This is a genomic window from Acidaminococcus intestini DSM 21505, from assembly GCF_000425045.1.
In the GTDB taxonomy this organism is placed as follows: domain Bacteria; phylum Bacillota; class Negativicutes; order Acidaminococcales; family Acidaminococcaceae; genus Acidaminococcus; species Acidaminococcus intestini.
Map to the genome: position 1 here is coordinate 1 of NZ_AULA01000010.1, position 54,416 is coordinate 54,416.

General features: G+C 50.3%; 68 protein-coding genes and 1 rRNA gene (1 of these 69 running past the window's edge). 6 read left to right on the forward strand and 63 right to left on the reverse strand.

The genetic code is table 11. The annotated features are described in order from the left end of the window. The 5 genes from H503_RS0104360 to udp all read right to left on the reverse strand — a co-directional run. Positions 1-226, reverse strand: a 16S ribosomal RNA gene (locus H503_RS0104360); the annotation flags it as partial. Positions 227-1,062: 836 nt separating this feature from the next. Beyond that, positions 1,063-2,685, reverse strand: coding sequence for a hydroxylamine reductase (gene hcp, locus H503_RS0104375; RefSeq protein WP_014128118.1), 1,623 nt, complete (start codon positions 2,683-2,685; stop codon positions 1,063-1,065). A gap of 159 nt (positions 2,686-2,844) precedes the next feature. Continuing rightward, the gene (locus H503_RS0104380; RefSeq protein ID WP_009015868.1) at positions 2,845-3,450 is read right to left on the reverse strand and encodes a hypothetical protein; all 606 of its coding nucleotides are present in this window, start codon (positions 3,448-3,450) and stop codon (positions 2,845-2,847) included. Then, on the reverse strand, positions 3,437-4,657 hold the full coding sequence (locus H503_RS0104385; protein WP_009015869.1) for a phosphopentomutase: 1,221 nt from the start codon (positions 4,655-4,657) through the stop codon (positions 3,437-3,439). The genes H503_RS0104380 and H503_RS0104385 overlap by 14 nt, the downstream gene beginning before the upstream one ends. A gap of 5 nt (positions 4,658-4,662) precedes the next feature. Continuing rightward, positions 4,663-5,451, reverse strand: a complete 789-nt coding sequence (udp, locus tag H503_RS0104390; protein ID WP_009015870.1) for a uridine phosphorylase — start codon at positions 5,449-5,451, stop codon at positions 4,663-4,665. A gap of 232 nt (positions 5,452-5,683) precedes the next feature. Between udp and H503_RS0104395 the strand changes: the two genes are divergently transcribed. Further along, positions 5,684-6,250, forward strand: a complete 567-nt coding sequence (locus H503_RS0104395) for an ECF transporter S component (protein ID WP_009015871.1) — start codon at positions 5,684-5,686, stop codon at positions 6,248-6,250. 70 nt (positions 6,251-6,320) lie between these two features. On the opposite strand, the gene H503_RS0104400 is transcribed toward H503_RS0104395, so the two are convergent. From H503_RS0104400 to H503_RS0104435, 7 genes are all read right to left on the reverse strand, one after another. After that, entirely contained in the window at positions 6,321-6,905 is a 585-nt protein-coding gene (locus tag H503_RS0104400; protein WP_009015872.1) for a hydrolase, read from the reverse strand. A gap of 738 nt (positions 6,906-7,643) precedes the next feature. After that, complete coding sequence (locus H503_RS0104405) at positions 7,644-7,859, reverse strand: helix-turn-helix domain-containing protein (RefSeq protein ID WP_051201275.1); 216 nt, start codon at positions 7,857-7,859, stop codon at positions 7,644-7,646. Between the two features lie 389 nt (positions 7,860-8,248). After that, positions 8,249-9,019, reverse strand: coding sequence for a hypothetical protein (locus H503_RS0104415; RefSeq protein WP_051201276.1), 771 nt, complete (start codon positions 9,017-9,019; stop codon positions 8,249-8,251). A gap of 11 nt (positions 9,020-9,030) precedes the next feature. Then, positions 9,031-9,414: a hypothetical protein gene (locus H503_RS0104420; protein WP_026385456.1), complete on the reverse strand. Its 384-nt coding sequence runs from the start codon at positions 9,412-9,414 to the stop codon at positions 9,031-9,033. A gap of 137 nt (positions 9,415-9,551) precedes the next feature. Beyond that, positions 9,552-10,127: a peptidoglycan recognition protein family protein gene (locus tag H503_RS0104425; RefSeq protein WP_248604835.1), complete on the reverse strand. Its 576-nt coding sequence runs from the start codon at positions 10,125-10,127 to the stop codon at positions 9,552-9,554. Then, positions 10,120-10,473: a hypothetical protein gene (locus H503_RS0104430; RefSeq protein ID WP_026385458.1), complete on the reverse strand. Its 354-nt coding sequence runs from the start codon at positions 10,471-10,473 to the stop codon at positions 10,120-10,122. The genes H503_RS0104425 and H503_RS0104430 overlap by 8 nt, the downstream gene beginning before the upstream one ends. Further along, positions 10,446-10,727 carry a hypothetical protein gene (locus tag H503_RS0104435; protein ID WP_026385459.1) on the reverse strand — a complete coding sequence of 94 codons (282 nt, stop codon included), beginning with the start codon at positions 10,725-10,727 and terminating at the stop codon, positions 10,446-10,448. Before H503_RS0104435 ends, H503_RS0104430 begins: the two co-directional genes overlap by 28 nt. Before the next feature lie 56 nt (positions 10,728-10,783). Between H503_RS0104435 and H503_RS0104440 the strand changes: the two genes are divergently transcribed. Further along, entirely contained in the window at positions 10,784-11,752 is a 969-nt protein-coding gene (locus H503_RS0104440) for a tyrosine-type recombinase/integrase (protein WP_026385460.1), read from the forward strand. Between the two features lie 696 nt (positions 11,753-12,448). Here H503_RS0104440 and H503_RS12430 read toward each other — a convergent pair. The 43 genes from H503_RS12430 to H503_RS11820 all read right to left on the reverse strand — a co-directional run bounded on the left by H503_RS12430 (position 12,449) and on the right by H503_RS11820 (position 43,701). Further along, entirely contained in the window at positions 12,449-12,694 is a 246-nt protein-coding gene (locus H503_RS12430) for a hypothetical protein (protein ID WP_155877834.1), read from the reverse strand. Then, a complete protein-coding gene (locus tag H503_RS0104450; RefSeq protein WP_026385462.1) occupies positions 12,691-13,383 on the reverse strand; it encodes a phage baseplate protein in 693 nt (230 codons plus the stop codon). The genes H503_RS12430 and H503_RS0104450 overlap by 4 nt, the downstream gene beginning before the upstream one ends. Further along, positions 13,380-13,511: a hypothetical protein gene (locus H503_RS12820; RefSeq protein WP_264296210.1), complete on the reverse strand. Its 132-nt coding sequence runs from the start codon at positions 13,509-13,511 to the stop codon at positions 13,380-13,382. The genes H503_RS0104450 and H503_RS12820 overlap by 4 nt, the downstream gene beginning before the upstream one ends. Next, on the reverse strand, positions 13,504-13,959 hold the full coding sequence (locus tag H503_RS0104460) for a hypothetical protein (RefSeq protein ID WP_026385463.1): 456 nt from the start codon (positions 13,957-13,959) through the stop codon (positions 13,504-13,506). The genes H503_RS12820 and H503_RS0104460 overlap by 8 nt, the downstream gene beginning before the upstream one ends. Before the next feature lie 310 nt (positions 13,960-14,269). After that, the gene (locus H503_RS0104465; protein WP_026385464.1) at positions 14,270-15,418 is read right to left on the reverse strand and encodes a phage baseplate protein; all 1,149 of its coding nucleotides are present in this window, start codon (positions 15,416-15,418) and stop codon (positions 14,270-14,272) included. Between the two features lie 15 nt (positions 15,419-15,433). Then, positions 15,434-16,207: a putative phage tail protein gene (locus H503_RS12110; protein ID WP_026385465.1), complete on the reverse strand. Its 774-nt coding sequence runs from the start codon at positions 16,205-16,207 to the stop codon at positions 15,434-15,436. Next, entirely contained in the window at positions 16,200-17,240 is a 1,041-nt protein-coding gene (locus tag H503_RS0104475) for a baseplate J/gp47 family protein (RefSeq protein ID WP_026385466.1), read from the reverse strand. The genes H503_RS12110 and H503_RS0104475 overlap by 8 nt, the downstream gene beginning before the upstream one ends. Before the next feature lie 2 nt (positions 17,241-17,242). Continuing rightward, positions 17,243-17,701 (reverse strand): DUF2634 domain-containing protein, encoded by a 459-nt coding sequence (locus H503_RS0104480; RefSeq protein ID WP_026385467.1) that lies wholly within the window; start codon positions 17,699-17,701, stop codon positions 17,243-17,245. After that, positions 17,701-18,126, reverse strand: a complete 426-nt coding sequence (locus H503_RS0104485; protein ID WP_026385468.1) for a DUF2577 domain-containing protein — start codon at positions 18,124-18,126, stop codon at positions 17,701-17,703. Before H503_RS0104485 ends, H503_RS0104480 begins: the two co-directional genes overlap by 1 nt. Positions 18,127-18,136: 10 nt before the next feature. Continuing rightward, positions 18,137-19,528 (reverse strand): XkdQ/YqbQ family protein, encoded by a 1,392-nt coding sequence (locus H503_RS11780; RefSeq protein ID WP_051201277.1) that lies wholly within the window; start codon positions 19,526-19,528, stop codon positions 18,137-18,139. Beyond that, positions 19,512-20,237, reverse strand: a complete 726-nt coding sequence (locus H503_RS11785; protein WP_051201278.1) for a hypothetical protein — start codon at positions 20,235-20,237, stop codon at positions 19,512-19,514. The genes H503_RS11780 and H503_RS11785 overlap by 17 nt, the downstream gene beginning before the upstream one ends. Next, positions 20,237-22,291, reverse strand: a complete 2,055-nt coding sequence (locus H503_RS0104500; RefSeq protein WP_026385469.1) for a phage tail tape measure protein — start codon at positions 22,289-22,291, stop codon at positions 20,237-20,239. Before H503_RS0104500 ends, H503_RS11785 begins: the two co-directional genes overlap by 1 nt. A 177-nt stretch (positions 22,292-22,468) precedes the next feature. Then, on the reverse strand, positions 22,469-22,885 hold the full coding sequence (locus H503_RS0104510; RefSeq protein ID WP_026385470.1) for a phage tail assembly chaperone: 417 nt from the start codon (positions 22,883-22,885) through the stop codon (positions 22,469-22,471). Positions 22,886-22,896: 11 nt separating this feature from the next. Further along, positions 22,897-23,334 carry a phage tail tube protein gene (locus tag H503_RS0104515; RefSeq protein ID WP_026385471.1) on the reverse strand — a complete coding sequence of 146 codons (438 nt, stop codon included), beginning with the start codon at positions 23,332-23,334 and terminating at the stop codon, positions 22,897-22,899. 12 nt (positions 23,335-23,346) lie between these two features. Continuing rightward, entirely contained in the window at positions 23,347-24,429 is a 1,083-nt protein-coding gene (locus H503_RS0104520; RefSeq protein WP_026385472.1) for a phage tail sheath subtilisin-like domain-containing protein, read from the reverse strand. A 4-nt stretch (positions 24,430-24,433) separates the two neighbouring features. Continuing rightward, the gene (locus H503_RS0104525; protein ID WP_026385473.1) at positions 24,434-24,889 is read right to left on the reverse strand and encodes a phage tail terminator family protein; all 456 of its coding nucleotides are present in this window, start codon (positions 24,887-24,889) and stop codon (positions 24,434-24,436) included. After that, a complete protein-coding gene (locus H503_RS0104530; RefSeq protein ID WP_035195961.1) occupies positions 24,882-25,307 on the reverse strand; it encodes an HK97 gp10 family phage protein in 426 nt (141 codons plus the stop codon). The genes H503_RS0104525 and H503_RS0104530 overlap by 8 nt, the downstream gene beginning before the upstream one ends. Positions 25,308-25,309: 2 nt before the next feature. Then, entirely contained in the window at positions 25,310-25,675 is a 366-nt protein-coding gene (locus H503_RS11790; protein WP_051201279.1) for a phage head closure protein, read from the reverse strand. Then, positions 25,672-25,980 carry a head-tail connector protein gene (locus H503_RS0104540; RefSeq protein ID WP_026385475.1) on the reverse strand — a complete coding sequence of 103 codons (309 nt, stop codon included), beginning with the start codon at positions 25,978-25,980 and terminating at the stop codon, positions 25,672-25,674. The genes H503_RS11790 and H503_RS0104540 overlap by 4 nt, the downstream gene beginning before the upstream one ends. 32 nt (positions 25,981-26,012) lie before the next feature. Beyond that, positions 26,013-27,188 carry a phage major capsid protein gene (locus H503_RS11795; protein ID WP_051201280.1) on the reverse strand — a complete coding sequence of 392 codons (1,176 nt, stop codon included), beginning with the start codon at positions 27,186-27,188 and terminating at the stop codon, positions 26,013-26,015. 29 nt (positions 27,189-27,217) lie between these two features. Further along, entirely contained in the window at positions 27,218-27,790 is a 573-nt protein-coding gene (locus tag H503_RS0104550; RefSeq protein ID WP_035195963.1) for an HK97 family phage prohead protease, read from the reverse strand. Continuing rightward, entirely contained in the window at positions 27,756-29,006 is a 1,251-nt protein-coding gene (locus tag H503_RS0104555; RefSeq protein ID WP_026385477.1) for a phage portal protein, read from the reverse strand. The genes H503_RS0104550 and H503_RS0104555 overlap by 35 nt, the downstream gene beginning before the upstream one ends. A gap of 15 nt (positions 29,007-29,021) precedes the next feature. After that, complete coding sequence (locus H503_RS0104560; protein WP_211219242.1) at positions 29,022-30,593, reverse strand: terminase large subunit; 1,572 nt, start codon at positions 30,591-30,593, stop codon at positions 29,022-29,024. An 83-nt stretch (positions 30,594-30,676) separates the two neighbouring features. Beyond that, the gene (locus H503_RS11800; RefSeq protein ID WP_035195966.1) at positions 30,677-31,015 is read right to left on the reverse strand and encodes a hypothetical protein; all 339 of its coding nucleotides are present in this window, start codon (positions 31,013-31,015) and stop codon (positions 30,677-30,679) included. 116 nt (positions 31,016-31,131) lie between these two features. Then, complete coding sequence (locus H503_RS0104570) at positions 31,132-31,452, reverse strand: HNH endonuclease (protein WP_026385479.1); 321 nt, start codon at positions 31,450-31,452, stop codon at positions 31,132-31,134. Positions 31,453-31,777: 325 nt separating this feature from the next. Then, on the reverse strand, positions 31,778-31,975 hold the full coding sequence (locus tag H503_RS0104575; RefSeq protein WP_155877835.1) for a hypothetical protein: 198 nt from the start codon (positions 31,973-31,975) through the stop codon (positions 31,778-31,780). A gap of 235 nt (positions 31,976-32,210) precedes the next feature. Beyond that, positions 32,211-32,744 carry a hypothetical protein gene (locus tag H503_RS11805; RefSeq protein ID WP_248604836.1) on the reverse strand — a complete coding sequence of 178 codons (534 nt, stop codon included), beginning with the start codon at positions 32,742-32,744 and terminating at the stop codon, positions 32,211-32,213. Positions 32,745-32,760: 16 nt separating this feature from the next. Further along, positions 32,761-33,390 (reverse strand): DUF3310 domain-containing protein, encoded by a 630-nt coding sequence (locus H503_RS12545; protein ID WP_211219243.1) that lies wholly within the window; start codon positions 33,388-33,390, stop codon positions 32,761-32,763. 178 nt (positions 33,391-33,568) lie between these two features. After that, on the reverse strand, positions 33,569-33,793 hold the full coding sequence (locus H503_RS0104590) for a hypothetical protein (RefSeq protein ID WP_026385481.1): 225 nt from the start codon (positions 33,791-33,793) through the stop codon (positions 33,569-33,571). Continuing rightward, complete coding sequence (locus H503_RS11815; protein ID WP_051201282.1) at positions 33,790-34,032, reverse strand: hypothetical protein; 243 nt, start codon at positions 34,030-34,032, stop codon at positions 33,790-33,792. The genes H503_RS0104590 and H503_RS11815 overlap by 4 nt, the downstream gene beginning before the upstream one ends. 129 nt (positions 34,033-34,161) lie before the next feature. Then, positions 34,162-34,503 carry a hypothetical protein gene (locus tag H503_RS0104605; protein WP_026385482.1) on the reverse strand — a complete coding sequence of 114 codons (342 nt, stop codon included), beginning with the start codon at positions 34,501-34,503 and terminating at the stop codon, positions 34,162-34,164. A 203-nt stretch (positions 34,504-34,706) separates the two neighbouring features. Further along, on the reverse strand, positions 34,707-36,767 hold the full coding sequence (locus H503_RS0104610; RefSeq protein WP_026385483.1) for an AAA family ATPase: 2,061 nt from the start codon (positions 36,765-36,767) through the stop codon (positions 34,707-34,709). After that, positions 36,754-38,361, reverse strand: a complete 1,608-nt coding sequence (locus H503_RS0104615; protein WP_026385484.1) for a DEAD/DEAH box helicase — start codon at positions 38,359-38,361, stop codon at positions 36,754-36,756. The genes H503_RS0104610 and H503_RS0104615 overlap by 14 nt, the downstream gene beginning before the upstream one ends. Beyond that, positions 38,362-38,886, reverse strand: a complete 525-nt coding sequence (locus tag H503_RS0104620) for a hypothetical protein (RefSeq protein ID WP_026385485.1) — start codon at positions 38,884-38,886, stop codon at positions 38,362-38,364. It lies immediately after the preceding gene. 12 nt (positions 38,887-38,898) lie between these two features. Then, on the reverse strand, positions 38,899-39,999 hold the full coding sequence (locus H503_RS0104625; RefSeq protein WP_026385486.1) for an ATP-binding protein: 1,101 nt from the start codon (positions 39,997-39,999) through the stop codon (positions 38,899-38,901). Further along, entirely contained in the window at positions 39,992-40,213 is a 222-nt protein-coding gene (locus tag H503_RS0104630; protein ID WP_035195969.1) for a hypothetical protein, read from the reverse strand. Before H503_RS0104630 ends, H503_RS0104625 begins: the two co-directional genes overlap by 8 nt. Continuing rightward, positions 40,213-41,490, reverse strand: coding sequence for an AAA family ATPase (locus tag H503_RS0104635; RefSeq protein ID WP_026385488.1), 1,278 nt, complete (start codon positions 41,488-41,490; stop codon positions 40,213-40,215). Before H503_RS0104635 ends, H503_RS0104630 begins: the two co-directional genes overlap by 1 nt. 115 nt (positions 41,491-41,605) lie before the next feature. Next, positions 41,606-41,758 carry a hypothetical protein gene (locus H503_RS12435; protein WP_016459819.1) on the reverse strand — a complete coding sequence of 51 codons (153 nt, stop codon included), beginning with the start codon at positions 41,756-41,758 and terminating at the stop codon, positions 41,606-41,608. Between the two features lie 75 nt (positions 41,759-41,833). Continuing rightward, positions 41,834-42,028, reverse strand: a complete 195-nt coding sequence (locus H503_RS0104645; protein WP_026385489.1) for a hypothetical protein — start codon at positions 42,026-42,028, stop codon at positions 41,834-41,836. Beyond that, positions 42,028-42,321 (reverse strand): LysM peptidoglycan-binding domain-containing protein, encoded by a 294-nt coding sequence (locus H503_RS0104650; RefSeq protein WP_026385490.1) that lies wholly within the window; start codon positions 42,319-42,321, stop codon positions 42,028-42,030. The genes H503_RS0104645 and H503_RS0104650 overlap by 1 nt, the downstream gene beginning before the upstream one ends. Before the next feature lie 4 nt (positions 42,322-42,325). Next, the gene (locus tag H503_RS0104655; protein WP_026385491.1) at positions 42,326-42,667 is read right to left on the reverse strand and encodes a helix-turn-helix domain-containing protein; all 342 of its coding nucleotides are present in this window, start codon (positions 42,665-42,667) and stop codon (positions 42,326-42,328) included. A gap of 5 nt (positions 42,668-42,672) precedes the next feature. Continuing rightward, complete coding sequence (locus H503_RS0104660) at positions 42,673-43,452, reverse strand: phage antirepressor (RefSeq protein WP_026385492.1); 780 nt, start codon at positions 43,450-43,452, stop codon at positions 42,673-42,675. Between the two features lie 27 nt (positions 43,453-43,479). After that, complete coding sequence (locus H503_RS11820; protein ID WP_035195971.1) at positions 43,480-43,701, reverse strand: helix-turn-helix domain-containing protein; 222 nt, start codon at positions 43,699-43,701, stop codon at positions 43,480-43,482. A gap of 139 nt (positions 43,702-43,840) precedes the next feature. On the opposite strand from H503_RS11820, the gene H503_RS0104670 reads away from it, so the two are divergent. From H503_RS0104670 to H503_RS0104685, 4 genes are all read left to right on the forward strand, one after another. Then, positions 43,841-44,212, forward strand: coding sequence for a helix-turn-helix domain-containing protein (locus tag H503_RS0104670; RefSeq protein WP_026385493.1), 372 nt, complete (start codon positions 43,841-43,843; stop codon positions 44,210-44,212). Continuing rightward, the gene (locus H503_RS11825) at positions 44,209-44,475 is read left to right on the forward strand and encodes a M78 family metallopeptidase domain-containing protein (protein WP_035195973.1); all 267 of its coding nucleotides are present in this window, start codon (positions 44,209-44,211) and stop codon (positions 44,473-44,475) included. Before H503_RS0104670 ends, H503_RS11825 begins: the two co-directional genes overlap by 4 nt. A 9-nt stretch (positions 44,476-44,484) precedes the next feature. Then, on the forward strand, positions 44,485-45,531 hold the full coding sequence (locus H503_RS12115) for an exonuclease domain-containing protein (protein WP_051201283.1): 1,047 nt from the start codon (positions 44,485-44,487) through the stop codon (positions 45,529-45,531). A gap of 120 nt (positions 45,532-45,651) precedes the next feature. Next, complete coding sequence (locus H503_RS0104685) at positions 45,652-46,719, forward strand: site-specific integrase (protein WP_026385494.1); 1,068 nt, start codon at positions 45,652-45,654, stop codon at positions 46,717-46,719. A gap of 75 nt (positions 46,720-46,794) precedes the next feature. On the opposite strand, the gene rny is transcribed toward H503_RS0104685, so the two are convergent. The 8 genes from rny to ribD all read right to left on the reverse strand — a co-directional run. After that, positions 46,795-48,324, reverse strand: coding sequence for a ribonuclease Y (gene rny, locus H503_RS0104690; RefSeq protein ID WP_071586257.1), 1,530 nt, complete (start codon positions 48,322-48,324; stop codon positions 46,795-46,797). A 199-nt stretch (positions 48,325-48,523) separates the two neighbouring features. Beyond that, the gene (locus tag H503_RS0104700) at positions 48,524-49,057 is read right to left on the reverse strand and encodes a regulatory protein RecX (RefSeq protein ID WP_016459968.1); all 534 of its coding nucleotides are present in this window, start codon (positions 49,055-49,057) and stop codon (positions 48,524-48,526) included. Continuing rightward, the gene (recA, locus tag H503_RS0104705; protein WP_014128112.1) at positions 49,047-50,111 is read right to left on the reverse strand and encodes a recombinase RecA; all 1,065 of its coding nucleotides are present in this window, start codon (positions 50,109-50,111) and stop codon (positions 49,047-49,049) included. Before recA ends, H503_RS0104700 begins: the two co-directional genes overlap by 11 nt. 45 nt (positions 50,112-50,156) lie before the next feature. Then, a complete protein-coding gene (hslO, locus tag H503_RS0104710; protein ID WP_009015876.1) occupies positions 50,157-51,044 on the reverse strand; it encodes an Hsp33 family molecular chaperone HslO in 888 nt (295 codons plus the stop codon). Position 51,045: 1 nt separating this feature from the next. Then, positions 51,046-51,507 (reverse strand): 6,7-dimethyl-8-ribityllumazine synthase, encoded by a 462-nt coding sequence (ribH, locus tag H503_RS0104715; RefSeq protein WP_009015877.1) that lies wholly within the window; start codon positions 51,505-51,507, stop codon positions 51,046-51,048. Continuing rightward, positions 51,504-52,736, reverse strand: a complete 1,233-nt coding sequence (locus H503_RS0104720) for a bifunctional 3,4-dihydroxy-2-butanone-4-phosphate synthase/GTP cyclohydrolase II (protein WP_009015878.1) — start codon at positions 52,734-52,736, stop codon at positions 51,504-51,506. The genes ribH and H503_RS0104720 overlap by 4 nt, the downstream gene beginning before the upstream one ends. Before the next feature lie 13 nt (positions 52,737-52,749). Then, on the reverse strand, positions 52,750-53,388 hold the full coding sequence (locus tag H503_RS0104725) for a riboflavin synthase (protein WP_009015879.1): 639 nt from the start codon (positions 53,386-53,388) through the stop codon (positions 52,750-52,752). A gap of 3 nt (positions 53,389-53,391) precedes the next feature. Further along, positions 53,392-54,416, reverse strand: partial view of a bifunctional diaminohydroxyphosphoribosylaminopyrimidine deaminase/5-amino-6-(5-phosphoribosylamino)uracil reductase RibD gene (ribD, locus tag H503_RS0104730; protein WP_009015880.1) — the 3' portion only. It continues 76 nt past the right edge of the window; the window shows 1,025 of its 1,101 coding nt (coding positions 77-1,101); its start codon lies beyond the right edge, outside the window; the stop codon is at positions 53,392-53,394.

Here is a 54,416-nt window from a genome sequence, read left to right on the forward strand (position 1 = left end):
GCTTGCAAGCAGAGGCCATCTTTCCTCCCTCCTCCATGCGGAGGAGGGAGCACATTCGGTATTAGCATCCCTTTCGGAATGTTGTCCCCAACTGGAGGGCAGGTTGCCCACGCGTTACTCACCCGTTCGCCACTAAGAACTTACCGAAATAAGTTCTCCGTTCGACTTGCATGTGTTAAGCACGCCGCCAGCGTTCGTCCTGAGCCAGGATCAAACTCTCCAAAATAAAATTATTTTGAAGAACCTCTTGGCTCTTGAAAATACTAGCTCTTGTTTTTTTACTTCGTTTTCTCGAAGTGACTCGGTCGCGTCACTAAAGTGACTTGACCCGCACATCTGTCAATCAATATTCAGTTCTCAAGGTTCGTTCCTCGCTGTCATCCTCATCGGTGACAGCTTGTTCAGTTTATCACTTTTCGAACATCTTGTCAACACTTTTTTTCGTTGCTCCTAGAAGTTCTTTTTGTGAGCCTCACCCCTTCGGGAGAGTGCTTGATTATAATAGCACAGATGGGGCTTTTAGGCAAAACTCATATTATCCGTTTTATTTGGAATAATTAGGTTTATTTCGTAAAAATTTCTTCTATACTCTTGATTTTTCATTAATTTCCATCTTTTTACTCTTTATTCTTTGTATTTTACATTATTGTTTTTTTATGTTCGCTTTGTCCCGAACTAATTTTTTTATTCTTTTATTTCCATCCGGTTACATCGAATTTTTTTCCTTCCTGGCTCCCTGTTTCTTTGGAATTTACTTTTTGAGGATAAGGGAATCGCGTATTATCCTTTCTTTCCTTTCTTTCCCAGCTGTACATAGCAGCCTTTAGATGGGAGCAGAGTTGGCGCTTAGGCATCGATGGACAGGAGGCACAGTCTATTTTCCTGATGGCTTCCAATGATCTTCTCACAGCCCTTACTGTGACTAAGGGTCCCCACTTTCTTTGATCAAGTCTTTCTCGCTGAGGCTTACAGCCTCATAGGAATACTCGATTTTTACCATGAAAAAAACTCCCATCCAAATGCTAGGTTCAGATAGGAGCTTTCTTCTATTCTTTCTCGATTCTATTTCATCATGAGGGCCAAGTCATCTTCTACATTCGAGATGGTGCCAATGCCAAAGTTTTCAACAAGAACATTAGCAACATTCTTGCTGAGGAAGGCAGGCAGTGTGGGTCCCAGGTGAATATTCTTGACGCCTAGGCTCAGGAGGGCAAGCAGAACGATAACAGCCTTTTGTTCATACCAGGCAATGTTGTAGACAATAGGAAGCTTGTTTACGTCATCGAGGCCAAAGACTTCCTTCAGCTTCAGGGCAATGAGAGCCAAGGAGTAGGAGTCGTTGCATTGACCGGCATCAAGGACGCGGGGAATGCCGCCAATATCGCCGAGTTTCAGTTTATTGTAGCGATATTTTGCGCAGCCAGCCGTGAGGATAACCGTATCTTTCGGCAGTGCCTTGGCAAATTGGGTGTAATAATCGCGGGTTGTATGACGGCCATCACAACCTGCCATGACAATAAATTTCTTGATGGCGCCGTTCTTAACAGCGTCTACGACCTTATCAGCCAGAGCAAGGACCTGATTATGAGCAAATCCGCCGACGATCTTGCCGCTTTCAATCTCTGTCGGGGCACTGCAGGATTTAGCCTGCTCGATGATGGCACTGAAATCTTTCGATCCATCGGCAGCCCCTTCGATATGACGGCAGCCCGGATACTGGGCAGCCCCGGTCGTCCACAGACGCCCCTTGTAGCTGTCTTTCGGAGGTACGATGCAGTTTGTTGTCATCAGGATCGGACCATTGAAGCTTTCGAATTCATCGCGCTGCTTCCACCAAGCATTGCCATAGTTGCCGGCAAAATGCGGATACTTCTTGAAGAAGGGATAGTAATGGCCCGGCAGCATCTCACCATGGGTATAAACATCGACGCCCGTTCCAGCCGTCTGGTCCAGAAGCATTTCCAGGTCCTTCAGATCATGACCGGAAATAAGGATCCCCGGATTGCTGCGGGTACCAAGGTCCACTTCCGTGATTTCTGGCTGCCCGTAAGTATCCGTGTTAGCCGTATCAAGAAGAGCCATGCCCTGAACACCGTATTTACCCGTTTCAAGGGTCAGGGCGACAAGACCATCAACACTAATGTCTTTTTTCTGGATATCGGAAAGGGCACGCTGAATAAAAGCATCAACGTCTTCATCTTCATGATTCAGGACATTTGCATGATGAAGATAAGCAGCAAGACCTTTGAGGCCATAGGTGATGGTTTCCTTAAGAGAACGGATATCTTCATTGGATTCGGAAAGGACGCCGACTTCGGCAGCCTTTGCTGCATAGTCCGTTTCCGGTGCAGACCAGAGGGCCGCTTCAGAAAGCCCGGATACATCCTGCAGCTGTGCACGCAGTTCTGCCGTTTTCTTAAGGGTTTCCGTCACACGGGTGCGGATGGAGACCTCATCAAAGTTGGCATTCGTAATGGTCGTGAAAAGGTTCAGCGTGACCATATGGTTGACATCAATAGCCACGTCCTTTCCCTCTTTACGAAGAGCTGTCGTGACACTGCTCAACCCTTTGGTTGCATAGACCAAAAGATCCTGAAGCGCTGCAACTTCGGGGCGTTTCCCGCAGACACCGCTGACGGTGCAGCCTTTGCACCCTGCTGTTTCCTGGCACTGATAACAAAACATATTCAAATCCTCTCTTTCTGGGCCACAGCCCACTTATTTGAATGGAATGGTTCATCAATTGATGCTTTTATTGTAAGCGGAGAAGCTTCAGGAATCCGTTGTTTCAACAACATAAAGAAAAAACATCCCCACTTTTTTGCAGGGATGTCATGAACGATTTTAGATGAGCGGCAAGCCTTCGAAAGAACGGGCAAAATCGCTCAGGGCATACTGAATTTCCTTTTCCGGTGCAGTGGCAAGGGCTGCATCCTTAGTTTCCGCCTTGCGCAGGAATTTTTTCTTAAATTTTCCATCTTCCTTGCGATAAAGGTAAAAATCAGCAGCGGACAGGGTCCTCACATAGGTTTCAGGGCCATCTTCCCAAAAGGGGAACAGGGCCTCAACATAGTAAGATTCCATCGTATGGACAACCATGACAGCCACGACATCCGCTTCCGTTGCAGCAGTGACCCGTTCGAGATCACCTGCCGTGAGCTCATCGCCGCCTTGGATTAAGGAAAGGAGTCCAGCCCGCCCCTTTTGCAGGATGGTTGGGTCATCTAGGAAGGTATAGGAAACGCGCGGATACGCCTGCCGCACTTGCCGCTGCCATAGGTTCCTTAGGGACGGCGTCACTTTTCCCGTCCCGTCAAAGCAATAAAAAGCAATGACTTTGCGGGACAGAGCGTCTTTCGATGCTGAAGGTGCGGCAAAAGCAAGATTTCCGGCAAGCAAGGCCACAAGGAAAAAAAGAAGTGCCATAAGCGTTTTCTTAGCGTGCCTCATGATCCATCACCTCCTGAAAAGTTCCCCGCTTAAGCGTAAGTCCCAAATGATGGGCAAGGATCTGTCCTCCATCACTGTAGGTTTTCATCGGTGCCAAAGGCCCCGGTTTTACCCCCTTTCCAAAAAAGAGCATCGGAACATGTTCCCGTGTGTGGTCCGAACCTTTGAAAGTGGGATCACAGCCATGATCAGCTGTCACAAGAACGAGGTCGCCAGGGGTTAGGCGGGCTTCAAGTTCAGGGAGACGGCTGTCAATCAGCATCAGTCCTTTCCCGTACCCTTCTGCGTCACGACGGTGCCCATACGAAGAATCAAAATCAACAAAATTCGTGAAAATGAGGCTGCGGTCCCCAGCGTCTTCAAGGGCCTCCAAGGTCGCATCAAAAAGAGCGGATAGACCAGTGGCCTTGTATTGTTTTGTAATTCCACGATGAGCAAAGATATCTGCAATCTTGCCAATGGCATAGGTTCCACCGGCCTCTTCATAGGCCCGGTCCACCAAGGTCTTTTCCGGTGCAGCCACGGCATAGTCATGACGATTGCCGGTCCGGGTAAAGTTCTCCGGTGCCGTTCCCACAAAAGGACGGGCAATGACACGGGCAATATGATAGGGTCTTACCAAGTCAAATGCCTTTTCACAAAGGGTATAGAGCCGTTCGAGGCCAAAGGTCTCTTCATGAGCGGCAATCTGGAGAACACTATCAGCGGAGGTATAGATGATAGGTTTGCCCGTCCTCATATGTTCGCATCCCAGTTCCTTGATGATTTCCGTTCCTGACGCATGTTTTTCCCCCAATACACCGGGCAGGTTGCCTCCAGTAATAAGTCCATCAACGATATCTTTAGGAAAACAATGGGGAACATCGGGGAAATAACCCCAATCAAAATCAACAGGCACACCGGTCAGTTCCCAGTGTCCGCTCAGCGTATCCTTACCGCGGCTGATTTCCTTGGCATATGTATAAGCTCCTTTGATTGGTCCTGTTCCTATGGAATATGGCAAGGGATGACCTGTACTGAGGGTATGGGCATTAACAAGGCCAATACTTGTCAAATGAGGCAGATGAAAAGGAATGGAAGGACAATGCTTTCCGTACCATTCCACAATGTGGCCCAACGTATCAGCCCCGCTGTCGCCAAACGCGGCAGCGTCAGAAGCTGCCCCGATACCAAAGGAATCCATCATCAAGATGATGCAGCGTTTCATGATTCTCACTCCCTTTGCAGCAGTTCCTCAAGTCCTCGCTTAACAATTTTCTGGAAACGCACTTCTGCCCGATGGTAGATTTCAGGCGGAGCGATTTCCTCGCTTTCCGTTCTTTTGGCAACAACGCCGCAGATGCTCGCCGCCTTAAGGCCCAAGGCCTGACTGGTCACAAAAACAGCGGCCGTTTCCATTTCATAGTTGGTCACGCCCAGCTGCTGCCACTCTTTCATGCTCCCTTGGAAGCGCCGCAGGACGTAGCCGGTAAAACTATCATAGCGCTCCTGACCTGGCCAGAAGGTATCACTCGAAACGCAGATGCCCACTTCATAAGGAATATGTTCCATTTCAGCCGCATAGACCAAAAGCTGTGTCAAATCAAGATCAGCGACAGCAGGAAACTCAATAGGGGCATAATGGGTGCTTGTGCCTTCAAGACGGACAGCTCCCTTGATAATGACAACATCGCCCAGATCAAGAGAGTCCTTGATGGATCCTGTCGTTCCTACGCGAATGACCCGCTTAATGCCAAGACGGACCAGTTCCTCAAGACAAATTGCCGTTGAAGGACCACCCATGCCTGTTGAAATAACAAGAATGGGCTGACTGGCCACTTGAGCCAAATAACTTGTATACTCCCGATGGCTCACGAGCTCCACAGCAGGTCCCATAGCCTCTGCCAATGATTGTACACGTCCAGGGTCACCTGGCAGAAGTGCAATTTTTGCGCCCATGAGCATGTTTTGGGAAAGGTGGGTATGATAGAGGATTTCCTCCGGTCTAGCATAGTAAGCCATAACAGTGCCTCCCTATATTTTCATCCGCCATTGCGGTCATGTTATTCTGTTCATATTATACCACAGCAAAGCGATCTTTTCGTGAATCAAGAGACAGGATTGTCTTGTTTTTTCTTGCCCATATGGAACGAACCGGTACACTTTTTCCTTATTTTTTCTCAAACCGTCCATTACATTTCAATCGCTTTCAACCTATAATGATTCCAATCATGTAATGAGGATGTGACCTTTTATGACCAAAGAACAAGTCCATAAGCTTACCTTGGCGGGTCTTTTTGCCGCCATGGCCTTTGCCTGTTTTTCCTACCTGCGCATTGAGATTCCCATGGGCATGGGTCTTACTGGAAAGATTTACGTGGGCCACGCCTTCATCATGGTTTCTGCCCTCCTCTTAGGCGCCAAATATGGGGCCCTTTCAGGAGCCGTGGGGCTCTTTCTTGCCGATGTCCTTGCGGGCTACACTACATCAGCACCGCCCACGTTCCTTGCAAAGTTTCTTCTGGGATGGGCGGTAGCCGAAGCAGGAAAACATCTATTTTCTGCTAAGCTAAATGCTTCTGCCACCTTGGGACGCGGCGTGCTCTTTGCCTGCCTGGTCGGATCCCTTGTGAACGTCGTGACAGAACCGGTCATCCGTTTTTCCTTCAAATACTTTATCCTTGGCGTTCCTTATGCCGTGAGCTATGCCTCTGCCATCAACTGCGCTGTCAGCATGGCTGTCAGCAACGTTGTTTCCAGTCTTCTTGCCGTAGTGCTCTGTAAGGCCACGGTGCCCATGATGGGATTCAAGAAAGCCTAAGAACAAGTGCATCAAAAAAGACCGATGAAGCAAAGGGACTTATCCCCTTCATCGGTCTTTTTTATTTTTCTTAGGCCTCAGCCTTTTTCATGGCCTCGGCCACAGCAGCTTCACAGCTTCTCATGGCAAGGATGGATTCCTCAAAAAGTTTATTGAGGTCCCAGCCCAGCATGTCAGCGCCTTCCTTAATAACGTCACGGCTGCAGCCCGCAGCAAAATGCTTGTCCTTGAACTTTTTCTTGAGGGATTTCACCTCCATGTCCTGGACACTCTTGGAAGGACGCATGAGAGCCGCAGCCCCAATAAGTCCAGAAAGTTCGTCCACGGCATAAAGGACCTTTTCCATCTCAAGTTCCGGCGCCACATCGCTGCAGCGAGGATAACCATGGCTGACGACAGCGTGGATGAGTTTTTCATCCCAGCCTTTTTTCCTGAGAATCTTGTCTTCTACGCGGCAATGTTCTTCCGGATATTTTTCATAGTCCAGATCATGGAGCAATCCTACAAGCCCCCAAAACTCCTCTTCATCCCCATAGCCCAAGGATTTTGCAAAATACCGCATGCAGCCTTCGACGGTCAGGGCATGCTGCCGATGAAAAGGTTCCTTATTGTATTCCTTGATGAGGTCCCATGCCTCTTGTCTTGTATTTGCCATCGTCTCTGCTCCTTCCTGGAAGTGTGGCTTCCTCACAATTCTACTTACCAGTATAGCACAGAAAGACCGTTTTACAGCCAAAAATGCCATACTGGATTATTGTTTCCTTTGTCCTATGTTCATCATTTTGCGTTCAATCAGAATCCAATCCTACAGCTCCTCAATCGTTCAATTCCTCGTTCCTTAACTTTTCATAGTCAACATTAATGGTGCAGCTAAAAGAATTTTACTTATTTTGATGGCTTTCACTTTTAACTAGATGGAAATCGAATGAACAACCAAGATACGAAAATAGGCCATACGGAAAAAACACCGTGCTTTCAAAATACCCCTTAGCCAATAGTCCCACGACAGGACCGGAATTGCAAGAGGCTTAACAGGTGAACGGCATTAAGTAAGCGACCTGATTTACATCACCATGCCTTAAAAGGCTATAAAAATTGCTCCCTTGCCTTTCATATCCACCGCCAAACAATCCGTTTTCAATTCGAATATGTAAGCCCTTTTGTTTCGTTTCCTTGCCTTGGCAAGGCGAATTGACTCCATGAAGTGAATTCAGAGAGAAAAGACCAGACATAGAAAAGCCCGCATCCACAAAGGATGCAGGCTTCTTTTTTCGTTATTTGGCGTTGTCGTGATATATAGCAATTTTCCACCACAAATCCCAAACACTAGGATGCATCGCACTGGCCAAAATTGCAACATCGATATTAAGCCCATCAACTATCATATTTCCCATCATTTTTTTGCCGTATTTTTGCCGTCTAAAGGCCCGTATAGCCTTTCCATGCCCGCACGGGTGACAAGCCAGATTCTTTTCGATTGAGCAGCCTCAAGTCCAATTTGAAAGCGTGGAGGACGGCCTTGTCGACTGATACAGGCTTGCCTTAAGGAGTCGGTAGACTTATTCCAAAGCTCAGCAGCTTCTTCCAAAGTCATCACATCATTCAACATTATTTTCCTCCCTTGAATAAAAAGAAAAGTCCAAGCGCAAGTAAAACCATGCCCAATTGGACTTGGTCATTCAACATCGCTAGGCAGCCCAGTCCAAGAAATACACAATTCCAAATTGATTTTTTCATGGTGTTTTGATAGACTTATGATAGTGAGGGGAGGATTATCCTCCCCCTTTATCACTGGCCAATGAAGTTCTTCAGGATTTGGTAGATCCCTGTCAAAATCAACCCAATTCCTGTTGTAACTTCTGCGGCCATTTTTAATAAGTCCACCGTTTCACCTCCTCTCTATGGTTTTATCATACCGTATATACGGTATTTTGTCAAGTAAAAATCAACAAAAATCACCCCGTAAAGCCAGATATTTCCTAGCTCTACGGGGTTTCTTCATTTTGCGGCAGCTTCAGCACCCATCAGTTCTTTCAGCTCCCGTTCCGACAGTTTCCATTTATAGGTATTGGCTTCCTGCGCCTGTCTGGCGGCTTCCTGCGCCTGTCTGGCGGCTTTCTGGGGAACGATGTACCCGCCACCGAATATCATTTTATGCTTAGCTCTCTGGCTGTCCAGAGCCCGGGTATACACACCCACGTCTGTCTGGTAGTCGATGCCCATTTGGCTGAATAGCGCCACCCGGCTGGCCGTTAAGACGTTGTCTGGATATCTGTATTTTGGCTGCTGTGGCCCCTTGACCTTTTTGCTGTTCAACCGATTCACGGCATCCAAATCCCTCCACAGGTCAGGTGCAGACCGGATTAGCGGGCCCCGGCTTGTGACGAAGGACGTCGGCACCAGAGCACCGTTGGCATATGTGATATTACTGCCTACACATACATAATGGCTGATATGGTTGCTGAAGCAGGTCAGCTGTGGAGCGAACAGGAAATAGTCGATCCCCCGTTCGTTGTACCATTTAAGAATTTTCGTCAAAATAGAAAATGGTGGATTGTCTATCACTACGCAACCATCGGGATATTCGTATTTCTGATAGTCGCCGCCGGGCCAGAACGGTCGAACGATAGGTCTCCCCCCCCATTCGTATTCCTTGATCGCCCATGCCTTCACCGTTTCATAGACGTTTTCCGGCGTATAGCAATCGTCAGTAGTTAGTTTGGGTTTGAATTTGTCGACAAATTCTTCATAGGTTTCGCCCTTTCCCATGTTTCCCTCCATCAAAAATGTACTTTAATCCCGCCCATGACAGTAGACTTACTTCCTGCCACCCAGCCGCCGACATTTCCCTTTACGGGGAACCCTACCATGCCAGCGGGCTGTCCGTGCTTATCCACACCGATGCCCAGCTCCCATTTGCGTGTCTCATCGACGACGGGTACCTTGATATCGACCGTCGCCTTGGACTGCTGGTCCAGGGTAATCTTGTTTTTGTCCAAAACGTATTTTTCCGTGTCTGACTTTTTAAATGTCTGTTCGTGCCCATTGACTTTGACCGTCAAACTCTGCTTGGGGATGGTCACATCCACATCAGCGTCCTGAGGGGACTCCTTTTCGACGTAGCGAACAATCGTTTTTGTTTCTGTCTCAGTTTTTGCCGTCACACTTTCGTTTTGCGTGGTTTTTGGCACAGGACACTTGTGATTAATCGCACGCCAGCTAAATCCGCTCAGAAAGCCAATCGTAAAGCATACGGCGGTATAAGCAAAAAAGCGTAATTTTAAGCGTGTCTGGAGGCTGATCATGGCCGCATCCTCGCTTTAAATTGCTGTCTGTACCAATTTGCCTTGCCTCTCAGGACATTTCCGCCGGTCCTGGGGTCGTCGTAGTCAGTAGTCCACGCCGGGCTGTCGGGTGTGCCAAGGTACTGCAAGTCCCATCGCTCACAATCGGCGTTTGGCCCATACTCATCGCCTTCCGGAAGCAGGCCATCAATGTTATCCGCCGCTTCTGCGTGGGTCATGATCCGATCCCGGTCAATGGTCAGCCACAGGGTCTTGGCCAGGACGGCCACCACCTGGGCCATAGTTTCAATCTGGGCCACCGTGGGCGGGTAGTCCCCCAAGTCGTCCGTAGTAGCCCCGTAGGCACAGCACAAGGCAACGCCGATAGCAGCGGTGTTTCGTTGCCAAGTATGGGCCAGGGTTTCGCCGAGGTCGTCCGTACTTGCCCAAAGGCTGCCATCTTGATCGATATTGATATGGTAGTCGTTAAACTTCTGGTCATACCGCCCCGCCGTCCAGTGCAGGTATACCTTGACGTCACGGTCCATGTTCCGGGCATCCTTCCAGAGCTGAGCACGTGCAGCCTCAGCCATCGTCTGGATGTCTTCCAGCGTTACTTTTTTCATCAGATTTTTCCTCCTTTTCGTCCAGATCCGGGATCCCATCGCCGTTGGAGTCGGTCACCCGGGGCACGATGTTAAGCAGCCCGGAGACAACGGCTGGCCCCAGGACCTGATTCCCAATACGTAAAGCGGCGTCGATCATCTTAAAAAGCCATTCCTCGTGGAGACCTGTTACTAGGGCGAATACCCACAGAAAAATGGCCAGCGTAAAAGGCGCCAGCCCAATGAAAACGATAAAACGAAAAAGCCATACGGATTGAATCGTAAAGCGCAGCTGTTTCAGGCTCTTCAATTTACGAGAGATTTGTTCAAGCATTTTTTCTGTTGTTCCTCCAGGTCGTCAATCCTGTGAGTGTTACTTTTCCCCCTGGCTTCAATTGCTTCCAGCCGGATTTCAATCTGTTCCCGCCTGGCACGCTCCTTGCTGAGTGTTTCATCCAACTTGTCCAGGCTTTGTACCACCCGGTCCAGCAGGACCTTGAGTGGGCTAATGATCACGTGGATTACCCACACGAGGGCTCCGCCCAGGAGAGTCAGTACAGCTACAATGTCACCTAGTGATACATCCATAAGCCGCCTCCTTTTCGGTATAATGCTCCCTATATGAGATATAAGGAGATGTTTTCATGAGATTACCAAATGGTTATGGTTCCGTTTATAAGCTGTCAGGGCATCGGAGGCGACCGTACGTCGTCAAAAAGACCATCGATGGACGGCAGCGTGCCCTGGGATATTTTGAGTCGTATCAAGCTGCGTTTGAATTTCTCGTTGAGATTAATCACTGCACACCCACCCATCAAGTCACGTTTTCCGCCGTCTATGCCGCATGGAGTCAAAGGCATTTTCCGGATGTATCCCTGTCCAGCCGTCAGGCCTACTCCATCAGCTACAGGCATCTGAGTCCGCTCCATGCCATGCCTTTCGGCTCCATCTCCTATTCGGATTTACAGTCAGCCATTGACGCTGTCCCTGCTGGGTATTGCACCCGTAAAAAATGCCGTGTGCTGCTGAGCCAGATGTATAAGTACGCCATCAAGAATGGTATCGTTGACCACGATCTGAGTCCCTTCGTGGAGCTCCCGAAGCACACCGTCGTCTACAAGAAGAAGCCGTTCACAGCCAGGCAGATTGGCAAGCTATGGCGGTCACTGGATGTTCCAGGCGTTGCCGATGCTCTTATCCTCATTTATACAGGTATGAGGGTCGGAGAGTTTATCGCTCTGCGTCCAGGTGACATCAACGTCAGGCAGAGATACATCGACATTAAGCAGTCAAAGACAGCTGCCGGTGTGCGTAAAATCCCCATCCATCACCGCATCCTGTACATGCTCACAGAGAGAAAAGAGGCCGGATCCATCTGCCCCTGCTCAACCTACGACAGCTTCCGACGGCTCTGGGATAAAGCCATGGACGCAGTCAGGATGAAGCACACGCCACACGAATGCCGTCATACGCTGGCCACCTTGCTTGACCGGGCAGAGGTCAGCGAAACTACTATCCGGATGATTCTGGGACACGCCAGGCCTGGAATCACCAAAGGTGTCTACACACATAAGACGCTGGCTGACCTGCGGAAGGCCATAGACCGTGTTTAATGCGTGTGTAACCCGGGCTAGTAATATAGGTAGGAAACCGCTCAGGAAGTATCTGTGTATGTGTGCTTAATACGGTTTTAAGTGGCTCGTGTCAATGCCATAAAGTGGCATAAAATGGCATAAAATGGATTACCCAGGTATCCACCGATGAAATTGCATCCCATGGGCACCTTGTAAGAACCTGGAACAAGGTAACGGAAAATAACGGGGCCCCGAATCTATACAGGAACGGGAAATGGGAGCGCTATACGGGTGGGGCTTTTAGGGTATCTGGCTCTTGGGATGGAACAGCCGGGGCTGGAACATCAACCCCTCAAAATGGCTGTGGTGACCCTGCTGGCACCACCGACGGAACTGGCGGCAATGCGGCTCATAACAACATCCCGCCATCAGTCTGCGCCTACTGTTGGAAACGCACGGCCTAAGCGGTCCTGCGCCAGCCATAACAGGCGATGGATGGGGGTAGGGTGTTGTGGGGCTGATTGTTGCCGAACTCGAGGTGCAAAACATCGGTATTATCCGTGGCTTGCTTGCTGCTTACGGCAACGCTTCCTACCCATTTCCCGCCACTATATCGCAAAGCTGAAAAGACACCAGAATCCGATAGACTATCGTTTTTGTTGCCCATGATATTTGACGCCCCATCAAGTAGGCGAAACTGGACGTCGCCTTTAATTTTTGGTAACTCATCGGTGGCTATGCGGTACGCCTCCACACATAGGCCGCCACGCAGGGAGACAGGTTGTTGTGAGGGACATCTTTACCGAAATCCATGACAAACCCGTCACCTTGCCCGCTTTGTGGATTTGACCCGAAGCTGACATTTTCAATGGATGCAGGAGCCGAAAATACGCCGTGGGTGGTCAGCTTTTGATTTGGATCTTGTCTAGCAAAATCGAGGACATCTCCTCTGATATGGGGCAGTTCATCGGTGGCACTCATGCAGTTCTACGCCAGCCGTATGCGCCCACAGAAGGTTGCAGGTTATTATGAGCTGCATCTCCACCTGTGTGCTCAATAAATTCGCTCTGGAAATAATAGCCATGATTACCGTCAGCATAATATCCAGATACTTTCCTGTCGGTGAAAGTACCGTTTATGCTGTTGTTTGATTGACCAGCATTGTACAAGATAGATTGCGGCTCGGTCTGTGGAAACCCACCCTTGGCCAATGCTATCCTGTGACCATGAGATGGCATCTCATCGGTGGTGAGCTTGTGCATTCGCTCGCCGTATTTCGTGCCCGCCACGTAGTTAAACGAGCCGAAATCATCTGTGCCGGAACCCTGTGCGATGAGCGTGTAGCCTGCTGGCAGGGCTTCCCACGTACCGCCGAACAGGTCAGCGGGGCTGGTGCTTTTGTCGCTGAAGTAGTACGAGCCGACGGGGTGGGCGTCGAGCTTTGCTTTCGTCTGGGCGGCTGAAACTGCCGTGCTGATGGCTTGCTCGTAGGCCGCTTTTTGTTTAGCCAGGGCATCGGCCAGGAGCTTCTGGACCCACGCCGTGGTAGGCACTTTCTGAGAGTTATCGTCCTTTTCCGGTGACGAGACGTACATAGCTCCCCAATTTAACCCTTCAATACCAAGGGATCCTTCGCCATCGCCGTTGGGCACGATTGCTCTTGTCGTCATTTAGACTCACCATCCTTCTTTTCATCGGCTTGCTGTTCCGGCTTATAAGCAATGCAGGCCGGGTTTACGCATTTATCGTCCACCAGCTTGTGAGCGCAATATTCGCAACGCTTCGGGATCTTAAACATTCTCCATCGCCTCCTTGTATTGGGCTTGCAGGTCTTTAAAATCTGCCCGGATACTTTCCTGAGCGTCCGTGTCGCCGGTCAGGAGAGCCACGGCCATGCTGTCGGTCAGGTCCTTGACTGCACTGTCATAGTCGGCCTTGAGGCTGGCTTTCTGTGCCTCCTGTCGCTCTTGCTCCGTGAGCTCCGCCGGTGGCACGTAGGTACGTTTGGCCTGGGCATCCAGCAGGTCCTGGATGCGTTCACAGTAACCGCTGTAGGTGCCGTTGCCGTTGGGATAAGGTAAAAAATCTCCATCCACCACGCAGCACTCCTGTGTATCGTCATAGATAACGGATTCCGGGACGGATACAGCCCCGGCGTCGAGTAAAAAATTATCGACGGTATCGCTGTATGTGCGGTCGCCGTCGATGATCAAAACATTATTTTTTAAAATCTGAAAAACATGCATTTTTATCTCCTTTCACTGAGAGAGAAATGGCGAAAATTACGCCTAAAATAGCGTCCTCAACGATGACCGTATCTAGGGTTTCGCAAATTCACGGCGTTGTAACGAATTATAGTTCAACTAATCAATATAAGGACGTACCGAAAGATGGATGGTCAGGAACTGTTATCAGCGGTGAAGAGACGGGCGGCGGCGCCAAGGACCACGGAATAGAGGTCCGCAACGTCCTTGAAACCTTGTCCCCGTCTATTGCAATAGCTTCTATCGGGGGGGACGAACGGCATGAAAACCGTCCCCCGTTCCAAGGTGTTTGTTATTGGGTCCGAACCCAATAGGCTACGCCGCTATACGGCATGCGGTTTTCATGAGCGGCCCCGCCGCCAAAACTGGAAATTTCAACACTGTGAGAATGGTTTCCTGCGGCTTTTGTATTTTGCCATGTGGCCCAAGAACTGGCTCCGTTATAAGATTGATTATTCCCCGTTTGGTTAGAAACATTAAGGTACTGATGAGTGTGGTTTCCAGTTGTACTACATGATGCCTTAGGCGTGATTCTAGGCAGTTCACTCTCAGTGAGTTTGTGTTCAGCTTCGCCGCCCGTATCCCCCACGGAATAGCTGAACTTTTTCCCATTTTCCCAGTATTCGCCGGCCCCGATAGGCACACGGCCCTGCAACGTGCGTTTCCAAGTTGTGCCAGGCCACAGCTGGTTTGGGTTTTGGTCGCCAGTGGTAGCGATGACAAATCCAACCGGATAGATGATGTCGATGATGTCCTTGACGGACCGCTGCTTGACCTGCTTCCAGGTGCCGTCTGCGCCCAGATAATAGTTGTCCTGCATGCCTTTTTTAGGCTGAGGAACAAACCCTCGGTCGCCGTCGGACGTGCTTGTGCAGCCGATCACATCGGAGTGGGCGTTTTTGTCGGTCAGATGGGCATTAAAGTCGGAGCGGCTAACGTTGTCTTCTTCGTTGATGTAGACAGCAATGCTGGTGGCATTGCTGACCGTAAAATAGGCCCCCATCTGCAAATCGGCCATGAGCGTATCTTTGGACGGCAGCCAGTCTTCTTTCCCCTCATCCGCATAAAAATAGCCGAAGAGCAAGTTCTCTCCGGCGTAGCCGTTCCAGCCAGCATCCTGGTAGTAGTTAGATTCGACGTGTGCAATCACGCCGACTTCCGACAATTTAAAGCCCGCTGTCACAGTGCGGTTGCTGTATTTGCCCAGAATCCTGTATCTGGCTTCGTTCACATCGGCATTGGTGACCACTCCGATATCGGAAATAGACGCCTCGATGCGCTTGCTGACCACAGCGGTCAGGGACGCCACCTTGCTGGCATCTGCCGGTCTGCTATCCCCGATATCCATGCGGTCGAACACAATAGGCTTCTGCATGGCACTGGCCAGGGCTATCAGCTTCATGCCGTCATTGGTGACGGTAATATTGTGGAATTCTGCCATTGTCTCACTCCTTTTCTAACTAATCGTTTTGACGCTGCCATCTCCGCTGACGTAGAAAATCCCGTCTGTGGCTCCGATGGGAGCGGATGAACAGGGACTGATGGTCGTAGGCGTGGAATCCAGCACGGGGTTTGTCTTGACTCCATCCGGCGTGGTCTGGATTTGTCCATCCCCGTTGACGTAGTCGATGGCCTTGTCCAGTCGTAGCACGCTCTGACCGGTCAGCTTGTCACCTTTCAGCCTGCCCATCTCCATGATGGTCCGGGCGGGACGGAGCACACCCCCGATGTACTGGCTGCCGTTGACGTAGGTCTGATAGATATATCGCCAGCCGATGTGAGCTGGCATAAACGTCCGGATGGCCTTGTCCATTTCCTCGAAAGAGAGAACACCACCATTAGGCAGGTAAATGTCAACGCTGTACTGGTCTGGATGTTCCACCACACGGCTGGATTTATCGCTGGTGAAGCTGTTGATGGTACGCTCCAGGAATTCTTTGGTCACCGTCTGCGTGCCGTTCATTTTGGCAATGATCGTCGCCCGTCTCACTGTGTAGGACAGCTTTTCATCCGTCGGGATCCCCAAAAAGGCTTCCCAGTCAGACAGGCCCCAGGTGGCCTCATTTACGTAGCACTGTTTCCAGGCATCGATGATATCCAGCCAGATGCGCTTGTGTTCCTCGCTCTGTGTGTCCAGCCAGGATTTAAAGGTTTTATCGTTGATGAGAAACAGAGGCAGGTACTTGCTGACGTCCGGGTCGCTGTCTCGCAGCAGTCTAAAGTTAGGCATTCAGGACCACCTCCACGATGGATGGGATTTGGTCAGTGTCCACACCGATGTTGGCTGTGGCTCCATTGATGGTGAGGTTGTCGTAATCTTCCACCTGGGTCGTGTCGGCGTTCTCAATGATCAGCTGTCCGACTTTGGCATAGCTGACCTTTTTCTCCGTATACTGCTTGCTCAGGAAATATTTATTGAGGACCTTCTTAATGGCATCGGCATCTCCCCCGCCTTTGGTGGGCGTAAGGGCAATGGTCAAGCCCAGTACGGAGGGAGCGATAACGGACACGTCAGCCCCGATGGGGTGCATACTTTCCACTTTTTCTGTCACCCTGGACAAAAGGTCCGGGCTGGCCGGTTGGCCGTTAGAGTCAGTCACCAGCAGCTTCACAGTCCCATTGCCGTTCCAAAGAGGGACAACCGTGATGTGCCCCACGCCTTCCACGCTGGTTCCCCACTCGATGTAGTCGTTTATGTTGCCAGAGGTAGCCGGTTGGCGCACCTTAAACAGCAGCCGTTCCCGGAGCTCATCGTCCGTTTCTTCGTCAAATCCATCGTATGTGGCTTTGGCATTGGTTACCCGGGTGATGCCGGGGATGCTCATGGGGATGATCGTAATGGCCCCGGCGGCCACGTTGCCTTTGGCACCATACTCCACAGCTTTCACGGGGATGTCTGCCATGGTGGTGACCTTGACGGTCTCCGTGGCCGTAAATTCCGTGCCGTCCTGGGTCTGGAACAGTGCACCCTGGGAGACAGTACCCGTGCCGGTCACAGTGACAGTTCCGATGGCCTGGACAGCTGCCCGTCTAAAGACGCCATGTTCTTCAGCGATGTTTTCCAGATAGTCTCCCCAGCTGGTCTGGGCAAATCCTGCCTGGTTCACCAGGGAGAGCTCTGCATAAGTTTTCTCAAATTCCACGCTGGTAGCATTAATGACGTCCCTGCCGAAGCTGCCTTCGATGGTGCTGTTTGGGTTCATGGCGGAAAGGTCCGCCGCCATGCGTTTCTGGATTTCGTCCTTGCTTTGTGTTTCAAACAATCCTATTCACCTCCTACTGTGATGGACGTACTGCCGTAGACGCTTGTCAGATTGACAGTCAGCGTCAGGTTTTCTCCATCCCTGACGGTTGTCTCGATGGCGTCCACGCTCTTGATGTATGGATTCACCAGGAGCCCATCTTTGATGTATCTCTTGATTTCCGTGGCGCTGATTTCGGAGTTGGACCTTGTGCCGATGAAACGTTCCAGTTCTGTACCATAGTTACCTTCGGCGTTGTAGTCGCCGTGGAGATAGGCCATGTAGCGATAGCGCTCCGTCTTCAGGGCTTTGTAGATCCAGACCTTCAAAGCCTCGTTCCCTGTGACCGTTTTCAAGCGGCCATCATTGTCGTGAACGAAGGTATCATGGGTAAAGTCCCATGCCAGTTCCTGGAGCTCCGGCAGGTTCGCCGTGTAGCTTTTGGCGGTCTGGGTGATAGGCCCGGCGATGAAAGGGTTCATTAAAATGCACCTCGATTCGGACGGACGATTTTGTCCAGGATAATGTATGTCTGGCTGGTGCCATCTTCGGATTCACACGGCATGATGGCAACCTTGTCACCAGGCTTCAGTGTATCCGTTGTAATCCAGGATTCCGAGTAGTAGTGATTGACTGTGTGGGCATGGCTTGCATATTGAGCGTCACCAGATCCTCCTGCTGCGTTTTCTGTGATTGTTTTTATATTCCCTTCTGCCGATCTCTTATATTGGGTCAGAAGATATTCACTTATATAACATTCGGCAGCTTCCAGAATGATGCTCTTGTATCTCACCTTGATGTTGGGCGGTGGCTCCAGGATGGTCCCGATCTGGATAACCGGGCTCTGGTTATTTCTCCCCACGCCGTTCATGATTCCAAGGAGCTCACTGTATGGGTTTTTCTTCATTGTGGCCTCCCTACATTCTCGACGTCTTGATGATTTTGCTCGGGGTCAAGTCGCCCATTTCGTTATAATCCGATCCATGGATGACCATATCCTGGCTGCTGCTGTTTCCAATGTAGCCGCCCTGGCCATCGTAAATGACCACATGGTCATTGTCTCCATAAACGATAACGTCGCCTTTTTCCAGCTGTGATGCGTCAAAATCGATTACTTGATCACCAGCATCGGCGCACAGCGTATCCACGTTGACAACCCCCGCTTGCTGCTCCTGTGCCAGGAACGGGCTGTAATAGCTGCCGACTTTCGTTGCTGCTTCCACACATCCTTCCGTTCCGTTATCCATGGTGGTTCCCAGCCAGGCATCAGCCCCCGTGTCTAATCCATCCGCATTTACAGTCGTACCACCAGTGCTTCCTTCTGTGGTGATCTCTAGACTTGCTTTCGGATCCAGATAACGCAGCGTCAGCTTCATCATGTGTCGGTTGTTCTCGATGGTATGAGAATCAGATACGATCAAGAAGGTCCCTTTCAGCTGCTCTTCCCGGATTTCAACCGCATATCCAGCAATGCACTGGATGTTGCCCAGGGCTTCGACCTCGCTATGCTCGCTTACGCTTTTCAGTAGGGCTTTGGCACTGGCCTGTGTATCCTGTTTGTTGTCGACTTTATACACGCCCTGAATCGTGCCATAGGCTTTGACGTCATTGGAGTTGGTCACAGCCCCGATTACATGGCCGTCCTTGTCAGTGATTTCCACCCGGTTGACCATATCCTCGATGCTGGCGCTGTGGCTGGCTGTGGTCAGATTGGTCATATCGGTGATTGCATACCCCTGGATGATCGTGTCAGCTCTGACGACGTTCAGCCGGTCCTGGGCATCTAGATAGATGTGATAGCTTTTCCCGGATTTCTTTCGTCCCTGTTCCAGGGCTTTCTTAATGATTTCCGTGCCGGTCATTCCGTCGGCCACAAAGTCGACGGTGTATGTCAAATCATCAGCCACACGGCCCAGGGTCAAACCGGCCTTGCTGGCTACCGTGGAGAGAACGTCCTTCACAGGCGCTTTCGAGAATTTCAACGTGTATTTGGATTTTGCCAGATAAATCAGCTTATCGTAGGCAACAAATTCCATCTCGTAGGAGCTGCTTTCCCGGCTCTGCATAAAGATTTTCCCGTGGAAAAGGTCAAACTGGCCGCCAGCCGTTGGGGCGATGCAGTAGTGCATAACCTCGTCCCCTAGATTGACTGTGGGGTTCGTCCATGCCTGGTCCTTTGTGGTATAGGCAATTTTAAAATTCAGTTTCCGGCCCGCCTGTTCCAGGTCCCCGGACCACTCATAGGAAATGATCCAGGGCGTGAGATCCACACCTGTGGTTACATCGAGAAGGCTAAATGATTCTGTCATTCACCATCACCCCCGATGCGGCCACCTTGATCAGGTCGCCCGGCTTCACGCCGCCTTTCTTACAGGCCCTCATGGCGGCTTCGATACAGCCCATGGGAGACGTCGTGCCAGATCTTACAGCACTGCCGATAGCTCTGCCGATATTCCCTGCCATATCCGTTCCGCTAGTTGCAGTCGTGCCGATGATGCCACCCGTGCCCACCATGGTATCAGGGCGGGATTTAAGCCCGGTCAGTTCGTTAATTTTATCGTTGGAAATCCCAGCGATGTACCGATACTCCCGAAAAGAGATGCTGAAATAGATATCGTAGGTCCCATCCTTGTATCCGTATTTCAGTGATTCGATGAGAAACGGAAGGTCGATGGGGCTGTCCGGCACAGTCAGCTGTACTACCTGGGCAGTTGACCGCCAGTTTTCCAGCTTATAAACATAGTCTTCCGGGCTTTCCGGGATAACATCCACGAAGCTGTAGTTCTGAGCCGGGAAAATCCCATCCAGGCTGATCTCATGGAGTCCCGTCTTGCCTGGCATGTTGTAGTCGCCATCAGCATTGATGGTCACAGTGCCGTTGTTCTGGGAGACGCTCGTTTCCACCGTTTCCGGCATGATCGGGAGCGTCATGGAGTCTCCATTGGCGCTCAGAATCACAGAGTTGACGTTCCCGGAAATGAGTCCGGCTATAAGCCCGCTCCAAAATTCATTCGCCATTAGATCGCCCCCTCCATGCGGTTGATGCTGAACTGCTTCAACTTAAATACAAGTTTTTCCATGATTCGGTCGACGTCTGCATCTTCCCGGACCACAATCTGATCAGCCAGCTTCGGGATGGTGATGCTCATGCCGCCTTTCCCGCTACCTTCTTTTCGGCCTCTCGCATATTCCTGCTTCAGGCTCTCAGAATGAGGAATAATTCGAGTGCCGGTGGGCAGGTCCATAATTTCGGGCCCTTGCTCGTGAATAAAAGTAGTTCCACCAGGAAGGCCCATAGTTCCGGTAGCGTGTCCTCCTAGGCTGAAGCTCGGCAGATGAATGCTGGACACGGCGCTCTTGATGCTCTCCACTTTGTCCAGGATCCAATCCAGCGCCCTGTGGGCTATCGTGGAGATCCCGTCAAAAGCCCCTTCGAAGATGGCTTTCATGGTGTTCCACCCATTGGTCCACATGGGGATCAGCGTCCCCGTGATCCAGTCAATCAGGGCGCTCAGTTTGCTCATAACGTTGGACACAACGCTGGTGACGACGGCATAGACCTGCGGGAAATTCTCCTTGACGTAGCTGACGATTTCATCCCAGTGGTTGTAGACAACAACAAGCAGCATCACCAGGGCTGTCAGGGCGAAGAAAACCGGGTTTGCGGCGACGGCAGCAGCGATACCACTCATGGCCGTTTTTACGATTCCAGCCATGCGCAGGAAGCCTCCGCCTACGAGACGAAGGGCGCCGGGAATGACCCGAAAGCCTTTCCCGATAATGGAAGCAGCACTCCTGATGTTACGGAAAGTCCGGGGTAATCTGTTGATAAAGATGCTGAAACGCCCCACAGCGCTGATGGATTTCCCTACGCCCAGAGTGATGGCTCCGAATGCTGCCACTACCTGGATGGCATGGACTGCAAAGGCTTTCTGCCCATCACTGAGCCCGTTCCACCAGCTTGTGAAGGATTTGACAGCCTGAGCGGTTGCCATGACCACAGGAGCGACGACTCCACGGAGATCCATGAGGGCGTTCTTCATCTGGTTCATGGCGATTTTGTTTTTCTCCGCCGGGGTCAGCATCTTGTTAAATGCCAGCTCCGTGGCTCCCATGGAGTCACCCATCGCTCTCTGTGCGTCTTTCAGCTGCCCCAGATCTTTGGTTAGGACCTTGAAAGCATTGGCCGCTTCGACTCTGCCGAACAGGTGCTGGATGGCTGTCTGATCATCGCCGACCTTTTCCTTGACTTCAGTTAGGAACTGGATCCATCCGACTTGTCCTAGGTGTTCCGGTGTGAAGTCAATCCCCATGGCTGCGGCTGTTTTAACCGTTTGCTGACTCTGTTTGGACACAGCGCTCAAAATACCCTGGAAGCCGGTGAAAGCCTCGGACGTCTGTACGCCGTTTTTAGTCAAGATCGCCATGCTGGCGAACAAATCGTCTGTGCTGACTTTGGCCAGGCTGGCTGCCGTGGCCACGGAACCAATGCCCTGAGCCAGGTCGCCGAAGGTGGTTTTGCCCAGGTTCTGCGTCATTAGCATCTGATCCGTGATTTTCCCGGCGTTTTCAGCACTCAGGCCGTAGGAGTTGAGCACTGTCGTCAGTCCGTCAATAGCCGTCGTCGTGTCGGTGAAGCCAGCCTTTGCGGCAATGGCTGCTGTCCGAACGAAGTCGGTCACGTGGGCCGTGTCAACGGAAGCGGAAATTGCCTGATATTCAGCTTCAGCCAGTTCGGTCACGCTCATGCCGGTTTCATCGGAGATCTGGCGAATCCCATTGGACAGTTGCTGAAGGCTGACTACGTTTGTATCCACCAGCGTGCTGACTTTAGCCATGCCACGTTCGAAGTCGCTGTGGAGCTTCAACCCGGCAGCGGCGGCAGCCATAATGGGCGCCATGGCCGTTGAAACCGTCGCTCCGACAGAAGACATTGTTCCGCCGATGCTCTTCAAATTCCTGCCGAATCGGTTTGTCATCTTTTCCGACTCCGTCAGGCTATTGCTGACTTTCTTCAGCACAGGACTGAACTGATCATGGAGCCGGATGATGGCGTCAATGACTCGTGCCATGATCGTCCCCTCCCTTCTTCAAAGATTCGATTTCTGCGTTCCGTTCTGCGATTTCGTATGCTGCGAACGAAAAAAGGACCTGTTTCTCCCGGATTGGCATGCGCTCAACCCGGGCCGGGTCCATATTGTGAAACCGGAAGAGGAAGTACATGCGCTCAACTTCCCCGTCCGTCTCTATCAGTTTTTTACTATTTCATCCGTTTCGTCCTGGCTCGTGTATCCGTTGACCTTGCTGATTTCCTGGGAAATATCACTGATTTCGCCAGCCAGGAACAGCTTTTTTACAAGGTCATTAGGAGAGGCCGCTCCGAATTTCTTCATCAATCCCTTGTCTTTCATCGACGGGTCCTTGATGCCTTCGACGCAGGTCCGAACAGACAGGGCATAGGTGTCGATGCTCTTCAGGCCGCCTTTTTTGTCCAGGTTTACAGCACTTTCCTGGATCTCGGAGTACAGTTCCGGGTCGATTGGTTGCAGTTCCAATTCAAAAGGAGCCCCCAGGGCTGCAGAGAGCCTGGGGATTTCCATCTTTTTAGTCGCCTTTTCTTCAATTTTCTTTGGGTCTGCATTAAGCAGCAGTGCGAGTACGCTCATGCTTTTTCTCCTTATTCTTCGTCAATCAGGTCAAGCAGGTCGAAATCCTCGAAAGTGAAGTTCTGATCTTCCTCGCCTACCTTGCCCAATTCCCAGTTGATCAGGTCGACGGCATCAAACATCACGCCGTACAGGGCAATCCGTTCAGCGCCCAGGGCATTGGGGTCGTCCAGCTTGCTGATCAGCGTGAATTTTACTTGCTTCCCTTCCTTGATTGCCGGGGCCAGCTTTTTAATCAGGTAGGAGCTGACTTTGTGCAGCTTGATGCTGCCTTTGGCTTCGTAGCCAGTGGTCTTGTATCCGTCAACCAGGTGACGGCTGCGCTTGATGGCCGTCTTCTGGGCGGTCAGGGTAGCTTTACAAGACATGACTTCGGCGATTTCATCGCCATCCAGCCAGAGCTGCCCATAGGAGCCATAAACGACTCGCTGAGTATCAACCTCGTGCATCTATATCCCTCCTTACTGAATCACGTTAGCTACTTCGATGTGTTCGATGGCATCCAGCATGGAGATAGTGGATTTAATGAACACATTTTCACCAATGTTTGCCTTCTTGATGGCCAGATCGGTCATGCTTTCCAGTTCGTCACGGGTGTATTTCCCTTTGGCTTCCAACCAGTTCTTCGTGGCTTCAATGTCGATTTCCGCCAGGTTCTGGCCGACTTCCAGGAGTCCTTCTTTTTCCAGCTCGTGGAAATAACCGTTGATGGCGGTCACCAGCAGGCACCGGTTGTCATAACTATTGGCGTATTTTCCGATGTAGCTGTCGTGCCCGGTCTGCTTGATGTCGTCGTGGATCATATCCATCAGATCAACCAGCTTGATTTTCTGGTAGCTGTTCAGCTTGCCCTGGACGGTACTCACGTAGGAGTTGACGCCCTTGCAGATCTTAATCTTTTCCCCGTCATTAAAGAAGAACAGTTCTCCATTGCCCACCTTTTCATCCCGTTCATCGCTGGTGTAGCTGTCGCAGGCGATCAGCTCAGGAGCCGGGGCATACGTGCAGGAGATGGTCATCGGAGTACCGCAAATGATGCCCGCTACTCTGGAACAGTACTGGGCAGCGGTATAGGTCTTGCTCTTCGTCTGAAGGCTAGTATTGGTGAAGTTCACCACGCCTTCGAAGTCGGCTGCTTCATTGGGCAGGACGGCCTTCACGGCCTTGTCCTTAACGGTGCGCATGGATTTAATCCAGGATGCCACGGTTTCAGCATTTTCAGCGGAAATTCCAGGAATTACCAGCCAATCAAAACGGACATTTTCCAGGGTTTTCAGAATGTCGGTGTAGGTGGTGTCTTTGACGGTATAAACAAGAATCTTTCTGGGGCTGGTCTGGTAACCTTTGAGAGCCAGCTGGATCTGTTCTACGTTGTCGGCAGACAGCCCGGATTCCGGGATATCGTCAACAGAGTAGATGGTCAGCGGCTCCAGCGGTTGGGTTTCGGTCAGAATCATGGCCAGGATGCCACGCTGACTGCGCTGGATGGCCGTGATGCCCCGTTCTTTAAACGTCACGATGACGCTAGGTGCTTTTTGAGCCATTTTCTCACTCCTTTAAAAGTTCAATATCTTGTTCGATATTCCCAATGGTCGGGGGATCTTCTTCTTTGCCATCGATGACGTCGTAGAAGGAAAAACTGAGAGTCGCAGAGAGAATATCTGCGTCTTTCCCGTTCGTTTCCGTCGAAATGCCGTCGAAGTTGAAAACCCTGTCGCCAACCTGGAGACCGAATGTGAAGAGTTCCCGGAGCCGCTTCCGCACCTTGTACAGCTCGATAGCAGAGTTCCGGTTCTTTTGGGTAAAGTAATCAATGTGTAGAGTGCAGGACCTTTTCAAGCTCCTGCTGTACACCATTTGAGGGCTGTCAAGCTCGAAAAAACGAAGGAAGAAGCACGGCAGCCGGAAGGACCTCTGGACATCGTCCAGGTTCACGTCCACGTCCGGCCACGCCGCCTTCAGCTGAGCTCTGACGGCCTTCAGGATATCTGTGTCGTCAATCATGATCAATCTTCCTTTGAATTTCTTCCATAAACCTCTCCATCTCTTGTCCGACTTCATCGGATGAATTGAATTCGTCGCATGCCTTTTCAAAAAAGTGCCTTCCCTGGACGAAACCGATGGTTCTTCCCTTCCGGGTGACCAGCTTGTGTCCCCGTTCCACCAGGTGATAGTGGGGCGCTGTGTTCCGTAGCTGATATTCCAGGCTGTCAATAGTCATGCCCTCGATTTCCGATTTCCAGGACTTGCTGAGCTTTCGCTTGTGATCGGTCCCGGAATCCGGGGTTTTCTCGATGGCTTTCTTTTTTAGCACGTCACCGGTCTTTTTGAGGTGCTTTTCAACCTCTTTCGGGTAATGCTGAGCGGCTTCCAGGATGTCGGTGTTTAGTTCTTCTATGCCCTTGATCGTAAAATCAGCCATGGTCAGGGCTCCCATCCGTCCTGGACAGATTCCGGAGGATCCCCACGAAGCCGTTCCACGCACATCAGCTCCAGGGATTCATGCTGCATGTCCGGGTCAGAAATATAGGTAACCAGGTAGTGATGATCTTTGTATCCCACCCAGCATCCGTCCGTGATGCCCTTGCGATAGCGGATCACAATCTTGACGGTGGCGTCGTTCCGGTCGGTCCCATCCTCCTTGTACTGAATGCCCCGAGTAGGAGCGATCCAGGCAGAAACGTTGGAGTACAGCACTCTATCCGTCTGAAGGTCCAGGTCGGTCCCTGCTGTTACCATGGGCCGATAGATGGTCACCTTTCGGTTCAGTAGCCCAGGATTGCAGATCATTCCGTCCTCACCGCCTTTTCGGGGTATGCATCAGACATTTCAATCAGGTGCAGCATACTCGTGATGCTGTGGTTGTATTCCTGGACGTTGGATTTGGACACCAGCGTCCGGTCGGAATACCAGTGCGACACCAGAAGCTTTGCACAGGTCAGCATTAGAGGGGCGTCTGTGCTTTCCGTCCATTCCTTCCCTGTACTGTTCACGATGTATTCTTTCGCAGAGCTCATCAGGGATTGGATGAGAGAGTCATCGTCCGTCAGATCAGAGTCGACATGGAGATAGTTTTTGAAATCTTTGAGTTCCATTCTCTTCCCTCCTCAAAAGAGGCGGGAGAGGGTTAGGCCCCCGCCTTGTTGATCAGCACCAGGCCGTTAGCGTCAACAACTTTGCCGTCATACAGGCCAATGCTCTGATAAATGCGGTTTCTGGTGGCGTTGTCGACGTAGGACACAAGGTCCATGGCATAAGCTACATTCAGGATGTATTTGCTCATATCAAAGGCAAAGGCAACAGTGTTCCCGGCTTCGGCGGTATCCAGGGACGGCAGGAAGTCGGTGAAGACAACCGGTTTTCCTAGGATCCGTGCAGCAGGAGCTCCGTCAATGCCATAGTTCACATGGGCGATGGGCTGGCCAGCAGTATCAGTAATCCCAGTAAAGTCAAGGAAAGTGGACTCGTTCATTACCAGGACGGAACCGCTCTTGTATGCGGAAGGAATAGCCTTCAGAATGCTGATCAGGAATTTGTAATCCGGAGCTTTGGTGGTCAATTTCGCAGCAGGAGTAGCTTTGATGATGCCAGTAGGCTTGCCAGTGCCGTCGCCGGAAATGATGGCTTCTTCCAGAGCCAGAGTCATCGCTTTAGATACATCCTGGACCAGGGCCTGTTCGAAAATGGCCATGCTCTTGATTTGAGCCTGGAAGGTCAGGCCGACAGCTGCAGCCAGCTGATAGCCAGCAAATGCAATGGACTGGGTCTTCTTTCCATCCGGAGCGATGGAACCGCCTTCGGTCATCCATTTAGCAGTAGCTTCCAGGGTGGAGGTGGGAACGGTCATGCCAGCAGGATAGTTCAGGTGGCGAACCAGAGGCAGGATGTTCCCGTATTTCATCATCTTTTCCACGATTTCGTTCAGCACGGGAACGGGGATCACAGCGCCGTTATTTGCGGTAGTCGCAACAGCCCGGAACATGGGATCCATCTTTCCTTCCAGTACATAGTCCATAAAGGCCTGACGATATTCAGGCGTGCTGGCGAAGGTTTTCGCATTCACAACAGGTGCCTTTTTCGGAGCGCCAACATCAGCCAGGATGTTCCCAGCATAAGCACCGTTGTCCATCTGACTTGCGATGCTGTTTCTCAGCAGTTCTGCCTGCTGATCTTCCTGGGCCTTCTTCAGCTCAACATTCAGGCCTTCCATTTCCTTCTGGATGTTCTTCAGCTGTTCCACAGTGGCCGTCTTGGAGCGTTCCAGCAGTTCAGTTTTCTTCTGGATGATTTCAGTGATAGTCATTAAGCATTCCCTCTTTCTTTTTTCAGGCATTAAAAAAGCGCTGCAATCTGGATCCGCAGTCGCTCTTTAATCAGGTTTTCTTCTTTTTCTCTAGCTAGTTGGAAGCTTCGCTGGACGGCCGCTAGGGAGGTCGCCTCATAGGCAGGAAAGTCAACGGCAGAGACGTCAAAAAGGTTCCGCATGGTCTTGATGTGCCGCATGTGGTTGTCCAGATCATAGTCCACATCCTGGGAATATCCCCCGAAGCTCATTTTGTTGACGTCGCCTCTTTTGATCAGGGCATACAGGTCCTTCCCGGCAGTTGTAGGTGCCAGTTTTGCCCGGATTTTCAAGCCGTTCTGGTCCGGAGTCACCTGCAGCGTGCCGTTTGTGGTCCTTGCCAGGACCATGCCTTCCGGGCTGTGGTTGTACCTCAGCACAACATTGGACAGGTCTGCTGCGGCAAAAGCTCCTCTTTCAATGACTTCTTTGTACTCTGTCCCGTCATCATCGGTCCATAGAACTGTAGGAGAGTCGTAGACGGCAGCATAGCCTTCGATGACCATGTCTTCGTCAGACGGCTTGACGTCAATCTGCCTGATCATCAGTTGGTCCTTGTTCATCCTTCTCACCTCCCTTCTGGGAATCTGCCTGGCTCATCTGATATTGGCTCACGATGTCCGTGTTCGCCACGTTCAGTGTCTGGACACGGTCGTCTCCGTCAGCGATGGGCGGCAGATTCATGATTTCCAGGCTCTGGTTGGTGGTCAGGATGCCAAGTGGCCTGAGTTGTCTGATCAGCTCGACTTTCGTTGCGGTATCCGCATAAGTGAGCCGATTGGCGTCGAACACGATTTCATTCCCAGCGGCAATTTCATCCGGAGTGAAGAGCTTCCGTGTGAACTCCTGGCTCATCTGGATGGAAAACGGTTCGATGACGGATTCGAAGAATGCGCTCCAGGACGTTTCATCATAGACTCCTTCTGCGATTGGTTTAGACACGCCAAAATAGCGATAGATGTTGTCCCGAACGAATTCAAGCTGGGCCGTATCGGCCGCCTTCGGTTCACTGTCCACCGGTGTGAATTCCATGGTCCCGTCAGTGACCACCATGCCGCCCTGGGCAGGGTCCTTCAGATTCTCGTTGAGCATCTTTGCCTTGCTTTTCCAGGCTTCCGTCCCTGCCTGACCGGCGATTTTAGCAATGCCACGGATTCTCCCAGAATTTTCCACAACGTTGTCGAAGCTCTGTTCCAGCTTTGTCAGCATGGCCATGTGGGTGGCCAGGTTATCGTCTGTATCGGCAAAAATTTCGCCCTGCTGAAACATATTCCGAAGATGGATCAGGTCCGTGTACGGGATGGTCCGTGTGGAATGAGTCCCGCCATAGCGGAACATGATGTAGAGGTTCCCATGGTCGTCTTCCCGGGCTTCGCAGCTCTGATATTCCATGGGCCACAGGCTGATAACATTCCGCTGCCGGTCTCTCTTGATGTAGGCAAAGGCGTTTTTGTTGGCGATTGCCTTCGTCGCCAGGTTGTAGAGGAAGCTGTAGGCGTTCATGTACGGGTTCGGGGAAAGGGCCAGCAGAGTTTGAAACTGGCTGTTTTTCGCCGGTTGCTTCTTTCCCTTTTTCATCACTACATGGTTCGGATGCAGCTTTGCCACATGAGTGGCCACACGGTCGATGCAGGTCTTGATCAGGATATCTTTGGAGTAGTCTTCCATGGGCACGAAGACGTTGCTCCAGCCGTTGATCATCTGGAACTGCGTGGTGGTCTTTGGCTCTTTGGTGCCTCCGAATACAGTGTCGAAAGCGCTTCTCAGGATTCCTTTCATAGTCTCACCTCCTTCCTAGATTTCGTCCTTGTGGTCAAGATAAACACAAAACGCATCCAGAAAGCTGCTGTAGCCGTCGATGCGTTTCCTCAAGTTTCTGTTTTTATAAGGTTTTACGTTGCCCTGGGTGTCCGTAACCGCTTCTGTATTGAGCAAGCACCACAGGAGCACCGGGTTGTAGTTGTACACGATTTTCCGCTTTTTGAACCAGGCTTTGGAAAGGTACATCTGGGACGAAAGGCCCTTGAAGTTCTGCTGGACTTTTTCTGTTAGATCCTTCCCGAAGTTTTCTTCCAGGTCTTTGGTCAAGTACTGGGCGTTGTAGGCATCGTAGCCTATTTTATAGGCGTATACATTGTGCTCTGCCTGAAGTTCCTGGAACCAGTTGACGACTTCTTTTTGGTCAATAACATTCCCTGGGCAGGTTCTCACCCATCCGTTGCGGATCCAAACGTCGTAGGGCACTTTATCCTTTTCGATATGCTCCTGAAGGGTATCTTCGGGGATCCAATACATCTGATGAACCATCAGCTTGGGTTCATCCGTCTCCGGATCATTCACAGGGAAGGCAGCGGTCGCACATGTGAGGTCAGTGGTCTCGGACAAGTCGACGCCGCCAAAGAAATACATCCCTGAGAGATCGTCCAGGTTGAATGTCTCTTTGTTTTCCACATCTTCCAGGTTGAAGAATGTATCCCGGGCGTTCTCCCTGAAGTTGAACTGCTTCACCAGCAGGTCACGCATGGTTTTTTCATCCAGGGTTGCACGGTTAAATTCCCGTTCCAGCTGCTCTGGATTCTTGCTGACGCCCAGGTTCGGGTTGGCCTTTATCCAGTTGGACGGATCCACGACTTCTTCTTTGGAATCCAGCTCGTAGATGATCGGAAGGGTTGACTCGTCGACATATCTGCCGGTGCTGTAGCCGTCGATGATACTCATGTATTCGCTGTACTTTGTGTCGAAAAGGCTGTCCCTTTCGTAATAGCCGCCTGTTGACATGATTACAGTCAAGGGCTGGCTCCGTGCGTAGGTGCCGCCTTTCAGGACATCGTACATGTTCCGGTCCTTGATGGCATGAAGTTCATCCAGGAACATTCCGGAGACGTTCAACCCATCTAGGGAGCCGGAGTTCTTTGACAGCGGGACGAATTTCCCGCCGTTTTCCTTGCATTCGATCAGGTTGACCTTTGGCCGGAGGTATTTTTTTAAGCTGGCGTCATGATTGATCATTGAAATGGCGTATTCCCAGACAACCTTTGCCTGAGACCTGTCAGTTGCTGCCGTATAGATTTCCGGTCCATCTTCGCCGTCAGCCAGTAAAAGATAAAGGGCCATAGCTGCACCCAGAATGGATTTTGCGTTCTTTCGACCGATAAAAAGAAAAACCTCTCTGTACTGCCGGATGTTCTGATCATTGACGAAGCCGAAAGTGGCTTCCACCAGGGCTTTTTGCCAGAGCTCCAACTTGAATCGAGGGGTTCCCCTCATCTTTGGAATGCAGCAGAAAGTCTCGATGAATGTCACAGCTCTGTCAGCTGCCTTTTTGTCAAAATGGAATTTCCCAGGATGCTGGATGTTCTTTGTCAAATGTTGATAGACTGCTTTTAACTTTTTACAGGATTTGATTTGTCCCGATTGGAGCACATTGTTATATTCTTCGATGGCTGATGTCATTTGTTCAGGAAAGCTTTCAGTTCATCTGCTCCTTCCTGGTTCGGAGCGATATCTTCCAGCTTCTTCAGCGTGGCCAGGAGTCCATCCATGGATAGCTTGTATGCCTTGAGTGATGCCGATGCCATCGTGCCGGATTGATTCCTTCCGTTTTTGTATACGTCAACATACCCTTCTTTCTGGATGATGTGCTCCAATTCATCCAGGGATGCCATGAAGAACGCTGCTCTTTTGATGAGGAGTAGTGCTTCTGCTTGTCTCGGGGAGCCACTGAAAATTTTCTTCAGCTGGTTAATGTACCTGGTTTGGGCTCCTCGCCTTGTTTTTTCGTCCGCCATCCATTTCGCCTCCTTTCACATTGATTACACCCCTTCTGGAAACCGCCTGTATCGCACGCAAGAGTGGGGGGCGGGTCGTTTTGCTCCCGCCGAAAAAGCTACCCCGGGGGGGTGGGTCAGCGCCGCCGCTCCTTTTCCCGAACAGCCACCACATGCCCCTCGCTGTCGTAGCTGTAGCTTCTGCTGCTGGCTCCCTGCTCGAAGCGATGGTGCAGCTTGTTGTGGCAGTCGTTGCAAAGCAGCATCAGGTTCCTCGGGTTGAGGCTGATGCTCGGGTTGTTGATGTTGTCCGGAGTCAGCTCAATGATGTGGTGCACCTGATGTGCTCCAGGTCTTCCGCATTTATCGCAGATAAAATGTTTCTTTTCTCGAATCAGCCTGGCTAAATCCTTCCACGCTTTTGAATCATAAAACCGTTTTGCAAAATCTCTTGCCATTTTCTTTTCCCAAAAAATCCTTTCTAAAAAATCCCTCCACGAAAAAAGCCCTCGCATTTGCGGGGGCCGTTTCCGGTACGTTGCTTAAATCTTTAGAAAGGAGGTGAACATCATGCGAAGCAGGGACGAGGGTCGTTTTGTCTCTCACTTCTTACAGCTTACATGATATCACGAGAGACTCCTACGATTCACTACGCACTTTTTCTCTCTCATCAAAAATCCTATCAAAGACATTGAGTCCTTTTTTGTGGAGCAGATAAGTCTGGCTCTCTTCATAGCCAATTCGCCGCCCTGGATGTTGTCTCCACCGTTGCCAAAGCAGTCATCAAATCTTCCCTATCTTCTTACCTTCAGCTTCAATGATTTCCAGGATGAGAGTTTGCAGTTTCTCGTATTGTTTCCTCAGTTCATCATCAACCAATGGATATCTGGCTATAGCTTCACTCATATCCAGCAGGATGCCAATCCGTTTTCCGGAGCATTTGGCTGTCAGCCATTGCTCTGCTTTCACTTTGTCCATCATGTCCATCTCTCCCGTCAAGGAAATAAAAAAGACGCCCTGACGGACGTCTTCAATAAGCATATGAAGAAGGGGCCCATGCCAGGCCCCTTTCCTCCTAGGTTGTGGATCTCAGGAGGCATTGAGTAGGAAGTGCAGGAGCTCGGCAGATTTCAAGTCTGCTGCCCCCCAAACTTTCACACTACTATTGTACCATGTTAAAAGCGGCATTTCTGTCGATTTCTGTCGAAATGTGTGCCTAGAGAATTTCACCCTGTTCCTCGCTGGTATCCAGCTCCAGTACTCCCTGGATAGGAGAAGCCTCTGCCCCGTAAACAATTCCCGTTAGGATGTCCAGGGCCCTGCTGTACTGTCGCCGACAGTAGCTGGTGTCCTCTTCTCCCAGCCGGTTGGCGATCTGTACCCAGGTCAGCCGGCGGGTCTTGTATCCGCTCTTCCATCGAAGAATCCTGGCATAGTCTCCCGGCATCCGTTGGAGGCCTTTGTCCACCCGTTCCATCAGCAGCTTTTGGTCATAGAACTTTTTCTTTTTGGCTTCCAGCCGGGTTTCCAGTTCTTCCTGGCGCAGGCAGAAGGATTCTTCCGGGCTGGCCTTGGAACCCCCGCCATTTTCGCTGTCAGGGCCATATCTGGTTGTTTTCGGTCCCGGGATAGTATGGAGTGCAGCCGTATCCTGGATGATTTCTTCCTTGAGGATCTCCAGATTGGCTTGCAGTTCATAGCTGCATTCCAGGGCATATTTGATTCTCTTTCGATATTTCTCCTGCACCATCCTGGGGATGCACCTCCTATTTTTTGTCTTCTTTGCCGTACAGATATTCTCGCAGCATCTTGATACACTGGATGGCTTTGTCCAAATCCTGCTTCCCGTTTTTACGGGGATAGCGGTACAGGTATTTGACCGCGCATCCCAGTAGGTAAGCCTCCACACCGGTGGCCGTAGACGTCATGATTTTCACCACTTCGATGGCTTCCACTCCACGAAAGGTATAGTGATCCGGGTGCTTGATCATATCCCCTTCCCGTTTTTTCGGGGGGTCGGTATATTCTTCCCGTAACATTTTAATGCACTCAATCGCCAGGTCCAGGTCATGTGTTCTGTTCCTTCGAGGATAGCGGTAGAGCAATTTTATGATGGCTCTCATCAGATAGCCATCTTTACTTTCGGCTTCCCCGTCCATGATTCGGACAGCCTCGATGGCTTCCCTGCCCCTGAAAGTGTATTGGTCCGGGTGCCGGATTAAATCTCCCATAGGCTTTTTCATCTTGAGATGGTAGGGACATTTGGCCGCAGCCTTCTGGATGGTGTCCCGATAAATCCGACAGCGATAGAGGACGCAGAGCCTCTTGCCGTCCCAGAAGAAATCTTCAAGGTCACAGTAGTCACATTTCACACAGCGTTCCTGTTCAGTGTTCATCGAATATGATTCCTCCTCATAAAATCCCGCATGCACCGGTAGGTGCAGAATCTTTTTACCTGGCGCATGTAGTAAATCCTCCAGGGCCATTTGCCTGTAGTACCTTCGAAGTAGGTCAATTGGCAGTTGGCACACTGGTGGAAAGTACCCACATAGCTCAGCTTGTAAGGGTTTTCACTCATAAGCAGCTCAACTCCCTTGAGATGACATTCTCCTCATTTTTCAACCTTTCCCGCAGCTTGCTGATCCGGTCCAGTGCCTGGATTAGCACGTCATGTTCCTGGCTCCTGGTGGCCGTTGGATTAATTTTCATGGACAGATAGGCAAACTCTGCTTCCGCAGTCCCCAATGCATTGCTAATGTTTTGAAGATTGACTTTGAGTTCCAGAAGGGTATCATTCATTTATTTTCCTCCTTTGCAAATTCAGCCATAACCTTTGCAATATGGTCAGTCACCCTCTTAAGCCGGACGTCCCCGAACCCGAATTCCGCCCTCAGGGCATCCCGGCAATCACTGATGCCCAGGTTATAGATCTGGCTGCTATACTCAAGCAGCCAGAGGCGGAACGCTGGCAGGCTCATAGCCTTGATACGCTTCAGCTCCTGACGGCTCACGCCGGGGATCCTGATTCCCTGTTCCATTATGACAGCGCCTCCTTCATTTTCCGCCAAACAAAAGGAAAAGGACCAGAAAGTCCATAATGATAAACCATAGGACCAGCAGCGCAACGGCTGCTGCAGCTATTATGGGCATCCATTTCCAGCATTGATTCATGGCTTCCTTCCCGCCTCCCATTCACGATAAAGTTTGAACCAGTCTTCGGCATCCATCGTAACCTTCCACCCTGTCTTATTTTTTCGGTGAAATACCGTTGGAATATTTCCCGTGGTCTTTGCTGCATCCCGTCTTGCCTGGTCAAGGGCATCGTCAATGTTGAGGTGCTCCACACGCTTAACCTCGATATGGATACCGGGCATCCCAACCACATCGGCAGTGCCTTCGGGACTATTGCCACAGAACTGCGCGGAGCGATGAGCCTCATAGCCTTCCGCCCTGCAGAGCCTAGCGACTTCCAGCTCTCCCTTTTTGCCCTTTCTATTTCCATTTGTCATTGCTGCACCTTCATTTCCTAGTTTTTAACTTCTGTTTTGACTTTTAAACTTTTAAAATTCAATTCAGAACCACTGTCCATATGTCTGAAGAAGTAGGGAGAGGGGAAATGTGTGTGGGAAACGTAGTCCCACACATTTACCCCCTACTTCCTGACATATGCAGTAATGGAAACACTATATATATAACTGTATTTCCAAATTCTTTAGCACTCTAAATCGCTAATTCTTTCAACGAGCCCATTTTTAACTTTGAACCCACCATTTTGGTTTATATAATTTTTCACGGTTCGTTCAGACTTAGAAAAATACCTTGCCATATCCGACAGTTTCGCTTTCCCCGCCTCGTTCGCATACGCTTCAAAAGCGATTTCCACACTGTCAACATTCTTGGCGGCTTCTTCCTTCTTCGCCTTGTTCGACTGTTCCCTACCCTTGTGATAGACATCAGCCAGGCTGCCCTCTTCCATGGCGTCCTTGAGCATGCCCGCGTCATCAGCCACATGGACGGGATAGCGAAAGAAAACATTGACTGGAGGAAAGGACGGAAACTCTCTTAGCGTCCCTGAGATGCGCCAAGCCGTCGCAATATCGTCCGGGTCCTGGTCCTTCACCTTGAGCTGGATCATGTCCAGCATGGCGTCCGGATCACGGGCGAAAACGCCGGACCCGCTGGCGCGGTCCATGGACTTCTTGAGCCCTTGACCGCCCTTGCTGTGATGGTGGCAGTAAATGACAGCACAGCCGAGTTCCGTGCAAATTTTGTCAAATTGGTTGCAAAAATGGGCCATCTGGTCAGCGCTGTTTTCGTCCCCTGTAATGACTTTATAAATGGGGTCAATGATGATGGCTATGTAATCCGATTCCTGCGCCCTGGCAATGATTTTGGGCGCTAGCTTGTCCATCGGGACACTTTTCCCGCGCAGGTTCCAAATTTCAACGTTATAATCAGCCTCGTGACCAATGCCAAGGGCCTTCCCCACAACGTCAAAGCGGTCAAAGCAGGATGGCTCATCAATCTCAAGGTTGACGTAGAGGACCTTTCCTTTTTCACAAGGAAAATGTCCCAGCCACGTCGTACCCGATGCGATGGCCATGGCTAGCTCGATGAGGGCAAAGCTCTTTCCGGCCTTTGAAGGTCCTGCAATGAGCATCTTGTGTCCCTGCCTCAAAACCCCGTGGATGAGTTCGTCTGCTTTGGGTGGAAGCCCCTTGTCTTTTGCCTCTCCAAGATTCTTGATGAAGGGCATGTCGTCATTGGTATTCTCGATCCATTCCCGCCACTCGTCCCAGGATTCCTTTCCAAGGTTTGTGCCAATAAGGAACTGTTTCTTGCCGCCTCGTTTGACGCCAGGAAGCCGGGAAAGCCTAGATGGATTCTTATTGGCCGTGTCGATGGTAAGGCCGTTCTTTTCGCAGATTTTGTACAGAAAATCAATACGCTGCCGATATTCTTCCGCATTAGCTGCATCGACCTTCACAATGGCATGAATGCTTTTTGCGCCGCTGTAGGTCAGGGTTGCCACCGGCAGCTGCAGTTTTCTGATAGCCTCGTTCTGCTTAGCCAGGGAAAGGTCGTCGCATTCGACCAGGGCGTATTTAAAGGCGGTCACATTTTCGTTTTTGACGCCGTGTCCATCCAGGGCATTGATGCGGATCCACATCCCCGCCTGCGGGTTATAATCTCCAAAGACAGCGCCAATGTCGCCGTTGCACTTTTCAAGCTGCGTGATGAGCGTGCCGCTTGTCCTGCTCGTATAACCACTATTGGCGGGAATGAATTTGTCCGTGTCATCCTTACGCATACTTTCGTTGACGTAGCCGACATGGTCTGAAGCATCGAAGAGTGTACGGAGAAAGGTGATGATTTCCTGTACCGGTTTCCAGTCCCCCTGTGGCTCCCTAAATGCCTCACCTTCAAGGAGTTTCGGATTGATGATGATCCCGCTTGATGGATCTTGACGAATTTCATCATCCCACGAAAGGGCGCGCCCTGCTTCCCGCTCCTTTGGCTTCCATCCTCTCTCCTTTGCCATCATGGTGATGGTGGCTCCCGTTACGGGATTGGGAGAGCCGCGAAAGCCCTCCCATTTCTTGCTGCATTCACCGGAGTGGTAACGGACACTGTCAAGGGCGCTCCAGTTGTCCCACGCACTAAGAGGATAGCCTTCTTTCTGGAGGGCCATCCCTACCTGCAGCCATTCCTGGTAAGAGCAGGAAGTTGGATCAATAAAATTGAGCACGCCTAAAAGGTCAAATTGCTTCATGATTCATTCCTTCTTGAGGATTGTAGGCAGCGGGGATGATGCCAGACGGGATGCGCCAATCATTTTCCGCGATACGGCCAATCATGCTGCTTGCCGCGGAAAAGCTCCAAGTCCCAACATGAGAAAAGCCTTTGCGTTCCAGAAAACGGATCTGCTTTGGCGTTGAAAGGCCATTCTGTTGGCGCATCTTGAGCCGTTCAATAAGCTGCGTTGCAAGGCCTGCATTTTCTACCGTGTCCGGTGCGATTCCGTGGGCTTCAAGGTATTGCAGCTGCTTTTGCGTCGCAGGGCCCTTTTCCCACATGAATGTCGGTTCGTATCCAGCAAGATCCCCTGCTTCGATGGAAAAGAAATATTGAATTGGGTCCACCAGCTTACGTTTGCGTTCACGCATGGCCTTGAGCTCCTTGGCTAGACTAGCTTCCCGCTCAGCTACAGCATCCCTTTCTGCTTCATCTGCAGCTTCTTCAATATCAAGGGCCATCCCAGCGCTGTCTTCAAGGCGCTTTGTCATCTTTTCTGCAACCTTTTCGTCCTTGCAAACGAGAGATGCTGGCCTGCAGAGGTTATGACGCTCAGTAAGCCATAAAAAATCCAAGAGGAGTAAATCCTTTTTCCCTGGCGCAAGTCTGCTCCCCCGCCCCACCATTTGCTGGTAAAGGCTGCGTATCTTTGTTGGACGAAGGACGACAACACAATCCACTGCGGGACAGTCCCATCCTTCCGTGAGGAGCATGGCGTTGCAGAGCACGTTGTATTCCCCGCGTTCATAGGCATCAAGGACTTCGGCACGGTCTGCACTGTTTCCATTGACTTCTGCCGCCTTAAATCCATGGCGGTTCAGGATATCCCGGAAAGCCTTGCTCGTTGCCACAAGCGGCAGGAAAACAACGGTCTTCCGATTCTTGCAATATTGCTCCATTTCGGTGGCAATGGCTTCAAGATATGGTGACAGGGCATCCCCCAAATCACCTGCTGCGTAGTCCCCGTTTGCCATCTTGACGCCCCCAAGATCGATATTGAGTGGCACTGTAAGGGCCTTGATAGGTGACAGATATCCTTCCTTGATGGCTTGCGGGAGGGAATATTCATAAGCGATGTTGTCAAAATACTCGCCCAGGCACGCCACATTTTGCCTCTCAGGCGTTGCCGTGACGCCTAGGACTTCCGCATTAGGGAAGTGATTTAAAACCGTCTGGTAGCCATTCGCAAGGGCGTGGTGGGCTTCGTCTACAATGATGGTCTGGAAGGTATCAGCGGGAAAGCGGTTTAAGCGTTTTTCCCGCTGCATGGTCTGGACGCTGCCGACAGTGATCCGAAAAAAGCTGTCCAGGGAAGTTTCGCTTGCCTTTTCTTTGCTTGTCATAAGGCCCGTTGCTTTTAGGATCTTATCCTGGGCTTGAGTCAATAGCTCATCCCGGTGGGCAAGGATGAGGACCTTTTTGCCACGGGCCACGGCTCTTTTGGCCACGTTTGCAAAAACGATGGTCTTGCCGCATCCCGTAGGAAGAACAAGGAGCGTGCGCCTGTGTCCACGCTCCCAGTCTTGTTCAATGGCCTCAATCGCTTGCTTTTGATACGGCCTGAGTTCCACTTAGAAGGCCCCAGGTGTAAAGCTAGCTCCATTCACAGGCTTTGGAGCAGGCATATGCGGGTCCCTTTTAGGGGCTTTGTCAGGTTCGATGAAGTATGCCACGTTGTTGTAGGTCTTGTCATTAAATTCGCGCGGCGCCATGTGGCACCAGCCTTCAAGGCCTTGGAGGTTCCAGCGCATATGGAGTGGTTCATGCTTCTTTTTAACACCAATGGAAAGGAAGAAGGTAGCAAGCTTCCATTCCTGGCTGCTGTGAAGGAAGAGATTTGTGGTCACTTCCACTGGCTCCGTCGCTGCGGGATCATTGGGGATGACCATCAAATGGATGATGGCCTTTGGGCAGGGCGGGATCTTGCTGTTTGGGTTCTTCGGTTCATACATGGACCGCTCCACTTCTTTGATAACGAAGGGGTAATCCCCTTCTTCAAGGAGGGTGTAACTTTTGTTCCCGCCTTCAGCGGTGATTTCGTCTTCCCAACCAAATACCTTATCTTCAACCACGGTTCCCATATTTTCAAAACTCATTTTCATTTCCTCCTAAATTTTATTAGCAACAATAAACGATTTAAGCTGCGGCCAGGCACCAAGGATGACGCCTTTCAAAAATTCGATGTCATAGTCCATGATACTGGTTTCTTCCGGGTAGTAGCCCCGCGCAGCAACGGCGCGGCGAACATCTGTTTCTGTCATGCCTTCCGTTTTTAAAAGGTCAAATACCTGCTTGATGACAGCTTGCTTTGGATCTGCTGCAGCAACTTGAGCAGCTGTGGTGATAACTTTCGGTTGCGGAACAGGCGATTCTGCTTCAGCAGGATTATCCTGGATATCCCAGAAAGCTTCTTCTTCGGGAGAAGGATCAGGCGGCAGAGGAACACTGCCTTGCGGAGAATCAATAACCACAGGCGGTTCCCCAAGGTCTGGGATATAAGGCGCAATGCTTGCATATTCGAAGGGCACTTCTGGCGGCAGGCACCATCGGTTTTTGGCGTCCCAAGTGCTGGCGTGTTGCGTATACATAACCCGCTTCCCGCCAACGCCTTTCTTTTTATTGGTCGTCTGGTCTGTCATGATGATGGTCTTATAGTTGGCAAAAAGGAGGGCATCTGCCCATTCCTTTACGATGGCTGCCGTCTTGTTCGTTGTCTTGCTGTTGAGCTTCAGTTCCCACCGATCATAGGCTCCCATCTCATCCGGCTGCTCAAACTTTCGGATCTGAGCATGAGCATTAAGGACCACGTTGATGCCTGCTCTCGTCACTTCATTTAAGGCTTCCAGAAAGCGGGCAAAAGCTTCCATAAGCTTTGTATAGCCACTTCCATAAGCAAAGTCCTCGATGGAGCTTTTCTTAGCTTGGGCGCAAACATACTGAATGCAGAGCTTTTCTGCCCAGTCCACCGTATCAATGACCAGAGTCTTGCATGGCTTTTCCTTCGCGATTTCTTCGATAATGCCATGGAGCATGGCCCAGGAATTGATGTCTGGAATGCGCTTGACGTCGAGCTGGCTGGTGCTATCCTCGATGTCAAGGAAAAGAGGGTCCGGGAAATGACTTGCAAATGTCGATTTTCCAATCCCTTCAGGACCATAGACAACGACCTTTTGCGGTCTCAAAACGATTCCTTTGCTGATATTAAGCATGTGAGGTTCCTCCTTTTTTCTGATTCATGTAGGCCCTAAGCTCATCATTTGCACGCTGATAATCTTTTTCTTTGTGAGCAAGGATGCCTTTCATATACTCAACCTCATGCGGACGAAGCAGGGGATCCTTCATTTGATACTGCGTTTCCTGCAGTTCCTCCCACGCCCTTTTTTGTGCAATCATGAGAGATTTTAATTTCAAGTCTCTTTCCATCAGAATGTTCCTGCCTTCCAAGCTGGTTTGACGACAGGCTCTTCGCCTTTGACCATACCATCTTCGATGATGACGCTGCATTCATCGCCAGTAGAAACGCGGGTGGCAATCACCTGTAGACCTTCCCGTTCAAGCCAGGCACCAAAGTCCTGGAGCGTGTCCGTGTCCATCTGTTCGAGTTTGTCCATGAGTACGAAACCGCAGTTTGGATTGAGCTTCCTCACGATAGCCGTGGACACTTTAAGCTGTTCGCTAGCGCTCATACCATCCCAGGGAAGTCCTTTGTATAGGAGCTTGCCATCTTCCACAGAAAGGCCAGGGAGCGGGAGGTCGGCCCCATCAAGTAGGGAACGACGGTCAGCACGGAGCCTTTCCAGTTGCCCCGTGAGTTCTGCATATTCATTTCCATACCGTTTTGCTTCTTCGACGGCCTTCTTGTGTTCCGCATTTTTCCGGATCTGGGCGTTGATCATCTCAACTTGCTGCAGGTTTTTCTCGATCTCTTCCGTGGACTCGTCCTGGAGAGTAGCAACGTCCTTGCCTGCGGTTTCAACATCACGGTCAATGATTTCCTTTTGGCTTCTTGTCTGTTCCAGTTCACTCATAAGAGCGTTGATGCGATTGGCAAGGTCCGTCTGTTTGCGCTGAAGATCAGAGAGATGGAACCGTTTTTTTTGATTCTCCCCATTCCTTGCCAGGATAGCCTGTTGCTGTTGGATGAGTTCCATGGCACTGATAGGCTCTTCTGGGGCTCCTGGGAAGGTCTGCATATCGGCAGCCGCCTTTTCCTTGCGTTCTTTAATGCGTCCAACTTCTGTGCGTTGGTAGTAGATCCTGCGGATATCGTCATCAATGGCCTGGAGCTGGTCCCCTACACCAATGATCTGCAGCAAGGTGTCCGCTTTTTCCTTGTCCGTCGCCTTTAAAAAGCTTGGAAGGTCCAAGGCCAACTGACTAATAAACTCCTTGAGGAGGGACTGACCACTCTTATTGCCATTACTGTCAATGACCTTGAGAGCGCTGTTTTTGCCCTTCCGCTCTACAATAATGCCATTATCCAGCTCAATGTGAATCGCAGGCGGCACCAAGGCCCCTTCCCTTGCAGGGACGGACGGTTTATAGCGGTCGCCGCCAAGCCCCCAAGCGATGGCATCAAGGACGCTAGTCTTACCTTGTCCATTTTTTCCACCAATGATGGTAAGACCATTGGGGCTTGGCTCCAACCTGACAGCCTTGATTCGTTTGACGTTTTCAAGTTCAAGTGTATTGATTTTCATTTTCTTTCCTCCTGTGGTAGAATGGAGGTGAATCCTGTGGAAAGATTCACCTTACTGCCTGTCAGCATTGCCGTGCTGGCGGGCTTTATTTTTGGCCTTTTTCAAGATTCAATTTTCATTCCTCCTCGTCCGCGTACCATTCTTCTGCAGGCACGCCAATCTCACAAATGTCGCCGTTAGAAAAAGGGCAATCTGGGCATCTTGTATTGAGGCAGTAGTTAATCAGGTTTTCAGCCGCTGCCAATGCCTCACTATTCGAGATTTTCATTGAAATCACCTCATTTCTGTGAAATTTTTAGCAAAATTTCTAAAGATATTTCACTAATTTCTTGTCAAAAAGTGCCTATTTTGACAAGTCAACCCTTCTGTAGATTTTCCTCGCTTGGTCAACATCCCATCCTAGCGGGTAATCTTTCAGCACACACTCTGGGCTAAAGCCCGGATATGGGATACCAAAAGGACATTCCGCGCAATTCATATGGAGGCAAAAATCTGCCAATTTATCAGCAATGCTGATTGCCTGTTTTTTATCAATCATCACCGATTCCCCTTTCTGACTCTGACCTTGATTTTCTGTCCTGGCTGCAGTGCCCCTGGATTTTTGATGCCGTTGTCCTCGCGGACCCGCTGGATAATGTCTTGGATGTCCTCGTATCCGCTGTATCGCTCGCACAGACTCCACAAGCTGTCGCCGCTGTAAACGACGTGTTCAAATGTCAGGTAGTCCGTCGGTTCGGGTTTGATTCGTTCTCTCCAAATGGCTCCTGCAGTCAGGATTCCTGCAGTAATAAGTGCCGTGGCGATGATGGCTGCCTTCTTTCTTGTTCTCATTTTTTTACCCTCCCTTTAGTCCATCTAAGATTGTCGAGGCCGCTCCTCGGAGTAGCGCTTCCAGCGCCTTAATCCTGGCGTCCTTACGGTCCAACTCCCTCTGCAGCTCTTTCATGCGCTGCGGCGTGTAAAAGTAAGTATTGACGCCTACAATGTCCATCACATCCTTGGCAGCAAAGCGGACGCCTGGGAGCTTGGTAAGCTGTGGCAGTGTGCCACGGTCCCTAAGGTTGTAGATGGTGGAGAGCGATACATTAAGGACCTCGGCGGCCTCTTGAGCGGTCATGACCTGCGGTGGCAGCTTAGGAGATGGAGGATCCGTGCCGCGGGAAAATTCTGCTTTCATAGGGATTACCTCCTTGTATCGGTCAGGAATTTATTGACAAAATACTGCTGCCCCTTCCCCGTGATTTTCGGCGTCTTGGTGATGATGTTGACGCCTGATCCATTCACATAGGACCCCTCTTTGATCTCAAAGAGTCCAAGTTCCATGGCCCGCTGGGTCGGCATATTGTAATCCGTCCCTTTGCGGCGAATCAGATAGCCGTTCTCCCTTAACCAGTCGAAGAATCTCTTTTGCCCGATTTCAACACCATTGCCACGGAGGATCTTCGCCATCTCGCCTACAAGGATGCTAGTATGACTAGCTGAAACCGCATCGGCGAAAATGGTCTTCGGTCGGTCCATTTCAATTTGCTTTTCTGCAGCAAGTCGCTTTTCTTTCTCTTCCTTCAGCTGAGTTGCAAGCTGAATCAAGAAGTCGGGGCTGGTCAATGCCTTTTCAAGGGTATCCTCGGTCATATAGGCACCGTGTTTCCGGATAGCGGGGATGACTTCGTGGGTGATCCACCGCTTGAACTCTTTGGCTGACGGCAACTTACTGGATAGAACCAGGCTGTAGAGTCCTGATTCATTGATGATGATTGCTTTGCTTTTGTAATTTGAACCACTCCCCTGAATCAGGGTACTGGTTTTGTCTTCTTCATCCACATGGTTTGCAATGGCATTTTCAGGCTTTGCATACCCGAGTATTTTAGCAACGTCCTTGCCAACAAACCAAGGCTCATTGTTGATAGCCAGTGTTCTGATGCGGCCGAAACTTTTATTTTGAAAAATTTCTAGTTTTTTCATTTAAAAATGCTCCTCATTTTGATCACTTTAAGTGAGATTTTGAGTCAAAAAAAAGTCAGACGATATGCCAAAGTGCTTTATCAGCAGTACTTTTATGGCATCTCTGGGCATTCGTTCGCCCTGCTCGTACATGTAAATAGTTGACTCGCTGACTCCTATTTTCTTGCCTAAATCACTCACGGACTCTCCACGCTGTTCCCGTAACTCGCGGAGCTTTTTCCCAATAGTTTTACGGTCAATAGACACCATACTTCTCACCTCCATTCTCACTTTCAGTGTAATTATATCACTTTAAGTGTATATGTCAACACTGTACTGTGAAATCCTCCTTGAATTTATTACACGAAAAGTGTAATATTAAGATGTGGAAACGAAAGGGGATGAAGAAATGCCTGAGTTCAAAGATAGATTAAAGCAAATGAGACAGTCTGCTGGTTTAACACAAAGTGAGTTAGCAGAAAAATTGGGAGTATCTACCAGTACAGTCTCTATGTATGAAGTCGGTAGCAGAAAACCTAGCTTTGAGATTTTAGAGCAGCTTGCAGACTTTTTTAACGTAGATACAGACTATCTAATGGGAAAGGCTTCTCGAAGCGTTTACTACCTGGATCCAGAAACCGCCAAACTAGCACAAGAACTGAAAGATAATCCTGGTCAGCGCACCCTGTTCGATGCCTCGAAAGACCTGTCTCCTGATGACATCAAGGTCGTCATGACCGTCATCAACGGCCTGAAAAAGAAGGAAGGTTCGCCGCAATGATCATCGTCACCTATCAGGATCTGCCACCCAGCGTTCCGGCAGTCGTCCAGCAGAATCCGGACGACTCCTATACAATCATCATCAATGACAATTTATCCGATGAGAAGAAAAGACTGGCCATGAAGCACGAACTCAACCACATCGTAGGGGATGATTTGTTTAAAGAAGAAGATGTGGATTCCATTGAAAATGCCTGTCATGCCAGCTCGAATAACTTCCAGATTTCAGAAGACTTAGAAATCTACATCAAAGATGGGGAATAGGGTGATATTATGGCATTATTAATTGTCATTGTTATTTTCGTTGTTGTCATTTTAAATAAAAAAGCAAAGGACAGGATGATTGCAGAATCTCCCATGAAGCCGAATGAGCTCGACAGATTCCGGCTCCCTGAAACCCGGGGGTTTGCAAGGGTAAGCCTGCCGGTGACAAATGAATACAGGGTCCCGATGGACAGCTTTGTGGCATTCGATGTGGAAACTGCCAATGCGCAGCCATATTCAATCTGTAGTATTTCCGCCGTAAAAGTTGAAAACCGGCAGTTCACTGGTTCTGTCACTTCTTTGATTAAGCCTCCGGAAGCAAAATTCACGAATTCCTATGTCCATGGAATCACCTGGTCAAAAGTTCGGAATTCTCCCACCTTCAAAGAATTCTATGAATCCACCTTCCGCGATTTCATCAAAGGGTTCCCCCTGGTAGCACACAACGCCAACTTTGATATGGGCTGTCTGATCTATACCGCTAAGACGGAAGGAATCACCCTGGATAAACCGCTTCTCTTTGCCGACTCTCTGCAGAGTGCCAGATACACCTACAGGAATCTGGAAAACTACAAGCTGGACACCATCTGTAAATATCTCAATCTCGACTTGAATCACCATGAATCCCTGTCTGATGCCAAGGCATGTGCCCAAATCATGCAGGATACCATGGATAAAGGGACAGTGCCCATCATCAAATCTCTGTACCGGTTTTCTGAGGAACTTTTTGTCAAGGCTGTCTTGTATGAGGCAAAGACTTACGCTGGTGGGATTTCCTACGAATCCTTATACAAGGAAAAGCCAAAAAATTACTCAAAAGAAGATTTCATTAGGGACTTTGTGAATCCGGGAACATATGCCCGCCTTGTAGATGTTTCCAATGAGATTGAATTGAGTAAGCTGCATAAGGCAGACCTTCAAAAGATTCTGGCAGACGCCGGGCTTCCCACGAAGGGTCTGAAAAAAGATCTTATTGCCACCATCATAGAAAAGAAGCTTGCACCACCGCTTCCTGCTGATTATGTGCATCAGTACAAAATCAGAGAAGATAAATAAAAAATCCCTGCTGGTATTTGCGGTACCAGCAGGGAAAAGCGTAACCCACCTACCAAAGGGGCTTACTGTATTATTTTACCACAGCCAGCCCCTTTCAAGCCAGCAAAGGAGCTGATTTTTATGGAATATACCTTTTCATATCGTGAGAAAAACGGCAGCGTCTGCTTAATTCTCTCCTACAAAGTCGGCACCAAATGGCGCCAAAAGACGAAGCAAGGATTTAAGAATCAAAGAGAGGCACGACGCTATCAAGACGAATTGCTGGCGCAGGTCAAAGAGCAAACAGGTTTAACGGACGACGTAAGTCTTAAGGATATTTCCTTGCGCGTTTTTTATCGGATTTTCTACAGAGACAAAAAGGAGCTGCTTTCGGCCAATACTTTAAGAAATTACTCGGACGGAATCAACAGCCTTGGAGACGTGGCGGATTTGCCAATAAAAGAACTGACCATTGCAAATATCACCAACGCTTTAATGCAGACGCCTGGAAAACTGTCCTCCAAGAAAAGTCGATTGCGATTTATTACGCCAGTTCTAGAGCATGCCAGGGCGACGTATAAAATCATCAAAGTCAATCCTGCTAAAGGAATCAAAATCCCAAGGGATAGAGAGCCTCCAGTACTTAGGGCCTTTTCAAAAGAGGAGCTAGTTAAGCTAATCCATATGTTGGATGACAAGCCGCTGTTTAAACTTATCGTGATCATTGGCGCAAACACGGGGATGAGGTTTGGAGAAATCGCGGGGCTTCCTTGGGATGCCGTTGACTGGTTTAGTCAGACTATCACCATAAAACAACAATACAATCTCGTGAGTGATAAGACCTATGGAATCACGACGTGCAAGACGCGCAAAAGTAACCGCACGATTCCAGCTTCTCCCTCCCTTCTAAAGGAGCTCAAAGAGTGGCAAAATAAAATGCCAATGACAATCACCGGCACTATTTTTAACCTGGACAACATGCCCTCAGTCCATTCCAGGCTTAACGAGATCATACGAAAAAACTTCCCTGGAAGATCCCTCCATGCATTGCGTCACACCTTTGCAACCTTGCTACTCTCCAAGACTGGCGATATAAATCTTGTTGCCCATATCTTGGGGGATTCGGTCGAAACCGTATCGAGAGTATATGTAAATTACACTGAGGATATTAATCGGATTGCGACCAAAGCAATGGCCAATCTTTTCTAAAAAAATATTTTTGCCGTATTTCTGCCGTCAAGCAAAAGAGCCCGCATCCACAAAGGATGTAGGCTCCTTTTTGCATCATTTGGCGTAATCGACGGCCCGGGTCTCGCGAACGATGACCACTTTGATCTGGCCAGGGTATTCCATATCCTCTTCGATACGTTTTGCCACATCGTGAGCGAGGATAACGGATGCATCATCATCAACCTTGTCCGGTTTGACCATGATACGGATTTCACGTCCGGCTTGGACAGCATAGCATTTTTCTACGCCATCGAAGGATTCTGCGATTTCTTCAAGCCGCGTCAAACGCTTGAGGTAAGTTTCCAGCGTTTCCCGACGGGCACCTGGACGGGCAGCGGAAATCGCATCCGCAGCCGAGACAAGGACGGCTTGGACAGAACTCGGTTCCACGTCTCCATGATGGCTCATGATGGTATTGATGACAATATCCGATTCATGGTAACGTTTGGCCACTTCTGCACCAAGATCGACATGAGAGCCTTCCACTTCGTGGTCAACAGCCTTGCCAATGTCATGGAGCAAACCAGCCCGTTTGGCTGAATTGACGTCAACGCCTAATTCAGCAGCCATGAGGCCAGCCAAATGCGCTACTTCCGTTGAATGTTTGAGGGCATTTTGACCGTAGCTCGTACGATACTTCATGCGTCCCAAGAGCTTGATCAGTTCAGGATGAAGGCCATGGACACCGGTCTCAAAGGTAGCCTGTTCGCCTGCTTCCTTGATTTTCTGATCCAGCTCCTTCTGAGCTTTTTCTACCATTTCCTCAATGCGGGCCGGATGGATACGACCATCATTGATGAGTTTTTCGAGGGCCACACGGGCCACTTCCCGACGAACAGGATCGAATCCGGAAATGATGACCGCTTCCGGCGTATCGTCGATGATGAGATCAATCCCAGTGAGGGTTTCCAACGTACGGATATTGCGGCCTTCGCGGCCAATGATCCGGCCTTTCATCTCATCGTTGGGGAGAGGAACAACAGTGACCGTCGTTTCAGCAACCTGATCGGCAGCACAGCGCTGGATAGCAAGGGAAATAATTTCCCGTGCCTTGGTCTCAGCTGTATCGCGGGCTTCTTGTTCCATGTCCTTGATGAGTTTGGCCTTATCGTGCTTGACTTCTTCTTGGACACTGTCAAGCAGTTCCTTTTTGGCTTCGTCACTGGTCAGTCCCGAAATTCGTTCGAGTTCCCCTACCTGTTTGGTATAAAGGGCATCGACACGTTCTTGGGATTCGCGCAGACGGTTGCTTTGTTCCAAAAGTTTTTCTTCCTTTTTCTCATAGGCATCCATCTTGCGGTCGACATTTTCTTCCTTTTGGACGAGGCGGCGTTCGCTCTTGGCCAGTTCTGCCCGGCGCTCCTTGTTTTCCCGTTCCATATCAGAACGCATACGATGGATTTCTTCCTTGGCTTCAACAAGAAGTTCCTTCTTTTTGGCATCACCGGCTTTTTCTGCTTCTGCAACGATTTGGCGTGCCTGTTCTTCTGCTTTGCCGATTTTGGTTTCCGCAATGTTCTTACGTCCAAAATAACCGGCACCAGCACCGAGGACACAGGCAGCAATTACAATAAATACAGTAATGGGATCTATGATAGTACACCTCCTTTTTAGAGAATTTTCCTTCCATTTTTAAGACACAAACAAAGAAGGCAACCCTGAGGTTACCTCTTGACCCAATAATATGGATAGGAATATTTTATAGTATTTTGCAGGGAGTGTCAATCAAATGGCGTCTCCGGTCCCTTTTCCTTCTTGTAGCAGAAAAAGGAAGGGTCCCTATTTAAAAGGATCCTTCCTCTTCTTTATTTGGGATTTCCTCTTCCATCTCATCATAAACAGCAAGTGCCGCATAAAGACAGACCCCTGTAAAGCCACGGCTGGCAAGCTTTCTTGAAAGGGCCGCTTTGCCTTTGCGAGGTTCCGTTTGATATTTTTTTAGAAGCTTAGGAACTTCTTTCCGCGCAAACTCCTCCGCCCGCTCCCGTTCTTCCTCTTCGGAAACACCATCCAGCATATCTTTCACGACAGATGCCGGGATCTGCCGTTTTTCAAGCATGAGCCGAAGGTAATTTCGTCCATAGATGCCTTTTCTTCGCCAAGCATCAACGACATATCCGGCACAGCGAACATCATCAACAAAATGGCGCTCCCTAAGGGCCGCAAGGACCCTGTCCTGAAGCTCTTTATCACAGCCTCTTTCCGCAAGTTTATCCCGCAGTTCAAGGGAACTATGGTCCCGCATGGCAAGCCGGTCCAAGGCAAAATTATAGGCGTCGGCATAGGTGAGGAGCATTTTCTTGGGCTTAGCCCACACTGTCCGGATCTCCCTCCGGTTTTAAGATGTCTTCTGTTTGCGGGGCTGCTTCAAGGGCTGTCAGTCCGGCCGCTTCGCGGATACGATTTTCAATTTCAAAGGCCATTTCTGGGTGGTTCTTAAGAAACTCTTTCGTGTTTTCACGGCCCTGACCAATGCGTTCGTCCCCATAGGAGTACCACGCGCCGCTCTTACCAACGATGTTGTAAAGTACCCCCAAATCAACGAGGCATCCTTCGTGGGAAATCCCTTCTCCATACATGATATCGAATTCGGCCTGTTTGAAGGGAGGAGCTACCTTGTTCTTGACAACTTTGACACGGGTCCGGTTGCCGATGATGTCGTTGCCACTCTTGAGGCTCTCAATACGCCGTACATCCATACGAACCGTCGAATAGAACTTCAGGGCACGGCCACCCGTCGTTGTTTCCGGATTTCCGAACATGACACCCACTTTTTCACGGATCTGGTTGATAAAGACCGTCGCCGTACGGCTCTTGGAAATGATTCCCGTCAGTTTGCGCAGGGCCTGACTCATGAGACGAGCTTGAAGGCCAACGTGGGAATCGCCCATATCTCCCTCAATTTCCGCTTTTGGAACAAGGGCAGCAACGGAGTCGATGACAATGATGTCAATAGCGCCGCTGCGGACCAGGGCATCGCAAATTTCAAGGGCTTGTTCGCCCGTATCAGGCTGGGAAATCAAGAGGTTATCGATATCAACACCGAGATGGCGGGCATATTCCGGATCAAGGGCATGTTCAGCATCGATGAAGGCAGCGTAGCCTCCCCGTTTTTGCGCCTCAGCAATCATATGAAGGGCGACCGTCGTCTTACCAGAAGACTCTGGTCCATAGATTTCAATGATACGGCCACGGGGAATCCCGCCTACACCAAGGGCAATATCAAGGGACAACGCTCCTGTGGGAATGGTTTCAATATTCATCTTGGCACTGGCTGCCCCCAATTTCATGATGGAGCCTTTGCCAAAGTCCTTTTCAATTTGTTTGACTGCCGCGTCAAGGGCTTTGCCCTTTTCCGTTTCCATGCTCATTCCTTCATCTCCTTGTCAGTAATTACACATTCTATTATACAAACATTAGTTTGCGTCGTCAAGTTTTGCGTGTTTCCGGGGAAGAGCCTTCAGCTCTTCCGGCGTAAAGAGATATTTTTTACCACAGTAATGGCAGCGGACTTCGGTCTGGGGATCATCCAGCATGGAAGAAAACTCTGCTTCCGGCAGTCCTTCCAGCATGTGGGCGACCTTATCCCGACTGCAGCTGCAGTGAAAGGAAACAGGATGACAGTCAAGGATTTCCACGGCCATACCTTTTCCGATAAGCCGGATCATGTCTTCCGGACTGTGGCCAGAACGAAGCAGTTCTGTCACGTATGGCAAGGTAATGCAGTTATTTTCAAGCGTTTCGAGGAACTCATCGCTCGCGCCGGGAAGAGGCTGAACAAAATAACCTCCTGAAACGGCAATGGAGCCATCTTTATCGACAAGGACACCCAAAGCCACGACAGAAGGGGTCTGTTCCGAATCAAAGAGATACTTTGTCAGGTCTTCGGCAATCTCGCCGCTCTTTAAAAGGGCATAGCCGTTGAAGGGCATGCCCTTTTCCGGGCAGCGCGTCACAATAACGACGCCTTCATGACCTACACCGCCGCCAACATCAAGTTTGCCCTTTTTAAGGGGCAGCATGACTTCTGGATGTTCCACAAAGCCGCGAACCGTATAATTTGTGGCATCGGCCATGACCTCACCCAAGGGTCCATTGCCCTTGAAGCGGATGGTCACGCCTTCACCGTCCTTCATCGTGGCTGCAAGCAGCAGTGCGCCAGCTGCCGTGCGGCCCAGAGCGGCTGCGGCGACAGGACTCAGTCCGTGGATTTTATTCATATATTGTGTCAGGTGGGTTGTCGTCACGGCATAGACCCGGGCATCCCCGACAGTCGCCCGAATCAGGACATCTTCCTGGGTCATTTTAGAGCTGCCTCATAAGATTGATCATTTCAATCATGGATGCGGCCGTATCAGAGCCCTTGTTGCCGGCTTTGGTGCCAGCCCGTTCAACGGCTTGTTCGATATTTTCCGTGGTCAGGACGCCAAATCCGCAGGGAACACCCGTTTCCATATTGACAAGGGCAATTCCTTTGGAAACTTCATTGCAGACATAATCATAGTGACTTGTTGCGCCGCGGATAACAGCACCAAGGCAGATGATTCCATCATATTTACCGCTTTGGGCCATTTTCTTTGCGACCAGGGGAATCTCAAAAGCACCGGGCACCCAGGCAACCGTGATATCTTCCTCACGGGCCCCATGACGGACAAGGGTATCTTCTGCACCGGAAAGGAGCTTACTCGTAATGAATTCGTTGAAACGAGCGACGACAATCCCGAATTTGAGGCCTTGAGCCAGCAGTTTTCCTTCTACAATGTTCATTTCTTTTCTACCTCCACATCTTTTTCATGAAGCACATGGCCCATACGAACCTGCTTAGTGACCATATATTTATGATTGTAACAATTATCTTCCATAATGATTGGCACCGTTTCCGTAATGGTAATGCCGTACCCGGAAAGGCCGGCCCGTTTGGCGGGGTTATTCGTCATAAGACGGATGCTCGTCAGTCCCAGGTCGGAAAGGATCTGTGCACCGATACCATAGTCACGCTGATCCGGTTTAAAGCCCAGTTTTACATTGGCATCAACCGTATCAAGTCCCTGATCCTGCAAGGCATAGGCCCGGAGTTTATTGGCAAGCCCGATGCCTCGGCCTTCCTGACGCATATAAAGAACGACACCGCAGCCTTCTTTTTCAATCATGCGCAGAGCCGTACCCAGCTGGTCGCCGCAATCACAGCGCATGGAGCCCAAGGCATCCCCCGTAAGGCATTCGGAGTGGACACGGACAAGAACGTTCTTTTTGCCGGCCACATCGCCCTTGATAACAGCAACATGACACAGATCATCCAAATCGTTTTCGTAGCCAATGGCCCGGAAACTTCCGTACTTACTAGGCAGGGCGACATCTGCAATCCGGTGGACCATCTTTTCATTCTTTTTGCGATAGGCTACCAGATCAGCCACCGTGATGAACGTAAGGCCAAATCTTTCAGCAAAACGGGCCAGTTCTGGCGTACGGGCCATGGTTCCATCTTCGCTCATGATTTCGCAGCAGATTCCGGCTGGGGTAAGACCGGCAAGGCGGCACAGGTCCGTCGTGGTTTCTGTGTGCCCCGTACGGCGCATGACGCCGCCAATGACACTGCGCAGGGGGAAGACATGGCCAGGGCGTCGGAAGTCAGCCGGCAGGGCCTTAGGATCGGTTAATTTCTTGATGGTATAGGCCCGTTCTGCAGCCGAAATTCCTGTCGTGGTATCGACATGATCAATGGAAACCGTAAAGGCCGTTTCATGATTATCCGTGTTGTTGGCCACCATAGGTTCCAGTTGGAGGCGATCCAAAATCTTCCCGTCACAGGGGGCACAGATGAGGCCCTTGGCGTGGGTCGCCATGAAGTTGATGGCTTCCGGCGTCACAAAGTCAGCAGCCATGATCAGATCACCTTCATTTTCACGGTCTGGATCATCGGTCACAAGAACCATTTTACCGGCTTTGATGTCGGCAATGGCTTGTTCGATGGTCCCAAATTGATATTCTTTTTCCATATCCTTCATCTCCTTAGAGGAATCCATTTTCAAGAAGGGATGCCTTTGTAAGGCCCCCATCTAATTTATGATTAATGAGTTTTTCCACATATTTTCCGAGGATGTCCGTTTCCAGGTTCACCGCGTCACCAACCTTCTTTTTCCCCAAGGTCGTATCCTTAACAGTCAAAGGGATCAGGGACACGGAAAAGGCAGTTTCCGTCACATCCGTTAGCGTAAGACTGATGCCGTCAATGGCAATGGAGCCTTTTTTCACCATATAATGCAGGAGCTCCTTAGGTGCCGTTATGGTTGTCACCTTAGCAATCCCTTCAGGTACAATACGAGAAATTGTACCGACTCCGTCCACGTGGCCGAGAACCAGGTGTCCATCAAGGCCGGCTCCCAGTTTCAGGGTCTGTTCAAGATTGATGGGATCGCCTTTCTTTAACAAACCAATGGTCGTATGGCGGACCGTTTCAGGCATGACATCTACAGTAAAGCAGTGGGCATCAAAATGGGTCACTGTCAGGCAAGCCCCATTGCAGCATACACTTTCACCAACAAAAAGGGTCAGCGGAATCTTTTTTGCTTCAATGGTCAGACGATAAGAACTGCCTTCCCGACGAAGGGCATCCACACGACCCATTTCAGCAATCAGACCGGTAAACATCTGTCACACCCCCTTACGGGTAAGGCCCGTAACCAAAAGATCAGGTTCAAGGGGCAAAGTGGTCACTTCCTGAAGCGTCACTTTCTGCTCCATCGTGCTCGCGCCTTGACCGCCAATGGCAGGACGGCTTTTATTCCCGCCAATGAGGCTCGGTGCAATGAAAGCATAGACCCGTTCAACCAAGCCTGCATCAAAGAAAGCTCCATGGATATCGCTGCCTCCTTCGACAAGGACGCTGGTCACATCTTTTTTGGCAAGTTGCTGCAGGAGGTCAGAAAGATCCACATGCCCGTCCCTTTCCGCAGCCGTGAGGACCGAAACACCCGGCAGGTCAGCAAAGGCCCTGACCTTTTCCTGAAGGGCCTGCGGCGTGACGACAAGAAGCGTGTCTGCCGCCCCATCCGTAAAGACCTTACGTTCCAAGGGAAGGGACGCCTTGCTGTCAAGGATGATACGCAGGGGATTTTTTCCTTCCACGAGACGTACGGTAAGGGATGGATCATCCTGGGCCACGGTTTCTCGGCCCACCAGGATGGCGTCATACCAGCTGCGCAGGCGATGCGCATACGTTCTTGCCTTGACCCCGGTAATCCACTTGGAATCGCCAGAAACCGTAGCAATCTTGCCATCAAGGGTCATGGCGTACTTTAGAGCCACAAACGGACGGCCCGTCTTCATATAATGCATGAAGATCTCGTTTTGCCTGTAGGCTTTGTCTGCAAGGACACCGCTTACGACCTCAACACCTGCTTCTTCAAGGCGGCGAAAGCCGCGCCCCGATACACGGGGATTGGGGTCTGTGGCCGCGGCAACAACTTTTTTGATACCGGCCTTGATCAAGGCCTCACAACAGGGACCCGTCCTGCCATAGTGGGAACAGGGCTCCAAAGTCACATAAGCCGTAGCGCCTGCAGTCTTCTCGCCTGCGTCGTCCATGGCATTGATTTCGGCATGGGGCTCACCGGCCTTGTGATGATACCCTTTTCCCACCACGTGTCCATCAGGACTTACGATGACACATCCGACGA

What these genes read in the sequence shown, in the direction of transcription:
- hcp (WP_014128118.1), bottom strand. Translation starts at nt 2,685, where the DNA reads ATGTTTTGTTATCAGTGCCAGGAAACAGCAGGGTGCAAAGGCTGCACC.
- H503_RS0104380 (WP_009015868.1), bottom strand. Translation starts at nt 3,450, where the DNA reads ATGAGGCACGCTAAGAAAACGCTTATGGCACTTCTTTTTTTCCTTGTG.
- H503_RS0104385 (WP_009015869.1), bottom strand. Translation starts at nt 4,657, where the DNA reads ATGAAACGCTGCATCATCTTGATGATGGATTCCTTTGGTATCGGGGCA.
- udp (WP_009015870.1), bottom strand. Translation starts at nt 5,451, where the DNA reads ATGGCTTACTATGCTAGACCGGAGGAAATCCTCTATCATACCCACCTT.
- H503_RS0104395 (WP_009015871.1), top strand. Translation starts at nt 5,684, where the DNA reads ATGACCAAAGAACAAGTCCATAAGCTTACCTTGGCGGGTCTTTTTGCC.
- H503_RS0104400 (WP_009015872.1), bottom strand. Translation starts at nt 6,905, where the DNA reads ATGGCAAATACAAGACAAGAGGCATGGGACCTCATCAAGGAATACAAT.
- H503_RS0104405 (WP_051201275.1), bottom strand. Translation starts at nt 7,859, where the DNA reads ATGTTGAATGATGTGATGACTTTGGAAGAAGCTGCTGAGCTTTGGAAT.
- H503_RS0104415 (WP_051201276.1), bottom strand. Translation starts at nt 9,019, where the DNA reads ATGGGAAAGGGCGAAACCTATGAAGAATTTGTCGACAAATTCAAACCC.
- H503_RS0104425 (WP_248604835.1), bottom strand. Translation starts at nt 10,127, where the DNA reads ATGGCTGAGGCTGCACGTGCTCAGCTCTGGAAGGATGCCCGGAACATG.
- H503_RS0104430 (WP_026385458.1), bottom strand. Translation starts at nt 10,473, where the DNA reads ATGCTTGAACAAATCTCTCGTAAATTGAAGAGCCTGAAACAGCTGCGC.
- H503_RS0104435 (WP_026385459.1), bottom strand. Translation starts at nt 10,727, where the DNA reads ATGGATGTATCACTAGGTGACATTGTAGCTGTACTGACTCTCCTGGGC.
- H503_RS0104440 (WP_026385460.1), top strand. Translation starts at nt 10,784, where the DNA reads ATGAGATTACCAAATGGTTATGGTTCCGTTTATAAGCTGTCAGGGCAT.
- H503_RS12430 (WP_155877834.1), bottom strand. Translation starts at nt 12,694, where the DNA reads ATGAGTGCCACCGATGAACTGCCCCATATCAGAGGAGATGTCCTCGAT.
- H503_RS0104450 (WP_026385462.1), bottom strand. Translation starts at nt 13,383, where the DNA reads ATGACGACAAGAGCAATCGTGCCCAACGGCGATGGCGAAGGATCCCTT.
- H503_RS12820 (WP_264296210.1), bottom strand. Translation starts at nt 13,511, where the DNA reads ATGTTTAAGATCCCGAAGCGTTGCGAATATTGCGCTCACAAGCTGGTG.
- H503_RS0104460 (WP_026385463.1), bottom strand. Translation starts at nt 13,959, where the DNA reads ATGCATGTTTTTCAGATTTTAAAAAATAATGTTTTGATCATCGACGGC.
- H503_RS0104465 (WP_026385464.1), bottom strand. Translation starts at nt 15,418, where the DNA reads ATGGCAGAATTCCACAATATTACCGTCACCAATGACGGCATGAAGCTG.
- H503_RS12110 (WP_026385465.1), bottom strand. Translation starts at nt 16,207, where the DNA reads ATGCCTAACTTTAGACTGCTGCGAGACAGCGACCCGGACGTCAGCAAG.
- H503_RS0104480 (WP_026385467.1), bottom strand. Translation starts at nt 17,701, where the DNA reads ATGAACCCTTTCATCGCCGGGCCTATCACCCAGACCGCCAAAAGCTAC.
- H503_RS0104485 (WP_026385468.1), bottom strand. Translation starts at nt 18,126, where the DNA reads ATGAAGAAAAACCCATACAGTGAGCTCCTTGGAATCATGAACGGCGTG.
- H503_RS11780 (WP_051201277.1), bottom strand. Translation starts at nt 19,528, where the DNA reads ATGACAGAATCATTTAGCCTTCTCGATGTAACCACAGGTGTGGATCTC.
- H503_RS11785 (WP_051201278.1), bottom strand. Translation starts at nt 20,237, where the DNA reads ATGGCGAATGAATTTTGGAGCGGGCTTATAGCCGGACTCATTTCCGGG.
- H503_RS0104500 (WP_026385469.1), bottom strand. Translation starts at nt 22,291, where the DNA reads ATGGCACGAGTCATTGACGCCATCATCCGGCTCCATGATCAGTTCAGT.
- H503_RS0104510 (WP_026385470.1), bottom strand. Translation starts at nt 22,885, where the DNA reads ATGAGCGTACTCGCACTGCTGCTTAATGCAGACCCAAAGAAAATTGAA.
- H503_RS0104515 (WP_026385471.1), bottom strand. Translation starts at nt 23,334, where the DNA reads ATGCACGAGGTTGATACTCAGCGAGTCGTTTATGGCTCCTATGGGCAG.
- H503_RS0104520 (WP_026385472.1), bottom strand. Translation starts at nt 24,429, where the DNA reads ATGGCTCAAAAAGCACCTAGCGTCATCGTGACGTTTAAAGAACGGGGC.
- H503_RS0104525 (WP_026385473.1), bottom strand. Translation starts at nt 24,889, where the DNA reads ATGATTGACGACACAGATATCCTGAAGGCCGTCAGAGCTCAGCTGAAG.
- H503_RS0104530 (WP_035195961.1), bottom strand. Translation starts at nt 25,307, where the DNA reads ATGGCTGATTTTACGATCAAGGGCATAGAAGAACTAAACACCGACATC.
- H503_RS11790 (WP_051201279.1), bottom strand. Translation starts at nt 25,675, where the DNA reads ATGATCTGCAATCCTGGGCTACTGAACCGAAAGGTGACCATCTATCGG.
- H503_RS0104540 (WP_026385475.1), bottom strand. Translation starts at nt 25,980, where the DNA reads ATGGAACTCAAAGATTTCAAAAACTATCTCCATGTCGACTCTGATCTG.
- H503_RS11795 (WP_051201280.1), bottom strand. Translation starts at nt 27,188, where the DNA reads ATGACTATCACTGAAATCATCCAGAAGAAAACTGAACTGCTGGAACGC.
- H503_RS0104550 (WP_035195963.1), bottom strand. Translation starts at nt 27,790, where the DNA reads ATGAACAAGGACCAACTGATGATCAGGCAGATTGACGTCAAGCCGTCT.
- H503_RS0104555 (WP_026385477.1), bottom strand. Translation starts at nt 29,006, where the DNA reads ATGAAAGGAATCCTGAGAAGCGCTTTCGACACTGTATTCGGAGGCACC.
- H503_RS11800 (WP_035195966.1), bottom strand. Translation starts at nt 31,015, where the DNA reads ATGGCGGACGAAAAAACAAGGCGAGGAGCCCAAACCAGGTACATTAAC.
- H503_RS0104570 (WP_026385479.1), bottom strand. Translation starts at nt 31,452, where the DNA reads ATGGCAAGAGATTTTGCAAAACGGTTTTATGATTCAAAAGCGTGGAAG.
- H503_RS0104575 (WP_155877835.1), bottom strand. Translation starts at nt 31,975, where the DNA reads ATGATGGACAAAGTGAAAGCAGAGCAATGGCTGACAGCCAAATGCTCC.
- H503_RS11805 (WP_248604836.1), bottom strand. Translation starts at nt 32,744, where the DNA reads ATGGTGCAGGAGAAATATCGAAAGAGAATCAAATATGCCCTGGAATGC.
- H503_RS12545 (WP_211219243.1), bottom strand. Translation starts at nt 33,390, where the DNA reads ATGAACACTGAACAGGAACGCTGTGTGAAATGTGACTACTGTGACCTT.
- H503_RS0104590 (WP_026385481.1), bottom strand. Translation starts at nt 33,793, where the DNA reads ATGAATGATACCCTTCTGGAACTCAAAGTCAATCTTCAAAACATTAGC.
- H503_RS11815 (WP_051201282.1), bottom strand. Translation starts at nt 34,032, where the DNA reads ATGGAACAGGGAATCAGGATCCCCGGCGTGAGCCGTCAGGAGCTGAAG.
- H503_RS0104605 (WP_026385482.1), bottom strand. Translation starts at nt 34,503, where the DNA reads ATGACAAATGGAAATAGAAAGGGCAAAAAGGGAGAGCTGGAAGTCGCT.
- H503_RS0104610 (WP_026385483.1), bottom strand. Translation starts at nt 36,767, where the DNA reads ATGAAGCAATTTGACCTTTTAGGCGTGCTCAATTTTATTGATCCAACT.
- H503_RS0104620 (WP_026385485.1), bottom strand. Translation starts at nt 38,886, where the DNA reads ATGAGTTTTGAAAATATGGGAACCGTGGTTGAAGATAAGGTATTTGGT.
- H503_RS0104625 (WP_026385486.1), bottom strand. Translation starts at nt 39,999, where the DNA reads ATGCTTAATATCAGCAAAGGAATCGTTTTGAGACCGCAAAAGGTCGTT.
- H503_RS0104630 (WP_035195969.1), bottom strand. Translation starts at nt 40,213, where the DNA reads ATGGAAAGAGACTTGAAATTAAAATCTCTCATGATTGCACAAAAAAGG.
- H503_RS0104635 (WP_026385488.1), bottom strand. Translation starts at nt 41,490, where the DNA reads ATGAAAATCAATACACTTGAACTTGAAAACGTCAAACGAATCAAGGCT.
- H503_RS12435 (WP_016459819.1), bottom strand. Translation starts at nt 41,758, where the DNA reads ATGAAAATCTCGAATAGTGAGGCATTGGCAGCGGCTGAAAACCTGATT.
- H503_RS0104645 (WP_026385489.1), bottom strand. Translation starts at nt 42,028, where the DNA reads ATGATTGATAAAAAACAGGCAATCAGCATTGCTGATAAATTGGCAGAT.
- H503_RS0104650 (WP_026385490.1), bottom strand. Translation starts at nt 42,321, where the DNA reads ATGAGAACAAGAAAGAAGGCAGCCATCATCGCCACGGCACTTATTACT.
- H503_RS0104655 (WP_026385491.1), bottom strand. Translation starts at nt 42,667, where the DNA reads ATGAAAGCAGAATTTTCCCGCGGCACGGATCCTCCATCTCCTAAGCTG.
- H503_RS0104660 (WP_026385492.1), bottom strand. Translation starts at nt 43,452, where the DNA reads ATGAAAAAACTAGAAATTTTTCAAAATAAAAGTTTCGGCCGCATCAGA.
- H503_RS11820 (WP_035195971.1), bottom strand. Translation starts at nt 43,701, where the DNA reads ATGGTGTCTATTGACCGTAAAACTATTGGGAAAAAGCTCCGCGAGTTA.
- H503_RS0104670 (WP_026385493.1), top strand. Translation starts at nt 43,841, where the DNA reads ATGCCTGAGTTCAAAGATAGATTAAAGCAAATGAGACAGTCTGCTGGT.
- H503_RS11825 (WP_035195973.1), top strand. Translation starts at nt 44,209, where the DNA reads ATGATCATCGTCACCTATCAGGATCTGCCACCCAGCGTTCCGGCAGTC.
- H503_RS12115 (WP_051201283.1), top strand. Translation starts at nt 44,485, where the DNA reads ATGGCATTATTAATTGTCATTGTTATTTTCGTTGTTGTCATTTTAAAT.
- H503_RS0104685 (WP_026385494.1), top strand. Translation starts at nt 45,652, where the DNA reads ATGGAATATACCTTTTCATATCGTGAGAAAAACGGCAGCGTCTGCTTA.
- recA (WP_014128112.1), bottom strand. Translation starts at nt 50,111, where the DNA reads ATGAGCATGGAAACGGAAAAGGGCAAAGCCCTTGACGCGGCAGTCAAA.
- hslO (WP_009015876.1), bottom strand. Translation starts at nt 51,044, where the DNA reads ATGACCCAGGAAGATGTCCTGATTCGGGCGACTGTCGGGGATGCCCGG.
- ribH (WP_009015877.1), bottom strand. Translation starts at nt 51,507, where the DNA reads ATGAACATTGTAGAAGGAAAACTGCTGGCTCAAGGCCTCAAATTCGGG.
- H503_RS0104720 (WP_009015878.1), bottom strand. Translation starts at nt 52,736, where the DNA reads ATGGAAAAAGAATATCAATTTGGGACCATCGAACAAGCCATTGCCGAC.
- H503_RS0104725 (WP_009015879.1), bottom strand. Translation starts at nt 53,388, where the DNA reads ATGTTTACCGGTCTGATTGCTGAAATGGGTCGTGTGGATGCCCTTCGT.